At 59.9% G+C, this 57,671-nt stretch carries 42 protein-coding genes (2 of these 42 only partly in view); 10 read left to right on the forward strand and 32 right to left on the reverse strand.

The genetic code is table 11. The features are described from left to right. The 3 genes from ACO6TG_RS08990 to ACO6TG_RS09000 all read left to right on the forward strand — a co-directional run. Positions 1-813, forward strand: partial view of a PAS-domain containing protein gene (locus ACO6TG_RS08990; protein WP_422377860.1) — the 3' portion only. The gene continues 2,226 nt to the left of window position 1, outside the view; the window shows 813 of its 3,039 coding nt (coding positions 2,227-3,039); the start codon falls outside the window, past its left edge; it ends in the stop codon at positions 811-813. Next, positions 810-1,526: a response regulator gene (locus ACO6TG_RS08995; RefSeq protein WP_094072089.1), complete on the forward strand. Its 717-nt coding sequence runs from the start codon at positions 810-812 to the stop codon at positions 1,524-1,526. Before ACO6TG_RS08990 ends, ACO6TG_RS08995 begins: the two co-directional genes overlap by 4 nt. A 704-nt stretch (positions 1,527-2,230) precedes the next feature. Continuing rightward, entirely contained in the window at positions 2,231-3,811 is a 1,581-nt protein-coding gene (locus ACO6TG_RS09000; protein WP_422377861.1) for a hypothetical protein, read from the forward strand. 520 nt (positions 3,812-4,331) lie between these two features. On the opposite strand, the gene ACO6TG_RS09005 is transcribed toward ACO6TG_RS09000, so the two are convergent. Further along, the gene (locus tag ACO6TG_RS09005) at positions 4,332-5,228 is read right to left on the reverse strand and encodes a LysR family transcriptional regulator (RefSeq protein WP_422377862.1); all 897 of its coding nucleotides are present in this window, start codon (positions 5,226-5,228) and stop codon (positions 4,332-4,334) included. A 98-nt stretch (positions 5,229-5,326) separates the two neighbouring features. Between ACO6TG_RS09005 and ACO6TG_RS09010 the strand changes: the two genes are divergently transcribed. Continuing rightward, positions 5,327-6,436: an NADH:flavin oxidoreductase gene (locus ACO6TG_RS09010; protein ID WP_422377863.1), complete on the forward strand. Its 1,110-nt coding sequence runs from the start codon at positions 5,327-5,329 to the stop codon at positions 6,434-6,436. Between the two features lie 134 nt (positions 6,437-6,570). Here ACO6TG_RS09010 and ACO6TG_RS09015 read toward each other — a convergent pair whose 3' ends face one another. The 3 genes from ACO6TG_RS09015 to ACO6TG_RS09025 all read right to left on the reverse strand — a co-directional run bounded on the left by ACO6TG_RS09015 (position 6,571) and on the right by ACO6TG_RS09025 (position 11,937). Then, on the reverse strand, positions 6,571-9,495 hold the full coding sequence (locus ACO6TG_RS09015; protein ID WP_422377864.1) for an EAL domain-containing protein: 2,925 nt from the start codon (positions 9,493-9,495) through the stop codon (positions 6,571-6,573). A 272-nt stretch (positions 9,496-9,767) separates the two neighbouring features. Further along, entirely contained in the window at positions 9,768-10,184 is a 417-nt protein-coding gene (locus tag ACO6TG_RS09020; protein WP_422377865.1) for a hypothetical protein, read from the reverse strand. A gap of 229 nt (positions 10,185-10,413) precedes the next feature. Continuing rightward, on the reverse strand, positions 10,414-11,937 hold the full coding sequence (locus ACO6TG_RS09025) for a calcium-binding protein (RefSeq protein ID WP_422377866.1): 1,524 nt from the start codon (positions 11,935-11,937) through the stop codon (positions 10,414-10,416). A gap of 478 nt (positions 11,938-12,415) precedes the next feature. Between ACO6TG_RS09025 and ACO6TG_RS09030 the strand changes: the two genes are divergently transcribed. After that, positions 12,416-14,977 carry a GcvT family protein gene (locus ACO6TG_RS09030; RefSeq protein WP_422377867.1) on the forward strand — a complete coding sequence of 854 codons (2,562 nt, stop codon included), beginning with the start codon at positions 12,416-12,418 and terminating at the stop codon, positions 14,975-14,977. Positions 14,978-15,011: 34 nt separating this feature from the next. Here ACO6TG_RS09030 and ACO6TG_RS09035 read toward each other — a convergent pair whose 3' ends face one another. From ACO6TG_RS09035 to ACO6TG_RS09065, 7 genes are all read right to left on the reverse strand, one after another. Then, a complete protein-coding gene (locus ACO6TG_RS09035; protein WP_422377868.1) occupies positions 15,012-15,905 on the reverse strand; it encodes a sugar nucleotidyltransferase in 894 nt (297 codons plus the stop codon). A 24-nt stretch (positions 15,906-15,929) separates the two neighbouring features. Beyond that, entirely contained in the window at positions 15,930-16,991 is a 1,062-nt protein-coding gene (gene rfbB / locus ACO6TG_RS09040) for a dTDP-glucose 4,6-dehydratase (RefSeq protein WP_422377869.1), read from the reverse strand. Positions 16,992-17,314: 323 nt separating this feature from the next. Next, positions 17,315-18,151: an inositol monophosphatase family protein gene (locus ACO6TG_RS09045; RefSeq protein ID WP_422377870.1), complete on the reverse strand. Its 837-nt coding sequence runs from the start codon at positions 18,149-18,151 to the stop codon at positions 17,315-17,317. Between the two features lies 1 nt (position 18,152). Continuing rightward, entirely contained in the window at positions 18,153-19,214 is a 1,062-nt protein-coding gene (locus ACO6TG_RS09050) for an ABC transporter ATP-binding protein (protein WP_422377871.1), read from the reverse strand. After that, on the reverse strand, positions 19,211-21,442 hold the full coding sequence (locus ACO6TG_RS09055) for an ABC transporter permease (RefSeq protein ID WP_422377872.1): 2,232 nt from the start codon (positions 21,440-21,442) through the stop codon (positions 19,211-19,213). Before ACO6TG_RS09055 ends, ACO6TG_RS09050 begins: the two co-directional genes overlap by 4 nt. A 114-nt stretch (positions 21,443-21,556) precedes the next feature. Further along, the gene (locus ACO6TG_RS09060; protein WP_422377873.1) at positions 21,557-22,585 is read right to left on the reverse strand and encodes an ABC transporter substrate-binding protein; all 1,029 of its coding nucleotides are present in this window, start codon (positions 22,583-22,585) and stop codon (positions 21,557-21,559) included. A 164-nt stretch (positions 22,586-22,749) separates the two neighbouring features. Next, complete coding sequence (locus tag ACO6TG_RS09065) at positions 22,750-23,790, reverse strand: ABC transporter substrate-binding protein (RefSeq protein ID WP_422377874.1); 1,041 nt, start codon at positions 23,788-23,790, stop codon at positions 22,750-22,752. A gap of 210 nt (positions 23,791-24,000) precedes the next feature. Between ACO6TG_RS09065 and ACO6TG_RS09070 the strand changes: the two genes are divergently transcribed. Together ACO6TG_RS09070 and ACO6TG_RS09075 are read left to right on the forward strand one after the other, a co-directional pair. Further along, positions 24,001-24,744, forward strand: coding sequence for a response regulator transcription factor (locus ACO6TG_RS09070; protein ID WP_094072100.1), 744 nt, complete (start codon positions 24,001-24,003; stop codon positions 24,742-24,744). Then, the gene (locus ACO6TG_RS09075) at positions 24,741-26,849 is read left to right on the forward strand and encodes a sensor histidine kinase (protein ID WP_422377875.1); all 2,109 of its coding nucleotides are present in this window, start codon (positions 24,741-24,743) and stop codon (positions 26,847-26,849) included. The genes ACO6TG_RS09070 and ACO6TG_RS09075 overlap by 4 nt, the downstream gene beginning before the upstream one ends. On the opposite strand, the gene ACO6TG_RS09080 is transcribed toward ACO6TG_RS09075, so the two are convergent. The 21 genes from ACO6TG_RS09080 to ACO6TG_RS09180 form a co-directional block, all read right to left on the reverse strand. Further along, positions 26,839-28,023 (reverse strand): EAL domain-containing response regulator, encoded by a 1,185-nt coding sequence (locus tag ACO6TG_RS09080; protein ID WP_422377876.1) that lies wholly within the window; start codon positions 28,021-28,023, stop codon positions 26,839-26,841. The two genes, ACO6TG_RS09075 and ACO6TG_RS09080, sit on opposite strands and share 11 nt — an antisense overlap. A gap of 19 nt (positions 28,024-28,042) precedes the next feature. Further along, positions 28,043-30,505: a PAS-domain containing protein gene (locus ACO6TG_RS09085; RefSeq protein WP_422377877.1), complete on the reverse strand. Its 2,463-nt coding sequence runs from the start codon at positions 30,503-30,505 to the stop codon at positions 28,043-28,045. A 136-nt stretch (positions 30,506-30,641) separates the two neighbouring features. Then, complete coding sequence (locus ACO6TG_RS09090; RefSeq protein ID WP_422377878.1) at positions 30,642-32,447, reverse strand: tetratricopeptide repeat protein; 1,806 nt, start codon at positions 32,445-32,447, stop codon at positions 30,642-30,644. Positions 32,448-32,471: 24 nt separating this feature from the next. After that, complete coding sequence (locus ACO6TG_RS09095) at positions 32,472-33,431, reverse strand: hypothetical protein (protein ID WP_422377879.1); 960 nt, start codon at positions 33,429-33,431, stop codon at positions 32,472-32,474. 36 nt (positions 33,432-33,467) lie between these two features. Further along, positions 33,468-33,863 (reverse strand): DUF4150 domain-containing protein, encoded by a 396-nt coding sequence (locus ACO6TG_RS09100; protein ID WP_422377880.1) that lies wholly within the window; start codon positions 33,861-33,863, stop codon positions 33,468-33,470. Between the two features lie 9 nt (positions 33,864-33,872). Then, a complete protein-coding gene (locus ACO6TG_RS09105; RefSeq protein ID WP_422377881.1) occupies positions 33,873-34,937 on the reverse strand; it encodes a pentapeptide repeat-containing protein in 1,065 nt (354 codons plus the stop codon). Next, positions 34,934-37,900: a DUF2169 family type VI secretion system accessory protein gene (locus tag ACO6TG_RS09110; protein WP_422377882.1), complete on the reverse strand. Its 2,967-nt coding sequence runs from the start codon at positions 37,898-37,900 to the stop codon at positions 34,934-34,936. Before ACO6TG_RS09110 ends, ACO6TG_RS09105 begins: the two co-directional genes overlap by 4 nt. A 65-nt stretch (positions 37,901-37,965) precedes the next feature. Continuing rightward, positions 37,966-38,670 carry a DUF3540 domain-containing protein gene (locus tag ACO6TG_RS09115; RefSeq protein ID WP_422377883.1) on the reverse strand — a complete coding sequence of 235 codons (705 nt, stop codon included), beginning with the start codon at positions 38,668-38,670 and terminating at the stop codon, positions 37,966-37,968. Positions 38,671-39,042: 372 nt separating this feature from the next. Further along, the gene (locus ACO6TG_RS09120; protein WP_422377884.1) at positions 39,043-40,839 is read right to left on the reverse strand and encodes a tetratricopeptide repeat protein; all 1,797 of its coding nucleotides are present in this window, start codon (positions 40,837-40,839) and stop codon (positions 39,043-39,045) included. A gap of 22 nt (positions 40,840-40,861) precedes the next feature. Next, on the reverse strand, positions 40,862-41,809 hold the full coding sequence (locus tag ACO6TG_RS09125; protein ID WP_422377885.1) for a hypothetical protein: 948 nt from the start codon (positions 41,807-41,809) through the stop codon (positions 40,862-40,864). 51 nt (positions 41,810-41,860) lie between these two features. Next, entirely contained in the window at positions 41,861-42,253 is a 393-nt protein-coding gene (locus ACO6TG_RS09130; RefSeq protein ID WP_422377886.1) for a DUF4150 domain-containing protein, read from the reverse strand. A 23-nt stretch (positions 42,254-42,276) separates the two neighbouring features. After that, entirely contained in the window at positions 42,277-43,347 is a 1,071-nt protein-coding gene (locus tag ACO6TG_RS09135; RefSeq protein WP_422377887.1) for a pentapeptide repeat-containing protein, read from the reverse strand. After that, complete coding sequence (locus tag ACO6TG_RS09140; protein ID WP_422377888.1) at positions 43,344-46,334, reverse strand: DUF2169 family type VI secretion system accessory protein; 2,991 nt, start codon at positions 46,332-46,334, stop codon at positions 43,344-43,346. The genes ACO6TG_RS09135 and ACO6TG_RS09140 overlap by 4 nt, the downstream gene beginning before the upstream one ends. 44 nt (positions 46,335-46,378) lie before the next feature. Then, positions 46,379-47,080: a DUF3540 domain-containing protein gene (locus ACO6TG_RS09145; protein WP_422377889.1), complete on the reverse strand. Its 702-nt coding sequence runs from the start codon at positions 47,078-47,080 to the stop codon at positions 46,379-46,381. Positions 47,081-47,324: 244 nt separating this feature from the next. After that, entirely contained in the window at positions 47,325-48,557 is a 1,233-nt protein-coding gene (locus tag ACO6TG_RS09150; protein ID WP_422377890.1) for a Tm-1-like ATP-binding domain-containing protein, read from the reverse strand. Between the two features lie 9 nt (positions 48,558-48,566). After that, complete coding sequence (locus ACO6TG_RS09155) at positions 48,567-49,514, reverse strand: homoserine kinase (protein ID WP_422377891.1); 948 nt, start codon at positions 49,512-49,514, stop codon at positions 48,567-48,569. Next, a complete protein-coding gene (locus ACO6TG_RS09160) occupies positions 49,511-50,815 on the reverse strand; it encodes an aspartate aminotransferase family protein (RefSeq protein WP_422377892.1) in 1,305 nt (434 codons plus the stop codon). Before ACO6TG_RS09160 ends, ACO6TG_RS09155 begins: the two co-directional genes overlap by 4 nt. Positions 50,816-50,826: 11 nt before the next feature. Next, positions 50,827-52,314, reverse strand: coding sequence for an aldehyde dehydrogenase (locus tag ACO6TG_RS09165; RefSeq protein WP_422377893.1), 1,488 nt, complete (start codon positions 52,312-52,314; stop codon positions 50,827-50,829). 6 nt (positions 52,315-52,320) lie between these two features. Beyond that, positions 52,321-53,847 carry a tripartite tricarboxylate transporter permease gene (locus ACO6TG_RS09170; protein WP_422377894.1) on the reverse strand — a complete coding sequence of 509 codons (1,527 nt, stop codon included), beginning with the start codon at positions 53,845-53,847 and terminating at the stop codon, positions 52,321-52,323. 7 nt (positions 53,848-53,854) lie between these two features. Further along, the gene (locus tag ACO6TG_RS09175) at positions 53,855-54,400 is read right to left on the reverse strand and encodes a tripartite tricarboxylate transporter TctB family protein (RefSeq protein WP_422377895.1); all 546 of its coding nucleotides are present in this window, start codon (positions 54,398-54,400) and stop codon (positions 53,855-53,857) included. 48 nt (positions 54,401-54,448) lie between these two features. Beyond that, positions 54,449-55,384, reverse strand: a complete 936-nt coding sequence (locus ACO6TG_RS09180; protein ID WP_422377896.1) for a tripartite tricarboxylate transporter substrate binding protein — start codon at positions 55,382-55,384, stop codon at positions 54,449-54,451. A gap of 255 nt (positions 55,385-55,639) precedes the next feature. On the opposite strand from ACO6TG_RS09180, the gene ACO6TG_RS09185 reads away from it, so the two are divergent. The 3 genes in view from ACO6TG_RS09185 to ACO6TG_RS09195 are tightly spaced (each overlapping or abutting the next) and all read left to right on the forward strand, a layout consistent with a single transcriptional unit that may run on beyond the window. After that, positions 55,640-56,425 carry an IclR family transcriptional regulator gene (locus ACO6TG_RS09185; protein ID WP_422377897.1) on the forward strand — a complete coding sequence of 262 codons (786 nt, stop codon included), beginning with the start codon at positions 55,640-55,642 and terminating at the stop codon, positions 56,423-56,425. Beyond that, positions 56,415-57,095, forward strand: coding sequence for an HAD-IA family hydrolase (locus ACO6TG_RS09190; RefSeq protein WP_422377898.1), 681 nt, complete (start codon positions 56,415-56,417; stop codon positions 57,093-57,095). The genes ACO6TG_RS09185 and ACO6TG_RS09190 overlap by 11 nt, the downstream gene beginning before the upstream one ends. Further along, on the forward strand, positions 57,092-57,671 hold the 5' end (the start) of the coding sequence (locus ACO6TG_RS09195; RefSeq protein ID WP_422377899.1) for an aminotransferase class III-fold pyridoxal phosphate-dependent enzyme. It continues 776 nt past the right edge of the window; the window shows 580 of its 1,356 coding nt (coding positions 1-580); the start codon lies at positions 57,092-57,094; its stop codon lies beyond the right edge, outside the window. The genes ACO6TG_RS09190 and ACO6TG_RS09195 overlap by 4 nt, the downstream gene beginning before the upstream one ends.

Below are 57,671 nucleotides of genomic sequence, written 5' to 3' on the forward strand. Positions count from 1 at the left end.
ACGGTGACCACGGAATTCGACGACGACCTGCCGCAGATCTCCGGCGACGCCGACCAGCTTGTCCAGGTGTTCACCAACCTGATCGTCAATGCCGAACACGCGCTCGCCCCGCTTGGCGAGAAGGCGCAACTGACGCTTCTGTCGTCCTACGATGTCGACCGCGATCAGGCCGTTCTGGAAATCAGGGACAACGGTCCGGGCATTCCGGAGGAAATCCGGGCCCGCATCTTCGAACCGTTTTTCACGACCAAGGATGTCGGCGAAGGCACCGGTGTCGGACTGGCGTTCAGCCACCGGATCATCGACACCCATGGCGGCGTTCTGGAGGTCACCTCGACACCCGGGCAAGGCACGAGTTTCTTCGTCCGGCTCAAGGCCCTGAAGCCGGAGGCCGGAGACCATATTGAGGCCGAAGCACCTGCGGCTGCCCCGGTGCAGCGGCGTGTTCTCGTGGTCGACGACGAGCCGGGCGTCGGCGAACTGATCTCCGATCTCCTGACCGATCTCGGCTGCCAGACGGTGCAGGCCACAAGTGCGCGTGAAGCTCTTGCGCTCCTGTCGCACACACCAGTCGACCTGATTGTCAGTGACTTCAAGATGCCGGGTATGGATGGGGAGGGCTTCTACAGGACCCTTCAGGAGCGCTTGCCCAGCTATGCGCAGCGGATCGGATTTGTCACCGGCGACTCCATGGGATCCGCCGTCCAGCGCTTCCTGGCCGACAGCCGGCGCCCCTATGTCGAAAAACCGATTTCAAAAGAAGACCTTGCCTGTCTTCTAAACCAGCTAGGTGGTGGAGAGACCTCGCAATGACCAGCACCCCGTCCCCGAAACAGATCCTTGTCTGCGATGACGAACCGCATCTGCGCGAGATGGTCGCCGAATACCTGAGCGAACGCGGCTATGATGTTGCCGAGGCCCCGAATGCCGCCGAGATGAAGCAGCTGCTGGAAAGGCTTCAGCCGGCCCTGATCATTCTCGACGTCAACATGCCCGGCACCGACGGCCTGACCGCACTGCGCGACTTGCGTGCAACGTCCACCATTCCGGTCATCATGCTGACAGCAGCGAGTGAAGTCATCGACCGCATTGTCGGGCTTGAAATGGGCGCTGACGACTATGTCGGAAAACCGGTGGATCTGCGCGAACTGGAAGCCCGCATCAAGGCGGCCCTGCGCCGCCAGACCTTTGCCGATGCCGACCAGGTGGAAAAAACCCGTCAGTCGGGCACGGTGACTTTTGGCCCCTGCCGGCTCGACCTTGACGGCGCCAAGCTGTTCGGGCCCGGCGGCGACGAAATCGCCATCACGGCGATGGAATTCAGCCTGCTTCGCGTCTTTGCGGAAAATCGCGGCCGCGTCCTCAACCGCGACCAGCTTCTGGAACAGGCCCACGACAAGGGCTGGGAACCTTTCGACCGCTCCATCGACCTCCGCATTTCCCGGCTCCGCCGCAAGATCGAAACCAACCCGACCAAACCGGAAACCATCCGGACGGTGCGCGGGATCGGGTATGTGTTTGATTGAGAGGGAAGCCCGGATCGAAGCTTATCGGAGTGACCATGGGCGACCGGAACGGGTTGCCAATGCGGTCGTTTGACGTTTGCCGATCTGATCCAGAAAGCTGACCTTCGTTGCTATGTGAATGAAGGTCCGAGAAGGGCGGGGAGCGGGCTTTCTCGGCGGTCGAAACGAATGACAGGAATGGGGCCGAGAGCGGACTAGCGGCAAACGTGCTCCGCTTGCGGTTAGCTGACATTCGTCGGCCCTGAACGGGTCGCCGCTTCCGGCCCGAAGCCGCCATACGTTTGATTTGCAGCGCAAGTCCGCTTCCCGCATTTAGGCCAAAAAATGTCGCGCAGAAATCCCGCTTCAGATTGAGCGCCGATAGTCTCGATGTGCCTGTTACTGGCGCACGGCATCGCGACTGGAATCGAAATACAAATTCGGCTGCGTCCATGATTCCCTCTTTGCCCCAAAACTAGGGAAGAAGGTGTCTACAAGTTTAAGGGGCATTCAGCTTTTCAGCCGACGAGCAGGATTGCTTTGCCAGGTTTTTGTTGCTGCATACAACGCATTCACTTCCAGCCAATTAATTGATGTTATTGTATAATTCTATTTCTTCCCGAGAGTGAGCACATCAGAAAATACAATTCTTGATTTATTCCACTGGCACTTTAAACCTATGTTTATTAGCCCATTGCAACAAAAACGACTTTTGAAAGCGCGCCGTGGATTTATCGAAACTTGTAGAGCATGTGCGGACAACGCATTTCGCGATTATTGTAGTTAGCGTGACGGTCTTGATATTCGCGCAGGCTGAGCAGAGTTCAAAACCATATGAGGCTTACAACGAGTTGCTCATTGTGGAGAGACTGTCTCAGGATTGGAAGCGCAACGACTTGGAAGCGCTCGCGATTAGTGCATATGCAGATCATCACGGCGAACTCCCGCGCTCCCGAGTCTTCGGAACTGTCACTCTGTTTCCCGAAGAAGCCGGCACAGAAATGAATGGGCTGTTCCGCGATGCGGCTGGGGAACTAGGCTATCCGATTTCCGAGGAGTTTTCTGCGTCAGCGGTGTCACTACTTTCAGATTCACTACTTGTGTCTTGGAAAAAGCTTTCGCAGGAGACGCTATCTTCCGATCATTACGGTCCGCCAGGAATTCGAGCCGCCGAAGAAATCGAAGAAGGTCCTTACTTTTACACGCCACACAGCGCGGTGGCATTCGACCGCCCCTCGTCACTCCGCGGCTTCAGTGATTTCTGGAATGTGCTTGCGCTGGATCACAGCCTTCAAACGCTTGAGCCTTCGCCTTCGGACACAAGCGGCGCCTTCTCGATGACGAAGAACGTTATGTTTGCATTTGGTAATGCCGATGTTCAGTTTCATTCAAAAAGATGCGGATTGGACGATATCGACGACGAACCAGCATCGGATTGTCTCTGGATGTTTGCCGGCGGTCTTCAGGATCGTCGCGAGGCTTATGAGAATTTCCGGGAGCAGGTAAAAGCTCATGTATCTGATCCCGCCGACATCGCCGACTTCGGTTTCCATGTGGAGGGGGATGTCTTGAGGTATCTAGACCAACTCGAGACCCGTTCGAGCATGGTATTGCATCTATCACTCCATAAGAACTTTATCGCCATGGCTACGATGGGCGAGGGATGGATGGACGCTTGGGATGGAACCAGCAGCGCAAAGGATTTTTCAGTACAAACCAAGGTTCTGATTCCCGCTCAGGCTAAAAGCACCCCCTTTGACGCCCAAAGCCTGGTGCTGGCACGTCTACCATTAGGAATATTGGACCGGAATCCGGTCGTCTTAGGTTCATTTGAGGAGAGTTTTCCTGCTCTAGTGGCGTATCATGAACAGTATGGTGCGACGCCCTTTGACGAGCTAAAAACGTTAATCCGGCAACAGCTCGAGCAGGGAAAAAATAACACAACGGTAAGTCTGTTCGGCTTGACTATACCGATCGGGTTTTTGTCTCTTTTCGGCGGAGCGTTCGTCTTTTTCACGCAAACCTATCATTACCTCCACCTGAAGCAGCTGTTTAGCCGCATTGACTTTGCGAGGACAGACACCGCCGTTTGGGGCGTGCCTTGGGTGGGACTATATCTAGACAGTACGCTTGCAAAAATCACCGTCGTGCTAACTGCCGTAATCCTGCCATCCGGCGCTGTTGTCTATACGACAGCTTCGCTTGCATTTAATGGGAGTTGGATCGCTTTGGTGATCCTGCCTGTGTTGTTGATGTCGGTGATGACACTAATAACCTATTCACAGGTATGGCGACGACCGCGATGACGCAATGTGCTCGTCCTATAGGGTCATCTTACTGCCTTTGAACGAGCACAATTACGCTATCGGGGCATGTCCACCCTCCTGAGAAGTGGGATCGTGTTTCTCTGCAAGCTCGACTTCTGTTTGTTCCGCAGCAAAAGTCCGCTTCCCGCCCTGTCCGGGCATTCGTTCGGCTCGCTACGAACGGTAGTTTTCAGGATCAGGTAGAGACTCGGTGAACGACCGACTTGGGGCCGCAAAACCGCCACTGTTTCAAGAATGGTCGAATGTCTGGTTAGGGCCGATTGCGTCCGCGTGTATCGCTCACGTGAATGGCCGCTTCGGCCAGTTCGGTCGTCCAGAGTTGCCAGTCCGCCCCTTTTCGGCCATCCACAATCAAAACCTCACCTCCCCATCCCGGTCGTCCCGTTCCCCTCCGGATGTCCAGACCAGTCTCTTGTGCAATCAGTCAGGCAAAATGAAAGTCCATCAAGCGGCTGCTTGCCAAGGCCACCGGGTCTGAATCACCCGGCGCGCACTCCACCTACCCTCCATCCTTCCCCGACAGAAAATCCCAGACGAGCCGGGTTCTGGCCGGCAGGTGTTTGACCGGTGCCCGTAACAGGTACATCTGGAACGGGGAGCAATCGACGAAAGCGGGGATGTGGACCAGATCGCCCGTTCTCAGCTCGTCTTCGACAATCACCTTCGGCAGGAAGGCGAGACCGGTTCCGGCAAGTGCGGCGGTTTTCAGAAGGAAGCTGTTGTTTGCGCGAACGACGGCCACCGGGTCGATCCAGGCCTCGGTTTTGCCGTCGGACAGATGCCACTGGGGCGAGGCCTGCAGGCTGCTGAAAACCAGGGCCCTGTGGCACCTGATATCGTCCAGTGAGGACAACGCGCCCTGAGCGGCGAGATAGTCGGGCGAAGCACACAGCACCCTTGGCACCTCCCCGATCTTGCGCACGACCGCACTGCTGTCATGGAGCGTGTGTGCAATCCGCACGACGATATCCGCTTCGTCGTTGAAGACGTCGACGAAACTGTCGGTGGCGGTCACTTCCATTGTCAGGTTTGGATAGCGTTTCTGAAAATCGGACAGGCGATTGCCGAGCTGCCCCAAGGCATAGACGGTGGGCACGTTGAGGCGCACGGTTCCAGTGATCTCGGCGGCATTGCGCTGCAGGCTGTCCCGCAAGGATTGCAGCTCATCCGCCACCCGGCCGGCGACGCGGTAGGTCTCCTCCCCGGCGTCTGTCAGCCGCAACTGACGTGTCGAGCGGATCAGGAGGGACGCATTCATGTGTTCCTCCAGCCGGGTCACCTGCCTGGCCACCCAGGCGGGCGTCATGTTCAACGCGCGCGCGGCACCGGAGAAGCTCTCATGCTCAACAACGGTGCGAAAAACACGCAGATATTCAGTCAGATTTTCAGTACTCATTATGTGATGGTTTGTAAAAGAACAGGAGACAAATTGCAAAATTATCAGAGCAAGACTCAGTGAATAGATTGGCTCCAGTGTTTCTCATGGAGTCAGTCATGTCATTCTCACCACTGTTCGAACCGTTCCAGCTCGCGTCGATGAAGCTGAGAAACCGGACGCTTGTTGCGCCGATGACGCGCGTCAGCGCCACCCAGGACGGCTGTGTCGGCGATCTGATGTATCCGTATTACAGGGCCTTCGCCGACGGCGGGTTTGGCGCCGTGATTACGGAAGGCGTCTATACCGACAAGGCCTATAGCCAGGGCTATCAGTATCAGCCTGGCATCACCGACCCGGAGCAGGCCGCCGGCTGGGCCAGGCTGATCAGGGACATTCAGGCAGCAGGTTCAAAAGTGATCCTGCAGCTCATGCATGCAGGCGCCCTGTCGCAGTATAATCGCTTCAAGTCCGAAACCCGCGCGCCCTCCTCCGTGCCGCCCAGGGGCACCCAGATGGGTTTTTATCGCGGCGAAGGCCCCTACCCGACACCACGGGAACTGTCTCCGGCGGAGATCGACACCGCCGTGAAGGGCTTTGCCGACGCCGCCCGCCGCGCCCAGGATGCCGGTGCTGACGGCGTCGAAATTCACGGCGCGAATGGTTATCTGCTTGATCAGTTCCTCACCGATTACACCAACCGGCGCACGGACGATTTCGGTGGCAACACGCTGAGCCGTCTTCGGATGACCTGTGATGTCATCAGCCGTGTCCGTGACGCCACCGGAGCAGACTTTACCGTCGGTGTTCGCATTTCCCAGGCCAAGGTGAACGACTTCGAGCACAAATGGGCCGGCGCTGAGGACGATGCCAGGGTCATTTTCCCGCAACTGGCCAAGGCCGGCGCCAGCTACATCCACACGACCGAGTTCAACGCCGATCAACCGGCCTTCGAGACCGGCCCCTCCCTTGCCAGGCTGGCCCGCCTTCTGTCAGGGCTGCCGGTGATCGCCAATGGCGGCCTGGGAGATCCGGACCGCGCCGCGAAGATGCTGACGGATGACAGCGCCGATCTGATCGCGATCGGCAAGCCGGCCCTCGCCGCGCCGGACTGGCCCCGGAAAGTTCAGGAGCAGCACGTGCCCGAAGCGTTCAGCTTCGACATGTTTTCTCCGCTGGCCGATCTTAAAAGCGCCAATGACTACTTCGCCAGAGTTCCAGCCGAATAACCTGGCCAGACTAGGTTGAAAGCGTGTGTGGGCCCGGACATGTCCGGGTCCACCTGCCTCGGCGTCTTCCATCTGATCTGAAGGCGACCTGATGTCTGTGCATTGACGGACAGTCTCAGAACGTCCTGAAGGTTTCAGAACATCGGTGGCAGTCGTCGGTCAGGCTGGAAGACCTGCTCCGACCGGGCATCTTCGCTCTTCCGGAGAAAGGCCACGAGATCCGCAAAGGCCATTGGCCGGGCAAAGTGGTACCCCTGCAGGCGGTCGCAGCCGAGCCCGGCCAGGATGTCGGCCTGATCCCGGGTCTCGACACCTTCCGCCGTGACGCCGATTTCCAGTGCGTGACCGATTTCGATAAGGGACCTCAGCAATCGCAATCCGCCGCTGCCCTTGTCGACCAGCGCAACAAGCCGGCGGTCGATCTTCAATCGATCCGGATTGATCCTTTGCAACGCAACGACCGACGCCCGGCCGCTGCCGAAATCGTCGACCTCAATGGCGATGCCGAGTTCGCGCAGCCGGTCGAGCCGGCACAGGGACGCATCGTCCTGTTCTTCCAGAAAGATCGTTTCCAGAAGTTCGAAACTCACCTGGCCCGCATAGGCCTGCACCTGGCGCTGGATCGCATCGAAATCGTGGTGGTTGATCCGGCCTTCACTGACATTGAATGACAGGGACGGCGGCCGCGCATCCGACCCGAAGGCCGACTGGCAGGCGGCAATCGCCTGTTCGAAGATCAATCTGTCGATGTCCCCGGCAACGTTCAGATCTGTTGCAATGGACAGGAAGGCGCCCGGCGCCAGGATGCCGTATTCCGGATGGCGCCAGCGCGCGAGCGCTTCCAACGCGACCACCTCTCCCGTCGCCGCGTCCATCTGCGGCTGGAAATAGGGCTCGAACTCGACGGCCTCGATGCCGCGCAGCACATCGTCCGCAAGGGCCTTGGTACGCTGCGCATCTTCCAGATCGGCCCGGTCGAAAATGCCGAGTTGGCCGCGTCCCCGCCGTTTGGCCTTGTAGAGCGCCAGGTCCGATGTCGTCAGCAGTTGTTCTACTTCGGCCAAGGGCGTGCGCGCCAGACCGACCGTCGCGCCGAAACGGCATTCCTTGCCCTCAAAGAAGAGGGGACGGGAAAGATCCGACAGAAGGTCCCTTGCAAGTGTCTCCGGCCGGTCGCTGTTGCCCGTCACAGACAGCAGCACGACAAATTCGTCGCCGCCGATCCGGGCGACAACGTCCCCGGGGTCAACATGTGTCCGAATGCGCCTGGAAATTTCCAGGAGCACTTCGTCCCCTGCCGCATGTCCCATCGTGTCGTTGATGTTCTTGAACCGGTCGAGGTCAATGTGAAGCGCGGCGATTTCGCCGCCGTTTTCCCGGCGTTTTTGAACAAGCAGGTCGAATTTCTGGGCCAGATAGCGACGGTTGCCGAGACCGGTCAGGTCATCATGCAGTGCCATATAGGTGATGTCCCGGTTCGCCTTTTCCAGCTGCACGGATTTTTCTTCCAGCGCACGCCGTTGGCGCACCACCTCGGTGATGTTCAGCCGCAGGATCACGAATTCGCCGGCCTCGGTGCGCGACCGAACGACCCGGTGATACTGATCGTCGGCAAGTTCCAGATCCTCCACCCCGGGTGCCGTCAGATGCGGCGAGGAATAATAGCGCTCGGCCCATTCTTCCTCGCAGCCAACTGCCGCCGGGATCCGGCCGGACAAGGCAGCGGTGTACAGAACGTCTTTCAGGCTGGTGCCTGCCGTCAGTTTGCCGCTCTCGCCCGACATGGCCTCTTCATAGGCCGGATTCCAGACAACCAGTTTCAGATCCGCGTCATAGATTGCGAAAGGATCGGGATAGGCGTGGATCGCCGAAATCAGGCGGTCCTGTGCGGATTCAAACGCCCGGCGCTGGCGGACCAGTTCGGTAGTATCGATCCGCAGGATAACAAGGTCACCATTCTCGACACGGGACCTGAGCAACCGGTGATGCACGTCACCGGGAAGCTCGAGATCCTGCACCGGTTTTTCCATTTCCGCATCCTGGTGCTGATCGGACATCCATTCCTCTTCCCGGCCAACCGCATTGGCGATCTTGCCGGCCCGAATGGCGACACGGGCAACGTCCGTCCGGTGCATACCGACTTTCAGGTCTTCGGGATTTTCCGACATGGATGCCCGGTAGGCATCGTTGCAGACGACAAGACAATCGTCGCTGTCGTAAATGACAAAGGGAGCGGGATAGGCATTCAAAGCGGCGATCAGCCGTGCCTGCGCCGCTTCTGCCTGCCGCTTTTGCCGCACCAGCTCGGTTGAATTCAACCGGACAATCACATAGTCGCCGAAAGTGGATCTGGACCGCAACAGGCGGTGGTGTACGTCGCCATCCAGTTCAACGTCTTCAAAGGCGCTTTCCAGAAACTCAGGCGACAATATGCTTTGAATCCAGGCATCCTCCCGGCCGATGGCGTCCGGATACCGTCCGTCGCGAACGGCCAGACGCAACACTTCCTCAAGATGCATGCCGGCGACAAGCTCTTCGGGCTTGTCCGACATGGACGCCGCATAGCCGTCATTGCAGAAAATCATCTTCAGATCGCGGTCGTAGACGACGATCGGGTCCGGATAGGCATTCAGCGCGGCAACCAGTCGTGCGTAGGCCCGTTCCGCGTCCGTCACACCTGACCGGGGCCTGTAGGTGGCGCAAAAATAACGCCCCCCCTGTTCGTTCTCGTCCTTGTCGGCGTCGACAAGAAAATAGGAAAAACCGGTATCGACACTTGTGCCGTCGGCGCGGACAAGCCGGCATGTCCCGTCCTGGCGCCTGTCCCGCCCTGAAGGAGGCACCCCGTCTTCGAAACTGTGCCAGAACCAGTCGTCTCCTGCATGCAGCCGGTTCAAGGTGTCGCCCGAAACGTCTTCCAGTGCATAACCGAAGGCATCGGTGAAGGCAGCATTCACATAGATCAGGCGCGCAGTCGTTTCGCCAGGCGCAAGACGCGCAATCGCAACGGGATCATTTGTCAGATCCAGAAAACTGCTTTTGAGCGCTTCAATCTGCATGCTTGCCTCGATATCCTCCTTCAGCATTTAGACTGAGAGAGTTAGACAAGCATGAATAAGTAAAAATAAACAGCCACGTAGACTTGAAGAAACGTTACGGCACCGAGATCCCAAAGCTCAACTTAAGGCTGCAAAAACAGTAAAACACCTTGAGTTGCAAGACACACTCGGAACAACGGGATCGCTCTGCTCAAAACCCAAGAAACCCCGCGTTTCCGGGGAAACACGGGGTTATCTTGAACCAGGGCCAGGAAAAAGTCCCGCCCCCGCCATCAGTTACCGAGGCATTTTTCCAGAAGTGCGGCATCCGGATGGGTCGCGTTCGGACCGAACTCGGCATAACAGCCAGCTGACCAGGCAAGCGCCTTGTTCTTACCGCCATAGGAACCGTCAGCGGTCGAGTTACGCTGGCTGTTGCCGGAGACACGCATTGTTTTGGCCGGCTTGACCGTCGTGCCGCGGGTCTTGATTTTTGAGGCCTTGAACGGCGACGCAGGCTTCACACCACCATGGTTGGCGCAGGCGACCTCGTTGCTGATCGCATCGTCCGGACCGAAGTTATAGACCGTGCCGTCGTTGCAGGTCACGATGCGGTCGGCAGCCTGGGCAGTCGCCGGAAGGGACACGGTGGCGACACTGCCAAGGGCAAAAGCCGCAAGCGTGCTCAAAAGGGTGGCATTCATTTTCATTTGCTATCTCCATCTTTGTTCCGTCAGCTTTCCTGCTGACACTACGAAGATGGGCATCTCACTTATCGAATTGATTTCGCTGAATATTTCAATTGTATCAGTCTCAACTCACTTGAGGATCAAAAACAAAAAACCGCGCTTCAAACCGGATGGTTTCAAGCGCGGCAAGTTGATCGGAGCTTGGAAGCGGGCAGCGGTCAACTGACCGCCGCCCGTCTCCGGGACATCCTCAGACGAGGAACAGGTCGTTCTGGGTCAGATCGACATGTCCCAGCACCTGGAAGGATAGGTCTGCGTCAAGGCCGACGCCGTCACGGACATAGACATTGGTGACATCGCCATAGATGTCGCTCTGGGTCTGCTCGAAATAGGCTTCTGCGCCAGGTGTTTTGGAAAATCCGTTCTGTTCGCCCATGAACTGGGCGAAGAAACCTTCGATCACGATCAGGTCGCCGCCCTGCGTGAAGTCACCGATCACATCCATCGGATCAGACGCACCTCCACTGTCGCCATCTGCGAAATAGAAGACATCGAAACCGCCGCCGCCATGCAGATAGTCACCGATGTCTCCGGCATCATTGGCGCCGCCGGTGATATGATCATTGCCGGCCCCACCGTGGATGTAGTCGTTGCCATCGTCACCGAAGAGGAAATCGCCGTCCGCGCCGCCGAGCAGCGTGTCATCGCCGTCGCCCCCTTCCATCTCGTCGGAGCCCTCGTCCCCTTCAAGCTGGTCATTGCCGGCGCCGCCTTCCATGTTGTCGTCACCGGTGCCACCGGTCATCAGGTCGCCGCCACCACCACCGGACATCTTGTCATTGCCGGAATGGCCATTGAGGATGTCATCGCCCATGTCGCCGGCAAGAACGTCATTTCCGGCGCCGCCCTCGAGCTGATCATCGCCAATTCCGCCATGGAGCAGATCCCGGCCCAGACCGCCGAACAGCTGGTCATCGCCGTCTCCGCCGAAGATCGTGTCGTCGCCTTCGTCGCCCCAGAGCGTGTCGTTGCCGTCTTCACCCTCAACCGTGTCGTTGCCATCGCCGGCCCGCACGACATCCCGATCGAAGCCGCCCTTGATCCGGTCGTTACCTGTGCCGCCGAAGATCTGGTCCTTGCCGTGGCCACCAAGCAGCGTGTCATTGCCCGACCCGCCATCAAGGAAGTCGTCGCCGACATCACCGCTCAGGACATCGTTGCCGGTCTGGCCGTAGAGATTGTCGTCGCCGCGGCCGCCGACAATCAGGTCATTGCCGAAGCCGCCATAGCCGCTGTCATTGCCGTCAAACAGGAAGATGTCGTCATCGCCCCAAAGGCCATAGGCCCGGTCGATGCCGTTCGTGCCGAAAAACTCATCAACACCGCCATAGTCGAACCAGTAATTGACCGGTGTGACAATGATGCCGATGTTGAAGAAGTCGATCAGGCTGCCCCCGCCCAATCCACCAAGAACCGGCGCAAAGGAATAACCGCCGAAGGACCAGACCGGTGCATCCAGCGGTTCTGCCCGTTCGACGGTCCGGTAGGGGTCCTCGTCACTGTCCTGTCGTCCAGTTCGGCGGACAGATGCGGTGTCATCTTCCCCGGCGCCGGTTTCGGCATCGGCCCGCTCGTTCTGTCTGGGGGAGCGCGACGTGCTGTCGTTCTCTTGTGTCTGCACCGCCGTTTCTTCCATCCAGTCAGACCAGGCGCGCCCCTGATTGGCGTTCCAGTCGAGCGTCTTGGAATAGGGTGCCAGCAATCTCAAAGCCATGTCAGTCTTCCTCTGTGCGTCTGTGGCCGAAGGCCGAATTCGATTGGGTCCCGGCCGGGCTAAGACCCGGTGCCCACTGCACAGAAAATGACGTCCCGACGTATCCGGGCTGCGTCAGCTCACTGGAAAGACTGTAAGATTTGTATCGACATTCCGCCTTCCGGAAAGAGCAAATGATACAAACGACACAGACGATACGCTCTGGACAGAATAGCAGAACCCGAGAGAAGGCCTTGGCCGGGACACTCACCGTCCGCGGCGTTTTGAAGCCGCGTGTCGTGGCAATACTGCCGCATGACGCAAATACGCTATTTTGCCCCGCATACAGTCGCGATACTGCCGCTCACACATGGAAATTCGGAACAGGCTGCGGCGCGCGGACGAAACATGAAATCACTGCAGGGCCGCGACAGGTTTGCAAAGAGACATGGGGCGGGCGAAAGTTCCCCGGCTCCAGCTGATGGAAAAGGAATGAGACATGTCAGCATTTCCTGACAAGGCACAAATCGTCATCGTCGGTCTGGGCGGCATTGTCGGCGCGTCCATCGCGCACCACCTGATCGAACGTGGCTGGACGGACATTGTCGGTATCGACAAGTCGGGCATTCCCACCGACATCGGCTCGACCGCCCACGCTTCGGATTTCTGCTACACGACCAGCCACGACTATCTCTCTGTCTGGACCACCCAGTACTCCATCGATTTCTTCGACAAGATGGGCCACTACGCCCGTGTCGGCGGCCTGGAGGTCGCGCGCACCGGCGACGACGCCTGGATGGAAGAGATCAAGCGCAAGGTAACGTCGGGCAAGGCCTTCGGCACCAATGTGCGCCTGGTCACACCGGCCGAGATCAAGGAAAAGTTCCCGCTGATCGAGGAAGACCAGGTCCAGGGCGGCATGTGGGATCCGGACGCCGGTCTCGTCATTCCGCGCTCGCAGACGGTTGCCGGCAAACTGGTCGATGAAGGTGAAAAAACCGGCAAGTTGAAGGCCTTTGCCAACACGCCGGCCCAGTCGCTGATTGTCGAAGACGGCCACATCAAGGGCGTGAAAACGCATCGCGGCACGATCATGGCAGATCATGTCATTGTGTGTGCAGGCCTCTGGGGCCGTCTCATTGCCGACATGGTCGGCGAAGACCTGCCGGTCATGCCGGTTGATCACCCGCTGACCTTCTTCGGCCCGTATAATGAATTCGAAGGCACCGGCAAGGACATCGGCTACCCGCTGCTGCGCGACCAGGGCAATTCGGCCTATATGCGCGACACCGGCGACCCGAAAACCGCCGAAGGCGGACAGATCGAATGGGGTTACTACGAGCCCAACGAACCGCGTCTCTGCCACCCGCGTGACCTCCTGGAAAAGGATCAGGCGCGCCTGTCTCCCTCCCAGCGCGACCTGGAGATGGAACAGGTCATGGACCCGCTGGAACGCGCCATGGAGCTGACGCCGATCCTGGGCGAGATCGGTTACAACGAAAGCCATTCCTTCAACGGCCTGCTTCAGGTGTCCGCAGCCGGCGGCCCGTCCTGCGGCGAAAGCCAGAAGGTGCGCGGTCTTTGGTACTGCGTGGCCATCTGGGTCAAGGACGGCCCCGGTTACGGCAAGCTGATCGCCGACTGGATCACCGATGGCCGCACCGAGATCGACCATGCGACCATCGATTATTCCCGCTTCTACGGCCACCAGCTGACCGAGGACTACATCGAGAACCGCTGCTACGAGGCCGCCCAGAAGATCTACTTCCCGGCAATCCACCCGCGCGAGCCCTATGTCTCCAGCCGCGGTGTGAAACGCTCGCCCTTCTACGAGCGCGAAGTTGAACTTGGCGGCTATTTCATGGAGCTGGGCGGATGGGAGCGCGCGCACGGCTATGCTGCCAACGAGCATCTCCTGGAAAAATACGGTGACCAGGTTCCGGTCCGCGAAAACGAGTGGGACAACCGCCATTTCTGGCGCGTCTCCAATGCCGAGCAGCTGGCGCTTAGCGAAGACTGCGGCATCATCAACCTGTCGCATTTCTACATGTTCGACGTCGAGGGCCCGGATCATGTCGAGCTGCTGGAATGGCTCTGCGCAGCCAAGATCGGCGGCGACAACAACATCGGCAAGGGCATCTACACCCACTTCCTGGATGACGAGGGCAATGTGCGTGCCGACCTCACCGTCTTCCGCATGGAAGACCGCTGCCGCATTGTCGACGGCGCAGATGCCGGTCCGCGCGACTATCACTACGTCAAGCGCATCGCCGAGGAAAAGGGCTTTGACGTCACCGTCACCGATGTCAGCGAACAGTTCACAACCATCGGCATCTGGGGACCGAATGCCCGCGACAATCTGAAGAAAGTCGTTTCGGACCCGGCAGCACTCGATCCGGAGAATTTCCCGTTTGCTGGCATTCGCCAGCTTGAGATTGCCGGCAAGAAGGTCTCCGCGTTGCGGCTGTCCTATGTCGGTGAACAGGGCTGGGAACTTCACATGAAATACGAGGATGGCCTGGCGGTCTGGGACGCGCTGCGCTCCACTGGTGTCATTGCCGTCGGCGTGGAGACCTACGCCAACTCACGGCGCATGGAAAAGTCACTGCGTCTGCAGAATGCCGACCTCCTGACCCAGTACAATCTCTACGAGGCCGACCTTGCCCGCCCGAAGGTCAAGGAAGCCGATTTCCGCGGCAAGGCGAAACACCTGGAATACCGCGCCCGCGACAAGCAGCCGGCCATGCTGTGCACGCTGGTGATGACGGAAAACACCGATGCGAGCGGCGTCAAACGCTTCCCCGTCGGCGCCATGCCGGTGCAGGACCCGGAAACCGGCAAGACCCTCGTCGACAGCCTGGGCCGCATTTCCTACACCACGTCCGTGGCCTATGGCCCAACCATCGGCAAGAACATCGCCCTTGCCTATCTGCCGCAGGACTATTGCGAGGTCGGCCGCAAATTGACCGTGGAGTATTTCTCCGAGACCTATCCGGTCGAAGTCGCAGGCGTCGGTTATGCGCCGCTTTACGATCCGGAAAATCTGAAACCGCGGTCCTGATCCTGAAGGAAAGGCGGGCACACGTGCCCGCCTTTCAAACCGTCTCTTCAGACAGTCTGAGCACACTGTCGAGATAAAGCCCGAATTCGCTGTCTGTACCGTATCCGGCCCGCAACTTCTCAAATTGTTGCCGATCAATAAGCCCGCGCCGATAGGTGATCTCTTCGAGACAGGCCACCTTTAGACCCTGAAGCTGCTCTATGTTCTGGAAGTAGGTCGCCGCATAAAGCAGCGTATCGATCCGGCCGACATCGAACCAGGCGGCACCACGCGGCAACCGAACACAATCCAGCCTGTCCGCCTCGAGATACAGCCCGTTCAGGCAGGTGATCTCAAGTTCGCCGCGCCAGGAGGGTTCAACTGTCCTGGCGAGCGCGGCCGCGCCCGGCGGATACCGGTAAAGACCGATGGCAATGTAATTCGATCTGGGGTGTTCCGGTTTTTCCTCCAGGGAGAGTACTTTCTTCTGCCGGGTATCGTATTCGACGACCGCAAATGGTCGTGGATCCTTCACATGGATTGCATAGATTGTTGCTCGCGCCGTTTCAGACCTGTCAGCTGCAGAAAACAACAGCCGATCTGTGTAATGGAGCACATTGTCGCCGAGAATGAGCGTGACCGGATCATCGCCGATGAAGTCTTCGCCGATGATGAGCGCCTCGGCGATACCACGAGCCTCGGACTGCACGGCATAACTGAGCTTCAGTCCATAGTCTGCACCATCCCCGAACAGCTTCTCAAAAAGGCCGATATCTGACGGCGTACTGATGATCAGGATGTCGGTAATATTCATGCTGATCAAAGTCGACAAGGGGTAACAGATCACCGGTTTGTCGTAGAGTGGCAGCAGTTGCTTGCAGACAACCCTCGTGAGCGGCATCAGCCGCGATCCCGTTCCGCCCGCCAGGATGATCCCTTTTTCCGCCAAAGCGTTTTCTCCGCGCGTGTGGGTTCAGGATGCGTACTGGTGCTCGACCCAGTCCCGGTGATCCCCCGAAGTCACCCTGGTCACCCAGGGACTGTTGGACAGATACCAGTCGACGGTCCTGGCAAGGCCCGTCTCGATGGTTTCCTCTGGCATCCATCCAAGTGTGGTCTCGATCTTGGTGCCGTCGATGGCGTAGCGTGTGTCATGCCCCGGCCGGTCAGCCACGAAGGTGATGAGCTCTTCCGAACGCCTGAGAGATGAAGGTGTCAGTCTGCTGTCGACCAGGCGACAGATGGTCCGAACCATGTCGATGTTGCGAACTTCATTGCGACCGCCGATGACGTAGTTTTCACCGGCCATGCCTTTTTCGAGCAACAGGCGCAGCGCGGCACAATGGTCGCCGACATAAAGCCAATCGCGAATTTGCCTGCCATCGCCGTAAACCGGTATCGGCAGCTTCTTCAGGCAGTTATGAATGACCAGCGGGATGAGTTTTTCGGGAAACTGGTAGGGACCATAATTGTTGGAGCAATTGGTGACGATCGTCGGCAGGCCATAGGTCCTGTTATAGGCACGGGTCAGGAAGTCCGCGGACGCCTTGCTTGCGCTATAAGGGCTGTTGGGTGCGTAATTGCTGTCTTCTGCAAAGGGCGCATCTGCCTGCGCAAGACTTCCAAAGACTTCATCCGTCGAAATCTGGACAAACCGGAACCTTGCCTTTCGATCTTCGGGCAAGGAGTCCCAATAGTCCCTGGCTATGTCCAATAACGTAAACAGGCCGCAGATATTGGTTTCGATAAAGTTCCGCGGGTCTGCAATCGACCGGTCCACATGGCTTTCGGCCGCAAAATTGAGGATGGCCCGCGGCCTGTAGCTGCCGACAATCTGACGCATTTCCTCTCTGTCGCAAATATCGGCCTGCAGAAAATGGTGTCCCGGATGATCGAGAAGGCTGTCCAGATTATGCAGATTTCCCGCATAGGTCAGCTTGTCGACATTGATCACCGGCTCGTCGGTTTGCTTGAACCAGTCGATGACAAAATTTGAACCTATAAATCCGGCGCCGCCAGTGACCATTATCGCCATAATTTGACATCACCTATATAAAAAATAGCAAAATTTACAATGAATCACTCAAACAAAGATATCATCCGAGACAAACAGTTCTATTCAAATTTTCAAACCGGTGAGTTTCTTCACAGAAATTCGAACCTAAACCGAAAATAGTCAAATTCTCTTGCAAATTGACGCAACGTCAGAGTTGGCTTCTTGTTTTAATTTGATCCATGCACTGGGCCTGATTGTAACTCAACTCATCCGAGCAGGCTTTTACAGAGATTCATGACCAGTCAACAAGCCGCGCAAGCAGCAGCCGGCGAAATCGCTCCGCCGGCTTTGAAATGAAAACGTCAGACAGTCAGACACATGCTCGTTTCCGCTAGGTCCCTGAGCGCATCGAAGGCACCGGGCCCGGCTGCAAGCACAGGTCCGCTGTTCAGAAGCCCCTCGCCCTTTGCCGGGAATGGCAGATAGAAGCCACCTGCTTCTGCAACCAGACAATATCCGGCCAGACAATCCCATGCATGCATGGACGGCTCGTGAAACCCGGCCAGACGACCGGCCGCAACGAAGGCAAGCATCTGCGCACCGGATCCTGTTCGAATGTAGTTACCGCCCCTTGCCATGAGACCGCTGATCAGTGCGCCGACCTTTTCCGGAACAACCGACTGGCTCGCGCCGATACCGGTCAGACCGTTCTGCAATGTCAACGCCCCGTCCAGCCTCAACGGCGCGCCGTTCAACGTTGCGCCTCCACCTCGCTGAGCCGCAAAGGTCTCGTCATCGCAGGGAACCCGGATCACGCCGATCACCGGCTCAGTGCCGTCGGTCAGCGCGATGGACACACACCAGTTTTTATGTCCGTGGACAAAGGCGGAGGTGCCGTCAATCGGATCGACGACCCACGTGTATCCGCTGCGACCGTCCAGCAGACCTTGCTCCTCGCCCAGAATGCCGTCGTCCAAAAACGCAGCTGCGATCCTGCGCCGGATCAGCGTCTCCACATCGCGGTCCGCGATCGAGACCACGTCCTGAAGACCGCCCTTGATCTCGACGGTCAGGTCCTTGCGGCGGCGGAAATAGTCAAGGGCCAGAGCGCCGGCCTCCTCAGCGATGTCCCGTGCGAACCGAAAGCGGTCCGCGAGTTCTGCGTTTATGGCCGGCGTTCCTTTGGATTGAACCGTCATGTCAGGCCTCGATCAGCGCTAGGCCGCGATTTCTGAAGCCCAGGGAAACGCTGCTCCTGGGCGCCAATGTCCGGTCGACCGCATGATCGATCACGAAGAAATTTCCGACGGAAGTCTCGATCTCGTACTCGACATGATCCCCGAGATAGGCCGCAGACAGGATCTCGCCCCCGAGACCAGCCTCCGCATCCGAGTTGAGCACAACTGCTCCCGGCCGCACGGCAAGGCGGGCCCTGCCCGTTGTAGCCTGGCGCGCGCGCAGCCGATGCTGAAGCCCGCCCACATCGATCACCGCTTCATCGCCTTCTCGCGCGACGATCTCGCAAGCGACGACATTGGCCTCCCCCATGAAATCGGCAATGAACGCTGAAACCGGCTCTTCATAGAGTTCTCGCGGCGCCCCTTCCTGGGCAATGTGCCCCTCCTTCATCACCACGATACGGTCGGAGACCGCCAGCGCTTCGTCCTGGTCATGCGTGACATAGACAGCGGTGAAGCCGAGCCGTTGCTGCAGCTCGCGAATATCGGTTCGCACCTTTCGCCGCAGACGGGCGTCGAGGTTGGACAAGGGCTCATCCAGGAGCAGCACCTGCGGATTGAGCACGAGTGCACGCGCAACGGCGACACGCTGCTGCTGGCCGCCGGAGAGTTCGGCAGGTAACCGGCGCCCCATGCCGGACAGGCCGACCTGTTCGAGGCCTTCTTCCGCCTTCTCCCGCGCTTCCTTTTTGCCAATGCCCGACGATTCCAGCCCGTAAGCCACATTGTCGAGCGCGGTCATGTGCGGGAAGAGCGCGTAGGACTGGAACACCATGGAGACGTCCCGTTCATGGGCCGCCATCATGGTCACGTCGCGCCCGCCGATCAGGATCCTGCCTGATGTCGGATGCTCCAGACCGGCCAGCATGCGCAAGGTGGTGGTCTTGCCGCATCCGGACGGTCCGAGCAGGGTTACCAGCGAGCCGGGCTCGATGGTAATGGACAAGTCCGGAATAGCGGTGAAGCTGCCAAAGTCCTTGCGCACGTTTTCAAAGACGACAGAACCTGATTTGAGCTCGCTCATGCGGTTTTCTCCTGCGTGAGGCGGATGTTTCGGGATTTTGCGACACCGGCAACACGGTTCTCCTGCCGCAGCCGGCGTTCGCCGACCAGCAGCTGGAAACCGGCAATCACCGTGATCATCACGAAGATCAGCATCGAGGAATAGGCGATCGCGATGCCGTACTCGCCGTTTTCAACGAGGCCGACAATGTAGCTGGTGGCCATGTTGTACTCGGCGCTGACCAGGAAGATCACGGCACTGATCGATGTGATCGCCCGGACGAAGGAATAGACCAGCGCCGCGGTGATGGCCGGCCGGAGCAGCGGCAGGATCACCTTGCGCAAGGTCCGCGCGCTGTTGGCGCGCAAGGTCAGCGACGCCTCGTCCAGGCTCTTGTCGAGCTGGCTCATGGCGGCAATGCCCCCGCGCACACCAACCGGCATGTTCCGGAAGACAAAGCAGGCCACCAGGATCAGCGCGGATCCGGTCATCTCCAGCGGCGGCAGGTTGAAAGCCATGATGTAGCTGATGCCGATGACCGTGCCCGGAATGGCAAAGCTCATCATCAGGGCGAATTCAAAGGCGTTCTTGCCGGCGAATTTCTGGCGCACGATGATATAGGCGGTCAGGAGACCGACGGCTGCCGTCAGCGGCGCCGAAATGAGCGCAATTTCCATTGTCGTCCAGAAAGAATTCCAGGCAACACCTGTCCAGACCAGCCCCCCTTCGCCGAACTGGACCGAGAAAGCACGGGCGTAGTGCTCCAGCGTCAGCGAGTTGTCGAGGCCCCAGGTTTTCACGAACCCGCCAAACAGGATCATGCCGTAGACGACGATGGTGAAACCCATCCAGGGAAGCGCGATGCCGTAAACGGTGACCGACAGGCTTTTCGGCAGTCCGGCATGTGCACCGCTGTCGCCCTTTCCGGTCACGGTGGCAAAGTTCTTTCCCGACAGCCACAGGCGCTGTGCCAGAAAGGCGGACAACGTGAAGGTGAGCAGAATAATCGCAAGCACCGCCGCCCGCGAGGGGTCGATCTGCGACCCGACGACCGCGAAAAAGATCTCCGTCGACAGCACACCATGGCTGCCGCCAAGCACCAGCGGATTGCCGAAATCCGCCATGCTTTCGATGAAACCGATCAGGAAGGCATTGGCGAGGCCCGGCTTCATCAACGGCAGGGACACCTTCCAGAAGGTGCGCCATCGGTCGGCACGCAGCGTCTGTGACGCTTCTTCCATGGAAGGGCTGACTCCTTCGACAACACCGATCAGCACCAGGAAGGAAATCGGCGTGAAGGACAGCACCTGCGCGATCCAGATGCCGGTGAGCCCATACAGCCAGCGGCTTGGTTCGATGCCGAACACCACATCGAGCGCTTCGGTGATGACACCCGAGCGGCCGAACAGCAAGGTCAGGGCAAGGCCGATCACGAAGGGCGGCGTGATGATCGGCAACACCGTCACCAGGCGCAGGCCTTTCTTGAAGGGAAATCGCGTTCGGGTCGCCATGAGAGCGAAAGCAAGCCCCAGCACGGTGGAACCAAGCCCGGTCATCACCGCCAGGAACAATGTGCGCCAGGCCACACCGCAACGGTTGCCGCCAATCACGCAGTCCAGGCTCCAGATGGCCGGATCCTGCATGTTGCGGATGAAGCCGTCCGGTTTGAAGGAGCCGTCGAAATCCTGGACCGAACCAGCAAACATCGAACCGATCGGATAGAAAATGAACACCGTGACCAGGAACACCAGCACCGAAATCGAGCCGACAACAAACGCGTCGCCCTTCATGAAGCCGCGTTCTGCGAGACCGAAGGCGATGAAGAGCACGAAGATCAGCGACACCAGGATTGCCCCGGCCCCCATGGCAGGCTGCCCGGACGGGAGCGTGCCGAGAGCCGCTTCGGGAAAGGTCCACGCCCAGCCGGTAAAGCTGATGGCAAGTCCCTGCAGGGCCATGAAGAGGATCCCGGCAAACCCGGTCGCAGCCAGCAGTTTGCCGCGCGTTTCTCCTGTGGCCAGAAAGCGTGTGCCGCAACCGGCCAGGAACAGCGCCAACGCCATCACCAGCCAGAAGCGGCCTTCGCCTGCGATCTGCAACAGACCGGGCGCCAGATCGGGATCGGTCAGAAACTCCGATGGCCATTCAAATGCAAAAAAGCCGCCTTCCACCCGGTACCAGGGCACGAATAGGAAGGCAAAGACGCCGATCGCAAGAAGCGCGTTCAGCCGTTTGTTGCCACTGTGCATGGCCACCCCTGTTTGCTGATTTCTGGTTATAAAAATGCCGCGGCCAAAGGCTTGCGCGGACTGGTCCCGCCGGGGAAGGGACAATTCCCCAGCGGGTCTCTTCGGATGCCGGGATCAGTTGGCGATGGCGCCAATCTCACGATCCCAACGCTCCAGGAGGTTCTTGCGTGTCTCCGGATTGCCGTAAGTCGCGAAGTCGTAGTCGATCAGCTTGATGTCTTCGAACTTGGGAGCTTCCGGCGGCACTTCGGCAGCCTTGTTGGACGGCAGCTGGAAGGATTTGGCTTCCTTCATGCGCGACTGGACTTCCGGTGTCAGCGCCCAGTCGTACCAGATCTTGGCGTTGTCCATGTTCTTGGCACCCTTGACGATCGACATCGAACCGATTTCGTAGCCGGTGCCTTCGCAGGGCGCGATCGGCTTGATCGGGAAGCCGGAGGCCGCCTGGGCAATGGCATCATGCATGAAGACGATGCCGAGACCGGTCTCGCCGCGTGCGGCCGCCTTCACCGGCGCGGAACCGGACTTGGTGTACTGGGAGACGTTGGCGTTGAGTTCCTTCAGATAGGCAAAGGCCTCGTCTTCCCCCATGATCTGGACCAGCGATGCAAGGGCGGTATAGGCCGTCCCCGAGGAATTGGGATTGGCGACCTGGACCTCGCCTTTCAATTCCGGCTTCAGCAAGTCTGCCCAGCAGCTCGGCTCTGCAATCCCCTTTTCTTTCAGGATTTCCGTGTTGTAGCCCCAGCCGAGCGCTCCGGCATAGATGCCCACGGTGCGATGACCGGAACTGGCCGCCTGGATCTGTGCCCAGGCATGAAGGTCGCCGAGCAGATCCGATTTGTATTGCGCGGTCAGGCCTTCGGAAGCCGCCTGAAGATGCGGATCACCGGTGCCACCCCACCAGATGTCGGTCTTGGGATTGCGGGATTCAGCCCGGATCTTGGCATAGCTCTCGCCGGACGACAGGCGCACCATGTTGACCTTGATGTCATGCTTGGCTTCAAAGTCGCCTTGCAGCTGCTCGCAGATCACGACATCGGCAGAACAGATGACGTTGAGATCGCCCGCTGCCTGCGCCGAGGACGCAGCAAATGGGGCAACGGTCGCAAGCATCGCGACGGCTAGAGTTTTCAGGGACATGTTTTCCTCCACTTCTGGTTTCCTGCCGGTTCCGTCCGGAAGCGGCAGACTGCTGTTCAGCCCTTGGGCTGGGTTTTGACCGGGCAACGGGCACAATTTTCCCGTTCGGAGCCGTTGGGACGGTCCGTTGTTGTCGGTCAGCTCTGGTGTTGAAGCCGGTTCCTCTACTGGGTCTCGACGGCGCTGGCGCCCTGCAGCACCTCCTTGTCGAAACGGTCAAGCAGCCGCCGCCTCTGCTCGGGCGATCCGAACGTTGCGAAGTCGTAGTCGACCATGCGGATGAGCGAGATATCGGGGGCAGCCGGTGGCAGGGCGGCCCTGGCATTGGACGGGATCTGGTTCTGCCCCGAGGCCGCGCCGGTTGCCTGCCCGTCCGGGCTCATCGCGAAATCGACGAAGCGGCGGGCATTGTCCAGGTTCCTTGCACCGCTGACGATGCTGACGGCGCCGATCTCGTAGCCGGTGCCCTCGCAGGGCGCGACGATCACCAGCGGCGCTCCGGCCAGCTTCTGGGTGACCGCGTCATGAATGAAGGAAATACCGATCCCGGTTTCCCCGCGTGCGGCCGCCTTGACCGGCGCCGCACCGGACGTGGTGAAGCTGGGAATGTTCCGGGCCAGCGCTGACAGATAGGCAAAGGCTTCATCTTCGCCCAGAAGCTGGATGAGCGTGGCAAGCACGGTGAATGCGGTTCCGGAGGACTTCGGGTTCGCCATCTGCACCAGACCGCGATACTGCGGATCCGTGAGGTCCTTCCAGCAGGACGGCGTCGGAACCTTCCTATCTTCCAGGATATCGGAGTTGTAGGCAAAACCGAGCGCGCCGGCATAGACGCCGGAGGCCTTGCCGCCGGACATCAGGAAGAAGTTTTGCGCCCAGGGAAGTGCGTCTTCGGAATGCGCAGGCTGATAGGGCTCCATCAACCCTTCGGCAGCACCCTGCAGATGGGTATCGCCCGTCCCGCCCCACCACACGTCGATGACAGGGTTGGCTCGCTCGCTGCGGATCCGGTCAAGAATTTCACCAGTGCTTTTGCGTTCCATGGCAACCTCAAGGCCGGTCTTGGCCTCGAACGCTGTTTCCATGGTCAGGCACCAGTCTTCGTCAACGCCGCACAGGACATTCAGATCCTGTGCCGAAGCAACGTTGAGCGCAGCAAACAGCCAAAGGGCCGTCCCCGCTCCGAGAGACGTGACAAACTTCATGTTTCCTCCCGCCCGAAGCATGGCCCCGGGTGCTGATCAGCATGGCAGAAGCCGCTGTCTTCGCAACAGGAGTTTGGTTACCGTTGTTTCGCCGGAAAAGAAAATAAATTACAAATATTACAAGCCTTACAATTGTGACAAACACTTGAAAAACATAGGCTTTGCATATTTCAACACCATGCATATGATGTCTTCCGGGAGGACACAAGTTTGCTGAATGAAGGCATCAGTATCCTGATCGTGGAGGACGATCCGGATATGGCGGAACTGATAGCGGATCTGGTCGAAGCAGAAGGCTGGCGGCCGGTGACCGTGTGCTCTGCGGAGGAAGCTGCGGGACGTCTCACCGAACAGGATTTTCACCTTGTGCTGGTCGATCACAACCTGCCCGGCATGTCCGGCAGGGTGTTTGCACAAAGGCTGCGCTCCCGGACCGATATCGGCATCGTCATGGTGACGGCGGCAGGAAGTGCTGCCGAGCGTGTGCTCGGTCTTGAAACCGCTGCGGACGATTATGTCGTCAAGCCGTTCGAACCCATCGAGCTGACCGCCCGGATCAAGGCCGTGCTGCGCCGTCTGCATCCGGCGATGAAGGGCGAGCGGGACCCGCTGACGGTTTGTCACGAGCCAACGGCCCTGCGGCTGGGAGACTGGGTCATCGACCTGGTCAACCGCAAGGCGGTCTGCACCTCGCATCCGTCCAGAACTTTGACGTCTTCGGAGTTCTCTCTGCTGGAGATCCTGGCAGCCACCCCCAACGAGCCCGTAAGCCGAACCACCATCCTTGAACAGTTGGGGGCGGAGACCGACCGGCTCATCGATCGCAATGTCGATGTGCTGGTCCTGCGTTTGCGCCGCAAGATCGAACGCAATCCGGACCTGCCACAGCATATCAAGACCCGCCGGGGGAAAGGCTACATCCTGCATCAGGATCCGGCCCGCCTGACCGGATGATCAGCCGTTCGCGTCTTTCCTCAATAGCGTTCCGCCTGCCGGCGGCCATCGTGCTGATCTGTGTCGTTGCATTTGCGCTGTCGGCCATCGCGATCTACGGGCTCCTGAAGGCTCGGGAGGAAACAGCAGCCTACGGTCTGCAGGCCTATTCCAGCCTGGCGGATGCCGCCCTGGTGTCGCGCCAGGTGTCCGACCTGGTCTCCAGCGCTCCGTTCCTCATGAACGCGACTTCGCCTTACGCAGTCTCCTCCAAGAGCCGGGCGCTTGTTGAGCAGGTGGATGCGCTGCTCGCCTCCCTGCCGGACTATCCATCGGACAAGGAGACCTACAGACTGGCCAATGCCCAGGTCGCCGGGCTTCTCCAGCAGATCCGCAAGCAGACGCTGGCGCTCGCCGCGCGCGCCGAAACCGCGCAAGACCACAAGGAAGAGGTCTCGTCGGCGCTTGGTGTTATCGCCGTCGGTGAAACCAGCGCCCAGAAACAGCTCAGTCAGCGCCTCAATGCCATTGTACATTCCGTGTCAAGCGCCGGCAGCCTGTTCCAGCTCGGCGAATTGCGCCGCAGGTATGTCGCCGAGACCGTCACCCTGCCGCTGCCGGAAGACGCCCTCAAGCCCTATGAACGCGTGTTTGCCGCCCAGACCCGGTATCTCATGGAGATGTTCGGTGTGCGCACCGCTGTCGCGCAGCTTCACACCATCGCACGCGAACTGTCCTTTGCGACCGAGACCCAATCCGACATCGTCACCCAGACGCTGAATGCCGATTTTCAATCGACGTCGGAAACCCTGCAACGGCTGCTGTTCATCGTTGCGGCAGCCTCCATTCTGGTGCTGACCATCGCGGTTCTGTCTATCCGTTCAGCGATCCGCGTTTCCAGGGGCATTGTTTCCCTGTCCAGCGGCATGAACGCGCTCACCAAGGGGCAAAAGGATGTCGGCCCGCCCGTCTATCAAGGCGATGAGACCGAACTGCTGGATCTGCAACGGGCGTTCCAGGCGTTCAAGGAAAGCGTCGACCGGGTCACGCGTCTCCGGCGGACAGCAGAAGCTGCGGCGCGCACCATCCGCTCCACTTTCAGAAGCATGAATGAGGGCATTGCGATTTTCGATGCGGCCGGCCGGCCCGTGACAATGAACCGGCGCGTGATCGAACTGATCGGTCACAAGGGGTCTGCGCGCAAGCTGCCGCTGGTCCAGTTTCTCGCGCCTATCCCCGAAATCCGGAGCGAAACACTACCGGACGAAGCCAAGGCCGGTTTGCTGACAAAGCCTGTTTCCGTGCGCCATAGATCCACCGATGGCGCCGTCACGGAAATCTCCCTGTCGCGCCAGAGCGATGACGGCGTTGTCCTGCTCGCCCGCGATGTCACTTTGCTGGACCGCCAGGAAGCCGAAGCGGCAAAGGCCATGCGCCTGGACGGCATCATGCGGCTCACCCACCAGCTCAGTCATGAAGTCGGCAACACCATCGGCATCATCACGGGAAGCCTAGGCCTTCTTGAACGCGAGGGCGGCTTCAGCGACCGGCAGCAGCGCAACATAGCCCGCATTCGCAAGGCGGCCGACAGAGGCCGCTCGCTGGCCAGCAGCATGCTTACCATCGGCCGGCAGCAGCCCACCAATTTGAGCCGGACGGATATCTCCACCCTCTTGCGCGGAATGGCCGATATTCTCGAAATCGCCATCGGTGAAGCCTGCCGGTTGGAACTGGACCTGGACGACCACCTGCCGCCGCTCGTCCTGGACCCGGAGCTGTTTGAACAGGCTGTCTTGAACCTCTGCCTCAATTCGGCAGCCGCCATGCCGGACGGTGGTTCCGTCGTCGTAAAGGCCTGGTCGCAGGATGAAAGCGTTGTTGTCTCAGTGACCGATACCGGCATCGGCATGAATCCGGAGGAAGCGGACAAGGCGTTCGAACCCTATTTCACCACGCGCTCGGACGAAGGCGGGGCGGGCCTTGGTCTCGCTGTCGTCTACGGCTTCGTACGTCAAAGCGGTGGCCGGGCGACAATTCTGTCCAGCCCCGGCAAGGGCACCACCGTTGAATTGCGATTTCCGACCGACCCGAACCCCTCCGGGACACCTGCCAATACTAGGAACTGACGTCGCCATTCGCACGCGCCCACGCCAATAAGTCATCCGCGGGCATCGGCTTGGCAATGAAATAGCCCTGCACGATCTCGACCCCGAGGCGTTCGATCAGGTCCCACTCTTCCTGGGTTTCGACCCCCTCGGCCACAATCGTCAGGTCGAGCTTCTTTGCCAGCGCTATGCTCGATTCCAGCATGGCGCGGGCCTCGTCGTCCGTCGGCGCTCCGGCCACGAAGGCCCTGTCGATTTTCAGCTCGGTAAAGGGAATGCGCTTCAGCTGCTGCATGGATGACGCACCGGTGCCGAAATCGTCGATGGCAAGACCAGCCCCCTTGATACGCAGCCGGGTCAGGATTTCCAGGGGGGTGGTCACCTCTTCCATGATCCGGCTCTCGGTCACCTCAAGGATCAACTTGTCCGGATCGATGCCCTTGTCACGGGCTGTCCCGACCAGAAAATCGACCAGATCGAACCGGGTCAGGGAATCGACGGAAAAATTGACGGCAACCTTGATGTTCAGTCCACTTTGCACCCAGTCTGCCGCCGCGCCCACCGCAATCTGGAACACCTGGGCCGTCAGCTCGTCGATCAGACCGTTTTCCTCCACTACGGGCAGAAAGGCGATGGGCGGTATCAAACGACCATCTTCGGAACGCCAGCGTACCAGCGCCTCGACCCCGACCAGACGGCGGTCCGGTACCGAGACCTTGGGCTGGAAAAAGACGTCGATCCGTCCATTGTGAAGCCCTTCCTGGACAGCCTCCAGGGTCAGCAAGGTGATGGGCCCCCGCCTGGATGCACTTTGCTGCTCATCGAACTTGTCGAGCAATACCTTGAGGGGGACCGGCTTGATTGGCTTTTGCAGCGATCCCAGAACATTCAGGTGATGAGCCTTGGCAAGCTGGGTCGCGGTTTGCAGCACCCGCTTGTCTTCCCCGCTGACAAGGATAATCCCGCTGCCGATTTTGTCTTCGCCCAGGTGACGCAGGAACTCAAGACCATCCATGCCGGGCATGTTGAGATCGCACAGAATGATGTCCGGCTTCTCCGTCCCGATCTCGCTCAAGCCATCATGGCCGTCCTTGGCGGACCGCACGCGCTCGATGCCGAGTTTTTTCAGCATTCGGGTCGTCAGGTTGGTAATGAACGTATCGTCATCAACAATCAGCACTGTCATGTCTTGCATGTGACGTTCCATTTGCTGCTCAAGCCTGATCGATATAGTCCGCAATGTCGCTCATTAATGACTGAAGATTAGAAAACTCTGCGTTAATTACAGTCCAGTCATTTGCAGATCCTGCCTTCTCCAGGCGCTGACACAGGTCGGACAGCGCATTGGCTCCAACCGCTCGCGAGGAGGATTTCAGCTTGTGGCAGGCCGCAGCGACCTGTCCGCTGTCCTTGGCAGCAACTGCGGCCTCGGCCTCGGCGATGCTCTCCCAGGCAGGGTCGACAAAGTCCGACAGGATCTCGGAAATTGTCTCGTCATCGTCGCCGAAGATTTCGACAAGCGCAGATCGGTCAATTGGCCCTGCATCGTTGGCGCGTCCGGAAGACCCTGCCGCTTCGTCTGACAGCGCCTGCACCTGTTCTGCCAGAACATGTGGCAGCCATCGGTGCAGCAAGCCTTTCAGCTTTTCCATTTCCAGCGGCTTGGTGAGGAAATCGTCCATGCCCGCATCGAGACATCGCCTCACCTCGCCCTGCATGGCATTCGCCGTGATGGCAATGATTGGAAGACGCCGACCGTGTGCCGCTTCGGCCCGGCGTACCTGGGCCGTCATTTCCAGCCCGTCCATTTTCGGCATATTGACATCGGTGAGCACAATCGCATGTCTTCCGGACCGGATCGCGGCAAGACCGGCCTCACCATCTTCAGCAATTTCCGACTGGAAACCGAGCAGCCGCAATTGCCGCTGGATCACGTCCTGATTGGTCTTGTTGTCTTCAACCACGAGCACAAGTTCATGGTTGGCAACCGCCTCATCGACAGAGGGCGCTTCGCGCTGTGCATAGGATACCTGCGAGGTGACATCCGCGTCGATCGGTGCAGTCCTGCCCGCTGCGACAGAGATCGCCTGTACAAGGTTTCGACGCGTCAAAGGCGTTGCCGCGACATTTGTGATGCCCGCTTGCTCGGCAAGCGTTGCAATATCGGAAGACCGCCGTTCGACCAGAAATCCCGTCCGCCGAAGATCCTTGCCTTGTCTGATTGTCTCCAGCAATTCGGCTTTCTGCGGCTCTGCCACGCCAAGACCGATGGCCACGACATCAAAAGCCTTTCCCTTGGCAGCCGCGCACGACGCCCTTTCCAGCGCATCCTCAGGATGGCCCGTGATCTCGACCTGAGCGCCATGTGGTTCCAGATACCGGCTGTAGACCTGACCCTGAAAGACATCGCCAGGCAAGACGCACAGCACACGCACCCCCCCGAGAACCGTGTCGTTTTCCGGACTGGCGTCTCCGGCAAGCGCGTGGTCCAGATGAACGGTAAACCGGCTGCCTTCCCCTGGAAGACTGTCCACCGCAATCCGCCCGCCCATCAGGTCAACAAGCCGGCGCACGATCGTCAGGCCCAGACCGGTTCCGCCAAACCGGCGTGTGGTCGTGGTATCGGCTTGCTCGAAGGGCTGAAACAGGCGTGCAACCTGCTCCTTTGTCATGCCGATACCCTGATCATCGATCCGGTAGAGCACACGGGCGTGGTTGTCACGGATATCCACCAGATCGGCCCGCAGGGTGACCTGTCCTGCCTCCGTGAACTTGACGGCATTGCCGAGCAGGTTGAAGAGGATCTGCCTGAGTCTGACCTGATCTCCCAGCACATGCCGAGGGATCTCCGGATCGCAATAAGTCACCAGCGACAGGGATTTGGCGCAGGCGTTGGGGCCCATGGTCTCCCCGACGCCGTCCACGATCTCCTGCAGCGAAACCGGAATTTCCTCCAGATCCATCTTGCCGGCCTCGATCTTGGAAAAGTCGAGGATGTCGTTGATGATCGTGAGCAGGGCCAGTGCCGACTCGCGGATGGTCGTTGCCATCTGGCGCTGGTCCTGATCGAGTCGGGTCTGGGTCAGCAGGTCGATCATGCCGACAACGCCGTTCATCGGCGTTCGGATCTCATGGCTCATCGTGGCCAGAAAGGAATCTTTCGCCTTGGTCGCACTCTCGGCCTTTTCACGCAGGTCCTCCGCGCGGCGCCGGTTTGCCTCCGCCTCTGTCATCATGCGCAGAGTTTCCTGGCGGGCCTCCTTCAGATCCTCCATCTGCTGCAGCAGTTGCTGCCGTGCCCTCACCCGCTCCGTGATGTCGGAATAGGTACTGACAAAGCCGCCACCCGGCAGTGGCCCACCCTTGATTTCGATATAGGCACCGTCCGGCCGGCGGCGTTCCAGCGCATGAGGCCTGAACCGGCGCGCAACGGCGACACGTTCTTCAACGATTGCGTCGATATCGCCTTCCCCGAACTCGCCGCGCTCAGCATCGAAGCGCATCAGGGTCTCGAATTTCTGGCCTTCAAAGATGAGGTGATCGGGGTATTCGCGAAGCTCCCGGAAACGGTCGTTCCAGGCAACCAGCACAAGGTTTTCGTCGAAGGCGGCAACGCCCTGATCGACGCTTGAAAGCACACCTTCAAGTGCTTTCACCCTGTCTGCGAGATCCGTCACGCTCTCCTCCCACCTGGGCCAACGGCGGTCCGGCGGTCAGTTCCCTGCCAATTGTCATCGACACGGTCAAACCGCCGCGCCGCTAGCCTAGGGCGGATAAGCGGATCGATGCAATCCAGCCAGTTCTACCGATGGTTTATGTGGTAACCGGCAGGTGAAGAGCCGGTATCATTCTCTCAAGCGTTTCGCGCAGCGCCGTCTTTGCGCCTGCCCAGCTTGGACCGATCGGCAATACGATCCGCTCCACATCCGGATACCAGATGCTTTGTCGATCGCTGCCGGCCCAGTACCATTCGTGGTTTTCCTGCAAAAGCGCAATTCCTCGACGTCCGAGCGCGCCGGCGACATGCAGCGGCACACCATCCGGGCCGACCACGAGATCGAGACAGTCCACAAGGTTGACCAGATCCCCGGGGCCCTCCAGTTTCACACCGGCATCGAGCACACCGCGCCAGGTCCGCAATTGATGGCGGCTCTCGTCGAATTGCAGGCTGATGATATGGATGTTCAGATCCTTCAGCGCGTCCTGAAGATGATCGATCAGCAAACCCGGCGGCCGCGCATCCCAGAAGACGCCGACACGTGGGCGCCCACCGGCAGGAAGAGCAGCCTCCCACATCGTCCGTCTGCCGGGTTCGGGCGCTAGATAGGGGCGAAAACCGTCATTATCCGGTGGATGCAGCGTGACCCTGGCCGCCAGATCCGCCAGCAGTTGAGGGTCTGGTGCGGCATCCTTTGTCCATTCAACTGAAGCCGCTTCGCTCAGCCGCCCCCATATGCCCGGGATCTGTGTTTCGCCGGCAACTTCAAGCCGGCCTTTCCGTGCAACAGCATCGACAAACCGCATCAGGACCATTTCATCGAGCAACGGTACACGTGGTGGCAGCGTGACCTGCACAGGTGGGCAAGGGCTTCCCTCAGGCAGGTTCCGCCGCTGAGCCCAGGATTGCCAGCCTTCCTTGTTGCGCCCGAGCGCCAGGAGAGCCTCCTCCTGAAGGCTGACAACTGCGTCGGACGCCTGGACCTCGGCAGGCAGTTTCTCGCACATGTCCAGGATCCGCTGCCAGTCGCCGGCCTTCCTGAGCAGCTTCAAAAACGCAACCAGCCGGGTGGCATCCCCCGGCGCCTTTCGGAACCAGGCAGCGACATCCGCCAGTCCCTGTTGCACTTCGCCCTGGGCGATCCGGATTTCAGCGCCCAGAACGACAATGGGCGCGTAATCGGCGTAACGTCGCTTGAAGCGACCGATCAGCGTGTCCGCATCCCCAAGGGCGCCGGACTGCAAGAACACCTGCGCCAGCACCAATGCGCTTTCCGGATCCTGCGGCGCCAGCAGATGCGCTTTCTTGGCGAGATCTACCGCCTTTTCAAAATCCCCGGCAAGACACCTGATTCTGGCTAGCCCCGCCAGTGACCGGATATGACCCGGCCGGGTCTCGACGGCTTTTTCGTAAAGCCGTCGCGCTTCGACAATGTTCTGCTGATCGAGCTCGAAAGCGGCGCCCGCTGCAAGAACTTCCGGATCCTCGGCTTGCAGTGCAGAGGCCCTTGTGAGCCACTCGGCGGCCTCCTTGCGCTGGCCGAGCATCTGATGCACCTGGCCGAGCAGCAGGATTGCAGCAAGGTAATCCGGACGGGCGACATGGGCTTGTTCAAGGCTGTCTATCGCATCCCCGATCCTGTTTTCCAGGAGTGCGACATTGGCCAGATTGGTCAGCACAACGGGATCTTCCGGTGCGATGTCGGACGCGATCTGCAGCAGACGTCTGGCCTCTGCCATCTTGCCCGATCGCATCAGCAGTCCGCATTTTGCGTTCAGGGCAGTCACGTTGAGCGGATGGCTGTCCAGCACCTGCTCCAGCAGGAATTCGGCATCCTCGAATTTGCCGCCCGCGATCAGCTCTTCAGCTGCTGCGCATTTCTCGGTGCTTGTCAGGCTCATGTCCGGTCCAAAACGAAGTCAGATTCACGGGCTGATGATGTTCATGCCGGACACCAGTTTGATGCCGGCCTTGTTCAGGACGGCGCTGGCGGTGGTTTCAACACGCGCATCTTCGGTCTTTACCTCGACCAGCGTTCTGGACACCGACAGGGACGTGATGTCGACATTGACGCCGGTGGATGAAACCGCCAGCTTGGTCGCCGCCATGTTGAGGCCCTTGGCCTCGATCGACAGGCTGGTGACCGATATGCTCAACAGCAGGCTGATATCGATGTTGATCGAGAAGGACAGAGAGATCGTGAAGGCGATCTGAAAGGTGAAGGAGCCGCCATAATACTCTGACGTGGTCCAGCCCCCGTAGCGGCTGTGCGTGGTTCCTGTGGTAACGGCAACCTCATCCTTGAAATTCTTCTTCCACTGCCCTTCGCTGTTGATCTTGGCGTAATAGGAGCTGCCAACCGTCATCTCGACACCGGTATCGGAGTTGAGATTGACCTTGTTGTCCGACTTCAGCCGAATGTCATTGGTCGCGTCCGGGTTTGAGTTGCTGTAGGACCCTGTCGCTATGACGAAGCTTTGACCCGAGTGACGGGCAACGCCCGTTGTGTGGACATCGCTCTTGCCCGAAATCGTGGTCGAACTGTCACCGGTGATGGCTTCCGTCAGATTGCCTTCAATCTCGACATCAACATTGCCCTTGTATTGATGGTAGGCGTCTTCACCTATTGTGAAAAACAAGCCGCCTGTGGTCTGGACCAGCACACCACGGGCCGCAGCACTCATGTTTTCCGGAGACCGGTCTCCTTCCTCCGACGCCTCATATTCACCGATGCGCAGAAAACTGCTTGTGTCCTTGGTAAGCGTTGCCGTGTCCGCCGAAGCGCTGGCCTTGTCCGGTATCAGCAGCGTTGCGTTCAGCTCTTCGGCGGAATCGCTTTGCGAAACTACAACATCAAGATCATCGACCGTTTGGGAATCAGACATGCCGGTCTCCTCCGGACTTGCGCGCCCAGGCGCGGCTCAGGACAACACCATATGGGTGAACTGCGTCGGGACCAGCGTGGTGCCCGGTGCATTGGTTGAATTCTGCAAGGTCGAGTCCAGCATGCGCGTCACGGGCGCAAAACCGAAGAAGACACTGACAGAGCTGGTCAGGTGACGGCTGGGGCCGATGATCGTACCGGACGCCACCCCCATTGCGATCCCCGCCTCGTCACCGCTGGTGATCGTGGTCGTGGTCAGGACATTGTGTCCGAGCCCGCCTCCCACGAACACATTGACGACATTCGGCACTGCCAGGCTCGACATTGCGAAGTTGACGAAGGGGGTCGGAACCGGCCCTGCAGGTGTCGTGATATTGCAGACATCCGGAATGCCGAGGCTCGTCGCGCCATTCTGATTGAGACTAAAAACCATCTCGGTCTCCTAGGATTCAACCGTTTGCGGATCATAGAGCTCGCAGATGAGCCGCTGCTGATCGGTCTGCCGAACCGTTCCCTGAACACCGGCCGTCAGGGTCGATTCTACACTTGTGTTGTGAAAGTCCGCCAGATGGAGCGCCGTCTGCGACAGGTCGGCGCCGTCCAGGTTTGCGTGCGAGAAATTCGCCAGTGTCATGGTGCTGCCGGCAAATTGGGTTCCGCGGCAATCCGCGCCGCCAAACTGGCCCTTTTCGCATGCACTGGACGACAGGTTGGCCATCCGGAGATCGCTGCCGGTGAAATTGGCCATTGCCAGCCGCGCTCCGGAAAAGACGGCTTCCTGCAAATCGGCGTTGCAGAAGAGAGTGGTCTCGGCAATGGCTTCGGCAAAGGAGCTGCCCTTCAGCTGGCTGCCGATCAGCAGACTTCCACTCAGGTCGGCCCGTTCGAACCGGCAACCGGCCATGTCGCTTTCCAGGAAGGTGCATTGCATCACCGGCGTCCCGGAGAAGTCGATCCCCGTCAGGTCACAGCGGATGAACATGGCTGAGTGACAGACGACATGCTGGAAACCCACTTCTGCGAGGTTCATCCCGACGAGAGCACTCGCCTCGATGACAGCGTCTGAGAGATCAAGATCCTGCGTGCCGCATTCGATCAGGGCACTGTTGATCAGCGCAACACTGCAAAGATCGGCACCTTTAAGATCCGTGTTGACCAGATGACTGGAAATCAGGCTCGCACCCGTTAGCTTCGCGCCTTCAAGTGACCCTTCCACCATAGAGGTCTTGTCCAGGCGGCAGCCTGCAAGATTTGCGTCGCTCAAATCGCATCGGGTGAAAATCGCCTGATCGACATCCATGTCCTGAAAACGCGCGCCCTGCAGCGAGCAGCCGGTAAAGACGGTCTGGCTCAGGGTCGCGCCGGTAAAATCCGCGCCCGAGAGATCTGTCTGCAGGAAGGTCACGCCGGTCAGGTCGAGACCGGAGAGATTGCTGCCGGCAAGATGCCCGTTCAGGATCGGTTCTTCGTGGCGCAGAAACTCCACAAGGTCGTCGATGGAATTCAAACCTTCGCCTCCTTGTTGCTCAGCTCCAGATTGGAGGCTGTGAAGTCGGCAAAGGCAACTTTCGCATCGGAAAGGTCAGCCAGATAGAAGTTGGCGGCGCGAAAACTGCTTCGCCCCAGGTCCGCCCCGTGCAAACTCGTTTCCAGCAGATTGGCCCCGAAAAGATCCGCCTCGCAGATCTCTGCAAAGGCAAACAGACTGCCCTTGAAGGAAGCCAGGCGCATGTCGGCCCCCGACAGGATTGCCGACGCGAAATTGCATTCGTTGAAGACAGCGCGATGGAACGCCGACTTTGCCAGGCGGGCTTGCTGAAAGCCGCACTTGACCGCCTGAACATGCGTGAAATTGGCCCCTTCCATGTCGGTCTGGCCAAACCAGCCGCATTCGGCCAGAACTGCACCGACAAGATTGGCTTCGCGAAAACCGACGCGCGCAAATGAACTCTTCTTGAGCGAGCTTTTGCTCCAGTCGGAGCGATCCAGCTCACAGCTGAGGAAACTGGTTTTCTCAAGTTGCACGCGATCCGCTTTCAGTTCGGTCAGATCGCTTTTCAGGAAGGCACAGTCGCGCAGATGAGCGCTGCTCAGGGAGACATTGGCGAACTTGCAGTCTACGAAGGTGCAGCCATCCAGCATCGCGCCGGAAAAGTCGCAATCGGTGAAGTCGGCCGCCACAACGGTCGACCCCGAGAACCGCGCATTGCGGAAGCTTGCGCCCCTGGCAATTACCTTGGAGAAGTTTGCCCTTCCGAGTTCGGCCGCAGACAAGTCGGCGCCGGTCAGGTCACCGCCGGTGAAGACCGCATCTTCGGCTTGTGCGCGCTGAAGGCGGGCGTTTTGCAGTCTGCAGGCCTCCAGAAATGCGCCGGCAAGGTTCGCCCCGGCCAAGTCGAGGTCACCCAGATCCGCACCAGCCAGGTCCCGGCCGGCCAGCGCTCCCCCTCCCGAAATGTGAGCCCGGATGAAATTGCCAAACAGCCCCGCGGCCTCCGGGCCGATGGGCTTGAGCGGTGCGATCGGTTCGGCCGCTTCACGGCGAGCCGTCACCAGGGCGTCTTCCGCAGTTGCTTCGGCGTCCAGCAGTTGCTGCTGCACGGCTGCCTGGCGGTCCTCCACGGTTTCCGTGGCGGACCGGTCCGGTGTCAGCGCTGCCCGGAGACCTTCCGCCCTTGAAGCGCCCGTTTCCACGTCCAGTTCGGGAAAGGCCCTGGAAAGATAGTTTTCCAGGATCTCATCCAGCACCGGTGTATCTGAGTTCACCTGCTCCTCGGACAGGTCCGGCGCCCCCTCTGAAGGTGGCAGTGTTTCGAGCAGGGATTTGGCAGGTGCCAACAGGCCGGACTGCTCGGTTTTCAGAAACCTGTCCCGTGCGGCCTCGAAATCGGCCTGCGGGTCGGCGCTGAGGGCATCATGCCGCTCTTCCGGCGCAACCTGTTCAAATGCCTCCAGGATCTTGTCGAGTTCGCTATGCGGCAACAGGTCGTCGAAGCCAGGCAGAAAACCCGGTCCACCGCCATTGCCTTCACCGAGCTGCTCCATACGTTCCAGGCTGGCCGTCGGCGCGCCTGACGAGGGCACCTCCAGCTGCCTGTTGAAGCCGTAAACCTCGGCACGGGCCATGTTGGCCTTCAGCTCCGCTTCAACTCGCAGATCCTCGGCATCGGAGATCAATCTGGCGAAATCCACATCTCCACGCGCGACATCTTCCTTTGTCGGCAGGATAAAGGGCTTCATCTCGGGATCATCCGTCACCGGAACCAGCGATGCCGGAAGCCCGTTGTCGGCAAAATGGCGTTCCAGCCGCCACTTCCGGTTCTCGTCCCATTTGGCCATTCGCGCCCGGGCATCCGCCAGACGGGCCTGCTCCCGCCGCTCGACTTCTTCAGGTGCTTCCTGGGGCGACAATTGTCCGTCGGCGAGCAGGTACTTGTGGCCTTCCTCCGGATCGGTCCGAAGTGCGTAGACCTCGTGATAGTGGCTTGCCGGGCGCGGTGCATCCCTGAGCCACTCATAGGCCACCATGACGCTGTCGATCTCGTTGCCGTCCCGGCTGGCGATCTCGACGATGCCGCGATTGACAACCACGCCCTTCAGCTCGGACCCAAACACCCAGACGGTGTCCGTGCGCATCTGAATTTCATGCAGTGTCCCCGCCGCCCCTTTTACAGTCACAAAGGCGCGCGCACGGACGCCGGGAAGACAGCTTTGAACATCCGGCGCATCGGCGGACATGCCGATGACACGGATGGGTTCAGTGCCCGTCAGAAATCCATCGAACCGTTGGTCCTGGGGAGCACTCAGATAGTAGCGCGGGTCGAAGTCGTCCGGCCATTCCGGCATTTTTGTCTGTGCCCAGCTGCTGTCATATGTGCCCATCAGACGCAGCCGGGCAGGATCATCCATCGGGATCGGACCGACCAGCGCAGGGGCCGGCAGGTCCGAAATCGCATGGATTTCCGAACCTGCCAGTTCGACATTCGGCAACAGGATGCCTTCTGCATGGCCATAGAGGTCCGCAGCAACAGCTCCGCGTCCGGCGGGGTTGGCAGCGTAGCCCTCGCCGCCAAACGCCCGGTCCGGTGTCAACGGCATGTCCGTGAAAGGATCCGGCTGCGAGAACACGGGTCCCTCGACGCCCGGTTGCCAGGTGCGGTCTCCGAACACCGACAGCGCGCGCGCCTTGTCGCCGACAGAAACACCAACCTGCATGGCCTGTACCGGTTCGCGTGACATGGCGCGGCCCGCAATCAGGAACTCGGCAGTCGGTTTCGGGTAAGCAGGGTCGAAGATCGCGCCCTTGGGCAACGCCTTGGCCGCCATCGGCCAAAGCCCCGTCTCCGCCAAGATGTCCGTCGGGTCCAGGAGATCAAAAAGCGTGAAGGTCGAGACGACAAAAAGCCCGCCGCCGTTATGCGGCACGGTTTTGGTCAGCAGACCCAGTCGCAGGGGCTTGATAATACGCATCGATGAAACCTCACGCTCCGGCGCTCATGCCGGAAGGATTGCAGCTGGCTCAATTCAAAGGGGAACTAGCCCATGGAAATGCGTTTGCCGTCGAGGCGTATGTCCTCTTTTGCAACAATCAGAGACGTGCCGGCTTGGGTAAGCGCAACACTATCGGCCTGGGTCTGAATGCTGCCGGCGCGCAACTGGTCGGTCTCGTCAACCCGATCAACCCTGTTCCTGGCCCGCGTCGACGTCGTCTCGAAGCTGGCAAGCCGTTTTTTCGCGTTGGTGACGATGTCCTGCATGGACGTCAAAAGCTTGGTGCCGACAAGGGCCAGCTGGCGTCCCGCCATCAGGATGCTTTCGAAGCGAAAGGACATGCTCCTGGCATGCGCCTCAAGGTTTTCCGATGCCTCGATCTTCAGGTTTCCGGCTGCAATGACCAGGTCCTGCGCTTCGCCGCGCATTCCCCCGACTGTGATCCGGGACTGCTCTGTTTCCCCCTCCCGCCGAACCAGGACATCCGTTATGAACACGCCCTCTTCCGTGTCCAGCAGAGCCACCAGATCGCCGATCCGGGGCTCCAGCAGACAGGACACGGCGCGTTGCGCGCTTAGCCTTTCACCCGACACGCTTAGCTCAAAGGCATTGCCTTCTCGCTCCTGCACTTCGCCTGTCGGTGTTTTCTGGCGTTTGAGCGATTTCTCGGTCAAGAGATTGCCTGGGAACGCAGCATCGCTGGTTTCGAGCGCTGTGGCTCCGCTATCCGCCTTGGCTTGCAATCCCATCACGACCTCCAGAGGTGCCGCAAGACCGGCACCATCAAGGCCGGAGATTGAAACGAAATATCGAGCACCTGCCCTAGAGTTCATCACTCGAGGCGAACAGGTCAAGAGCGACAAGCAGTTTTGACCTGCACTTCCCGGGAAAGGCGCCAGCTAAAGCACCCATTTGACGAGGAAAATAGATTTATTAAAAATTCGAAAGACATAGCGCATGAAACGCTTTTTCTTTTCATTGTCAGATTTTCAGGAACGGCGACTGGTTTTACGGCCAAAGACACGAAAAACATCTTTCGGGTCCTTGTCACCTCGCTCCGTTGGAGGCAGGCAATTGAGTGTCGTTCTGGTTTCCCCGCCCCCGACCGTCTGCTCGACAGGTTACCGAACCTTGGGATCCTGAACCCTTTGTGCAAGAATTTCACGCAGGGCATTCTTGCCGGCCGACCAGTCAGGCCCAACCGGTGACACGATCCGGTCAATGCTCGGGTACCAGTTGCTCCGCGCCTGCTGACCCGCCCAGTACCACTCGTGGTTTTCCTGAAGCAGCGCAATCCCGCTCTTTCCAAGCCCTCCGGCGATATGAAGCGGAAGCCCGTCCGGACCGACCACCAGGTCGAGACAATCGATCAGGTTGACCAGGTCTCCCGTGTTTTCCAGCACCTTGCCGGCATCAAAAGCTGCGGGCCAGGCTCTCAACTGGTGGCGGCTGTCGTCGAACTGGAGGCTGATCGCATGCACCGGCACATCGTCGAATACCTCGCGCAGGTGATCGATCAGCAGACCCGGCGCCCGGGCATCCCAGAAGACACCGACCCTCGGCCGTCCGTCCTGCGGCAAGGCCCCGTCCCAAAGGGCACGCCGTTCCGGATCCGGTGTCATATAGGGGGCGAAGGCTGCTTTTTCCGAAGCGTAGAGAACGGTGCGGGCAGCCAGGTCGGCGGGCAGCTCAACCTGCCGGTCGGCCCGGGACTGCCAGCTGACCGCGTCCCCGGCCGCAATCCGGCCCCAGACATCCGCCACCGGCGTGTGCCCGATCAGTTCCACCGCTCCTTCAGCGGCCCACGCATTGACGAAACGCATCAGCACAAGCTGGTCCAGCAGCGGTGTGCGCGGGGGCAGACCGACAAGCAGCGGAGGCTCCGGGCTTTTCTCCGGCAGCTTGCGCCGCGCCGCCCAGGAAGCCCATCCCTCTCGCGAGCGCCCCAGGGCATGGAGCGCCTCTTCGCGCAGGCTCTGGACCGGACCGCTGCCGGCAAGCTCTGGCGAAAGCTTGTCGCTGAGATCGAGCAGCTGCTGCCAGGCCCCGGCCTTCTTGAGAACTTTTAGGAACCCGGCGACCCGGCCGCTCTCCTTCGGTGCGTTGCGCAGCCACCTGGCAGTGTCCGCCAGCGCCTCGGCGATTTTGCCCCTGGCAATCGACACCTCCGCGGCACACAGGACAACGGGCGCAAAATCGGGAAACCGGAGCTTGAACCGCTCCATCAGCTTCTGGGCTTCGCCGAGCGCGCCCGAGGCCAGATAGACCCGCGCCAGTGTAACGGCGACATCCGGATCCTGTGGCGCCTCGAGATGGGCCTTTGCGGCCAGCGTGGCCGCCGCATCGAAATCGCCGGTCAGGGCACGGACCTGGGCCAGGGTCGACAGCACGCGTTCATGATCCGGCGCGCACTCCAGGGCCTTGTCGAGCAGGGCTGCAGCTTCCGTGATGTTCTGGTGCGCCAGCGCAAGCGACGCCAATGCCACGAGAACATCGGGATCCTCGGGACCAAGCGCGGCGGCACGGCGCAACCAGGTTCGCGCATCGCCAAGATCGCCGCGCTGCAGGTGGATCTGTCCCAGCAGCAGTTTCGCCGGCAAATGCTCCGGAGACTGGCCGACCACTGTCTGCAGATGTTCCAACGCGTCGGGCACACGGTTCTCGAACAGGGCCAGGTTGGCCATGTTCGTCAGGATCACCGGATCGTCCGGGGTCACCTGATAGGCCACCTGCAAGAGTTGTTTCGCCTCGGCAACATGCCCGGCCTTGAGCTGCAGGGCACTTTTGGCGATCAGGGCGCTGGTGTTTCCGGGATGGCTTTCCAGCACCTGGTCCAGCAGGAAACCGGCGTCCTCGAACCGACCTTTCTGGATCAGCTTTTCGGCCGCCTGGCATTTTTCGGAGGATGTCAGGTTCATGTGGTGCGCGGGCCGTCGCTGATCAGCTCAGAATTTTCATACCGGTGGCGATCTTGATGCTGGTGGCATTGAGCACAGCGCTGGCACTCTTGACTTCGGCCTCCCGCGTGGACACTTCCACATTTGTGGCCGCGACCTCGATATTGGTCGTCTCGATCTTCAGGTTTGTCGCACCGATGGCAATGCCGGTCGCGCCGATCTCGATGGCCGTCGCACCGATTTCGATATTGGCCACCGAAATTCCGACCAGCAGGCTGATTTCGATGCTCACCGAAAACGAAATCGCAAAGGCGCCGGCAATCTGGAACTCAAATTTGCCGCCATAGAATTCTTCCGTGCTCCAGCCGCCAAATCGCTCGTGGGTCGTGCCGGTGGTGACCTCGATGGCGTCCTTCAGCTGCGTTTCCCAGAGACCTTCGCCGCTGAGCTCGGCCCAGTAGCTGCTGCGGACCGACATTTTCACGCCATTGTCGCTTTCCAGCTCGATCTTGTTGTCGGATTTCAGAAGAATGTCGTTGGTCGATCCCGGTTCCTCGTCCGTGTAGCTACCGGTCGAGATCACGTAACTTTCGCCCGAGTGACGGCTGAGACCCGTTGTCTTGACATCGTTGGTGCCAGAAATAGTCGTGCTGCAGTTGCCGTCGATCGCCTCTTCGAGATTGCCTACGACATAGATGTCCAGGTTTGACTTGTACTGATGATAGGCATCCTCATTGATCAGGAAAAACAGACCACCGGTTGTCTGGATCAGGGCGCCCCTTGCGGCCTCGTCCATATGATCCGGCGAACGGTCGCCTTCTTCGCTGGCATCATACTTGCCGATCCTGAGGAAACTGCTGTTGTCCTTCGTATCCGTCGTTTCTTCCGACGAGGACGAGCTCTCATCCGGGATGAGAACCGTAGCATTCAGCGCTTCGTCCGTGCTGCTCACTTCATAGTCGGCGTCGTCAACTGTCTCGGAGGAAGTCATGCCGGGTTCCTTTCAAACAATGGCTGCTTCTGCAGCAGCCGGTGCGGACGGTTAGGACAGGACCAGGCAGGTGACCTGTGCCGGCGTCAGCGTCATTCCGACGGAATTGGTCGAATTCTGAATGGTGGTGTCAGTCAGCCGTGTCGCGGGAGAGACGCCCATGAACACATTCACGGAGCTGGTGACATGCGTGCTGGGACCAACGATTGTCCCTGACGCAACGCCAAGCATGGCGCCCGCTTCATCGCCGCTCGTCACCGTTGTGGTTGTCAGAAGATTATGCGAAAACCCGCCACCGAGGATAACTGTCACCGCATTGGGAACCGCCACCGAAGAAGTGGCGATGTTCACATAAGGCGTGGGCACGGCCGCGGTGCCGACATAGGTGTTGCAGACATCCATGAGGCCGAGGCTCATGCATCCGAGCTGATTGTTTGCAAACACGTTTTCGCTCCTTGGGTCGGGACCTACTGGTCCGTTGCGACGGTGCGCGGGTTATAGATTTCGCGGATCAGACGCACCTGGTCGGTCTGACGGACCGTTCCATGTGCTCCTGTGGTCAGCGCGGCATTGACGCTGGCATTATGAAAGTCGGCCAGGTCCAGCGTAGTGCGTGTCAGGTCTGCCCCGTCCAGATTGCAGTTGGCGAAGTTCGCGATCTTCAGGTCGCTGCCGGCAAACGTCGCACCGCGGCAATCCGCATGGTCGAACTGGGCCTTCTCCGAAAGACTCGACGTCATGTTCGCCCCCCTCAGATCGCTGCCGTTGAAATTCGCCATGGACAGCTTTGCACCGGCAAAAACCGCCTTTTGCAGATTGGCGTCGCAGAACAGCGCCATATCGGCAATGGCTTCGGCGAACGAACACCCGGCCAGCTGGCTGCCGATCAGCACGCTGCCGCTCAGATCGGCCCGCTCGAACTGGCAGCCTTCCATGCTGGTCTCCATGAAGGTGCACTGCATGATCGGCGTATCGGAGAAATCGAGCCCGGTCATGTCGCACTTCAGGAACATCGCCGACTGGCAGATGACGTTCTCAAAGGCTGCCCCGGCGAGATCCAGGCTGACGAAGACACTCGCTTCCAGCAACGCCTCGGACAACCGGATCGACGCCGTGTCACATTCGACCATGGCACTGTTGAGAAGTGCCGCGCCGCCAAGATCCGCGCGCACCAGATCCGACTTGACGACCTGGCAGGCAATCAGGTTCGTGTTCGCAAGGTCTGCCTCGGCAAGGACGCTTTCCAGAAAACTCGATTTTTCAAACCGGCACCCGGCCAGGTTAGCCTTTGTCAGGTTGCTTTTGACAAAAATGGCCTGCTCGATTTCAGAGGCACCGAAGTCTGCGCCCTGCAGATCACACTCGGTGAAGACACACCGGGTCAGGTCCGCGTCCTTCAGGTTGGCACCGGCAAGATTTGTCCGGAAGAACCTTCCGCCAGCGAGCGACACACCGCTGAGATCGGCCCCCGAAAAATCGGCATCCATCACGGGCTCTTCGTAGCGGATGAAATCCGCAAGCTCGTCCAGGGAGATCATAGGCGGGCCTCCAGGTTGGTGAGTTCCAGATTGGAGCCTGTCAGATCGGCAAAGGCGAGCCTGGCCTCGGAGAGATCGGTGCGGAAGAAATTCGCTGAGCGGAAGCTTGCCTCGGCGAGGTCCGCGCCGTGGAAATTCGCCCCCAGCAGGTTGGCACCGAAGAAGTCCGCCTTTTGCGCATCTGCGAAGGAGAACATGGAACCGTTCCAGGACGACAGCCGCATGTCCGCCAGTTTCAGGTTGGTTCCGGACATGTTGCAGCCAGAAAATATCGCCTTGAAGAACCCGGCCGCATTCAGGTTTGCATCCTGGAACCCGCATTTCACCGCATGCGCCTCCAGGAAATTCACGCGATACATGTCGGTATTGCCGAACCAGCCGCATTCATCCAGCAGGGAGTGGCACAGCTTGACGGCGTGGAAGGACACATCCGCAAAGGTGACCTTCTTCATCATGGCGCCACAACAATCGGCGCGATCCAGATTACAGGACAGGAAATTGCATTTTTCCGCGCGAAGCTGTTCGCCGTGAAGGCCTTTCAGGTCACAGGTGACGAAGGAGCAATTCTCGAGCGCCGCACCGGTGAAGGTCGCTGCCGTGAACTGGCAATTGATGAAAGTGCAATCCTTGAGCACGGCGCCGGCAAAATCAGCGTGTGAGAAATCCGCTGCGATAACCTTCAGGTCTTCCAATCGGGATTTGGCAAAAACCACCCGGCCGGCCTGAACGCCGGAGAGATTTGCCCGGTTCAGCACAGCGCCGGAGAAATCCGCGTTCTCCAGGATGGCACCGGCAAGGACGGTGTCGTCACATGTTATGGCGCGCAGATCGGCACCGGAAAGATCGCATCTTTCCAGAAAACTGCCGGCGAGATCCATAGTTGAAAGGCTGATGCCGACAAGGGGCGCACCGGCCAGATCCCGCCCAGCGAGTGAACCGCCGGCTGCCACATGGTCCCGGACATATTGACCGAACAGCTCCGCCGATACCGGTCCAAGCGGTTCCAGCGGTGCTATCGGTTCGCCTGCCATCCGGCGGGAGGTTGCCAGCGCACTCTCGACGATTTCCTCGGTCTGTTCCAGCTGCTGGCGGGCAACGCCACCGGGGTCATCCAGGGGCAGATCGACTGCCTTGACACCCTTGACCGCCGCTTTCATTTGCTCAGACGTCGGTGCGCCGTCTCCCGAGAGACCCGGAAAGGTGTCGGCCAGAAACTCCTCCAGATCGTCTGACGCCCCGGATTGGCCGCCACTGCCCGTCTCTGTGCCAGTTTCGGCAGCCGAGTTGTCCACGTCGGCCCGCCCGGCAAGCGGGCTTTCCGGCATGCGCTCCAGCATGCCCCGGGCAGGTGCGAGCAGCCCCGCACCGGTGCTTTCCTCGAACCGGACCTTCGCGGCCTCGAACACGGCTTGCGGATCCTTCTCGCTCAGGGCCGCAATGTCGGGTGTCGGGGCAGTATCATACTGTGCCAGCAACCGGTCCAGGTCTTCCTGCGGCACCAGCTCCTCGATCGCCGGCAGGAAGCCCTTGTCCGTGCTGACGGAATGACTGAGTGTTTCCATCTCGCTCATGCTGGCAGCCGGTTTGACCGGCGACGGCACACCAAGCTGCTTGACCAGGCCGGAAAGTTCCGCGCTCACCATGTCCATTTTCAGCTCGGCCTCACGGCGCAGGTCTTCGGCATCCGAAATCAGCCGCGCGAAATCGACATCCCCCCGGGCAATGTCCTCCTGGCTCGGCAGAATGAACGGCTTCAGGTCAGGCTGTTCGACGGCCGGCACCAGCGAAACGGGCAGGCCCTGTTCCGCAAAATGACGTTCAAGCCGCCATTGCCGGCCCTCGACCCAGAGCTCCTGCCGCTCTTCCGCAGCTGCCAGCCTTGCCGCTTCCCGGCGCTCCGTCTCCTCCGGCGCCTCTTCCGGCGACAGCTGTCCGTCCGCAAGCAGATACTTCTTGCCTTCTTCCGGATCGGCCCGAAGCGCGTAGACGGACTGGTAGTAGTCTGCGGACCTGGGTGCATCCTTCAGCCATTCATAGGCCACCATGACGTCGGCCACATCCTGGCCATCCCGGTCGCCCACCGCCATGACCCCGCGATTGACCACGACGCCCTTCATTTCCGATCCGAGGATCCACACCGTGTCGGTATGCATGGGTAGTTCCGTCAGCTGCCCTTCTGCAGAAGTCAGGCTGACAAAGGCTCGTGCCCGCACGCCTGGCAGGTGGGAATGGACATCGGGATGGCGTGCCGACATGCCCACCACCCGGATCGGCTCGTGCCCGTTGAAGAAGTGGTCAAACCGCTGTTCTTGCGGCGCGGACATGAAGTAGCGCGGATCGAAGTCCTGCGGCCAGTCAGGCATCTGGTGCGCCACCCAGGCCTTGTCATAGGTCCCGGCAAGCGCGATGCGCTCCGGATTGTCCATCGGGATCGGCCCGACCAGAGCCGGGGATGGCGTGTCGTCGATTTCCCGGATTTCGGCGCCCGCGAGTTCGATATTCGGCAAGGGCAGATGCGCAACATTCTCGTAGAGCTCTGCCGCAGCCGCGCCCCTCCCGGCCGGGTTTGTGGAAAAACCCTCTCCGCCGAATGCCAGCTCGGGCGTGAGCGGCATTTCGGTGAAAGGGTGCGGATCGGTAAAGACCGGCCCTTCGAGCGACACCTCCCAGAACCGGTCGCCGAACACCGACAGCATCCTGCTTTTTTCACCGACCGTCACGGCCACATGCATCGCCTTGACCGGGTCCTCGGACATGGCCTGCCCACCGATCAGGAACTCGCCATAAGGCTTGGGATAGGCCGCATCAAAGATGGCGCCCTTGGGCAGCTCCTTCGCCACCAGAGGCCACATCGCCGTTTCCGCCAGAATGTCGGTCGGATCAAGCAGGTCGAACAAGGTGAAAGTCGTCACGATGAAAAGCCCCTTGCCCTTGTGGGGCATGGTTTTGGTCAGAAGACCAAGCTTCAGGGGTTTCATGACGCGCATTTACAAATTCCTCGAAAGAATGTCGAAAGGGCAGAACCTGCCGGTCACCCCATGGAAATGCGTTTGCCGTCGAGGCGAATGTCCTCCTTGGCGACGAAGACAGCCGTCTCCGCCTGGGTCAGCGCCACGGTATCCACCTGGGTCTGCAGACTGCCCGCCTTGAGCTGATCGGTTTCTGAGACCCGGTCGATCCGGTTCTTCGCCCGTGTCGTGCTGGTCTCATAGCTGGCCAGCAGGGTCTTCGCGTTGGTGACGATATCCTGCATGGAAGTCAGAAGTTTCTTGCCGACAAGAGCCAGCTGGCGGCTGGTCATCAACATGGCGTCGAACCGGAAGGACAGGTTTTTCCCGGTCGCTTCCAAACCCTCTTCCACCTCCAGCGTCAGATTGTCCGCAGCCAGCACAACATCCTGATGTTTGCCATCGTCACGCGTGGCATCGATACGCAGCGGTTTGTCAGTGCGCTCGGGACGTACCAGAACGTCCGTGATGAAGAGCCCGTCAGAGGTCGACAGCAGCGCCACGGTATCGGCCGTCTGCGGCGCGATCAGGCAGGAGACAGCCCGGCGCGCCCGCATGGTTTTGCCTGACACAACGAGATCAAACATCCCATCAGCCTGGCCCGTGACATCCCCGGTTACGGCCTGCTGAAGCGCGCCGCCCCCTGGAAGCAGGTTTTGCGGAAAGGCTGTGTCTTCGGTTGTGAGCGCTGTTCCACAGGCTTCGGCTTTGGTTTGCAATCCCATTCTCACCTCCAGCGCTGATTCGCGCCGCCCGCCAAATCGGCAGCGGCAAAACCGGTGACCCGGCCGCAAATCCAAGACTTCCCCGACCGCTTGTAAAGGTCAAGGGTTATCAGGAGCTTTCGTGAGAGTTTGGCACCACCTTTTTGCAACGAGGTGAATAGGGAAGTCTTTCATATAATTGTCAAAACAAGCGAACAGGGGCCTCCAGCCCGCACCTACCCGGCCGCCGGGGCGACTTGTGAGATCACCCCGTCTTGACGGTTCCGTCCGCAACCCAACCATCGAACACCTTGAGAGCTGCCGCGCAGAATTCTCCGTCGTTGATATGGGCTTTTGTTTCGGTCACGTCGATGCGACCGCGTGCGGCCTTCCGGGTCTCGTCAATGAAAGCTGCAAGCCCTTCCGGGTCATGCGCCTCCTCCCCCTCCCGGTCCCAGGCCTCGATCCCGCCAAGCGGCAACAGCAGATGGGTCGGGCCGATTGCGGCCTCCAGGCGATCAACCAGTTCGCGCGCCCATTGTCGCCGCTCTTCGGAATTGAAGACCGAGCTCTTGATCAGGCGGTTATGCTCGTGAAACGGCCTGTCGGCATATTGCGCAGGGATTTCCTGCCAACCGGCAAAGTCGACAAGATCCAGCGCTCCCGGCGCCACGATCTGCGGCGTGCCGTTCCTGCCGGCATTGGTCAACCGGTCCGGTCCGCTGCTGACCAGGGACCCTGCCAGCATGTTGCCGAATTCCTGCTGGCAGAAATCCATGACGCAGCAGAAGGCGCCCTCTCGCGCCAGGCTTTCAAACGCCATGCCGCCCATGCCCGTGGAGTGAAATACGGCGACCTCGAAACCACGGTCTTCCAGCGCGGGCTTCAACACCTTCATGTAGCTGAGGCAGCTGGACCCAAGCGACGTCATGCCCACCAAGGGCTTGGAGCGGTCCGGCGGCTGCGCGGCCTTCGCCGCCCCGAGAACGGCACCGGCGGCCTGGGCCAGCGAGGATTTACAAATGCCGTTGAGGCCGTAGAGACCGCCGGCCCACAGGATCATCTGAATGTCCGGCGCCAGGCGCTCTGGTGGTATCAAGGGCGAAAAGCTGACGGTGGAAACGATGAATTTCGGCACCCCCATCGGCAAGGCTTGCGCACAATCGAGTGCCAGGTCCGTGCCCATCGTGCCGCCAAGCGCGATCATGCCGTCGAACCGGCCCTGCGCATGGCCCTCCGCAACCAGCCTGGCAGCGCCACGTGCCATGACCTGAAAGGCCTTGTTTTCATCGCCTTGCGCAATGACGTCCTCGATCGTCATGCCTCCGGCCTTGGCAACGTCGTGCTTGGAGATATCGGTCGGGGCTTCAGGATCACCCAGGACGCTGACATCCATGGTCAGCACGGCGCCGCCCTGGTCGCGAATGGTCTGTTCTATGAACTCCAGCTCGGCATTCTTGGTGTCATAGGTGCCAATGGACAGAATTGTCTTGGTCATGGGCCGTCCTCACACGGTTTCAGATGTATCGAGAATTTCAGAACACAATTGCCGGGCGCAGGCGATGAAGCGGGTGTTGCGTTCCTCCGCCCCGCTTTCATGCAGCCTCGGGACGATCCATCCCACATAGGTTGCAGCGCGCACCGCGAGGAACAGGTCCAGCAGTCTGGTGTCCAGCGATCGCCGCTCCCGATACCCCGCAAGCAGCGCGGCTTTCAGGTTCGGGTAGTCCGGTTCGCCGAGATTTTTGACCAGAGCGGTGGCCAGATCGAACAGCCGGTAGCCATACCCGCCGTCATCGAAGTCGATCATGCACAAGCCGCCCTGCCCGAGCAGGACATTCTCTCGCACCAGATCCGCATGTATCAGGCCATAGTCGAGCCTTTCTGCATTGACGTGAAGGTCGTGCCGGACCCGGTCACGAAATCTGGACAACAGCGCCGCGGTTTCCGCGTCAAGCGTTGGGTTTTCCCAGAACCGGCCCCAAAGCGGCGCCTCACCGAGCAGGCCCTCCACGTCCCAGGCGCATCGCACAAATCCGCTTGGCGGAGACCAGACATCACACAGCGTGTGAAGCTCGGCCATCCGGCTCCCGAGTGCCTGAAAGACTTTTTCCGGATTGTCCAATGCAAGCGGTTGACCGCTGCTGCCAAGCGGCACCCCTTCGAGCCAGGTAATCAGGTCCACGAAATGGCCGTCGACGTGATCCAGCAACTTTCCGGCCTGTGTCGGCACAGGTTGCGGCACAGGCAATCCGGCATCAAAGAGTGCGGACAGCCAGCACGTTTCGGAGAGAAGTTCGGCCTCGGAGCGATAGCCCGGCCGGCGCAAACGAAGCGCAAACCGACCGCGGTCGCTGGAGACCCGGTAGACCTGGTTTTCCCGCCCTGCGACGAACTCGCAGACGGCGTCCTTCAGTGCCCATAAAGACAGGGCGCGCGACGCGATGTCTTTCATGCCGGCACCAGCGGCACTTCAGCCAGCGTTTCGTCCAGTGTCCGGATCAGCAAATCGAGATGCTCTTCGCCAAAGATCATAGGCGGACGGATCTTGAGCGTGTTCTTATAACGCCCAAGCTTGCTCAGGAGGATGCCCTTCTGCCGGAGCGCATTGACGATCCTGTCCGCAAATGCGCTTGCAGGTTCTCTGGTTTCGCGGTCCAGCACGAATTCCGCTCCAAACACCATGCCGCTTTGACGAACGTCGCCGATGACCTCGTATTTTTGTGCCAGCTCAGACAGTCGCTCGGCCGCCAGACGCCCGATCCTTAGAGCATTGCCCTGAAGATCGTTGGCCTCAAGCTCGTCAAGAACGGCCTGTGCGGCCGCGCAGGATACCGGGTTGCCACCGAAGGTGTTGAAATACCGGAACGAGGCCCGGAAACAGGCCATGATGTCGGAACGGGTCACAACACCTGCCACCGGGTGACCGTTTCCCATCGGTTTGCCAAGAGTGACGATGTCCGGCGTCACGCCCTGTTTCTGATGCGCCCAGAAATGACTGCCGCTTCTGCCAAAGCCCGACTGCACTTCATCGCAGATCAGCAGTCCACCTGCCCTGCGCGCCACCTCCGCGGCGGGCTGCAACCATCCGTCTGCCTGTGTCGGAAACCCCTCGTTCAGAAACAGCGGACAGACGATTAGGGCGGCAAAGCCGATCCCGGACGCCTCCAGATCATCGATGGCATCTTTTACCCTTGACGCAAACCGTTGGCCGTCCGGATCAGAAATCCTGTAGCTGTCCGGAGCTTCCACATGGCGCAGATAGCCGCCGAGCCCGAACCCGACCTCTGGAATGTTGCTTCTGGACAGATGACTGACCAGTGTCGTGTTGCCATGATAGGTGGCATCTGTGGCCACAATCCCGCGCTTGCCTGTCATGCCTTCCGCCATGCGCAAGGCAATATCGTTGGCCTCAGATCCGGAGCAGGTCAGGATTGCTGTCGACAAAGGCTCTGCGAAGGTCCCGGTAAGCCGCGAAACGTAGTCCAGAATACCCTCATGCAGATAACGCGTATGCGTGTTCAGGGTCGCTGCCTGCTGACAGATCGCGTCAACGACCCGTTTGTTGCAATGGCCGACATGAGGAACGTTGTTGTAGCAATCGAGATATCTCCGCCCGTCAGCATCCTGAAGCCAGACACCGTCCCCCTTCACCACGTGAACCGGCTCGTCATAAAAGGTGGAGACATTCGGCCCCAGCAGACGGGCACGTCTGTCCAGCAACTCTGACGTCTTGGACCGGGGAAGGCCTGTCATCGGAAATCCTTTCAGAGCTGGATCCAGGCGGTTTTCAGATCGACATACTTGTCGAGCGCATGCAGCGACTTGTCGTGGCCGTTGCCGGACTGTTTCAGGCCGCCGAGCGGCACGGTCAGATCCGCACCGCCATAGGTGTTCACGTGAATGACCCCGGATCGCACGGCCCTGATCATCCGGTGCGCCCGCCCAAGATCCGCCGTCCAGACGCCAGCCGCGAGGCCATACTCCGTCGCATTGGCGATCCGGATGGCATCGGCTTCGTCCTTGAAGGAGGTCACCGCAAGCACAGGACCGAAGACTTCCTTCTGCGCGATCGTGTCTGTCGCCTTGACGCCAGTCATTACAGTCGGCGCCATGTAATACCCGCCGGTGTCTTCCAGGATGCGTTGCCCGCCGGTCCGGCATTCCGCCCCTTCTGCCTCCGCGGTTTCGACAAACCGCAAATGGCTTTCCAGTTGGGCCAAGGAATGCACGGCACCGATCTGACTGGAAAGATCAAGCGGGTCACCAACCTTCAGAGCTTCTGCCTCATTGCAAAGTGCGGCAACGAAGTCATCGTGAATGTCCTCCTGCACCAGAAGGCGCGAGCCTGCGACGCAGACCTGGCCGGAATTGCGGAAGATGCCGGCGGCCGAAACCTTGGCAGCCTTCGCCAGGTCGGCAGCATCATTGAAGACGATGTTCGGCGACTTGCCGCCGAGCTCCAGATAGCAGCGCTTCAGGTTGGAGCGCGCGGAGTATTCCAGAAGCCGCCGGCCGGTCACGCCCGATCCTGTGAACACCAGCACATCCACATCCATGGAAAGGGCCAGCGCCTCGCCGACCACGGCTCCCGACCCGGTTACCACATTCAAAACACCGTCCGGAAGTCCGGCCTCGGAGGCAAGCTCGGCGATCCTCAACAGGCTGAGCGACGCTGTTTCAGCGGGCTTCAGCACCACGGAATTGCCTGTGGCAAGTGCGGGTGCGAGTTTCCAGGCACCAATCATCAGCGGGAAATTCCACGGCACGATCGCACCGACAACACCGACCGGCGCCTTGTGCACGAGGCCGAGCACGTTATCTGCCGTCGGTGCGATCTCGCCGTAAATCTTGTCGAGCGCTTCGGCGTAATAGCGAAAGGAAGCTGCCGCCGACAGCGCCTCGGCTTTGAAGGCCATGGAGATTTCCGTGCCGTTGTCACGCACCCCAAGGACGGCGAGCTCCAATGCATTCTGCTCAATCAGGTCGGCCAGTTTCAGCAGCACTTTCTTGCGTGCGGCAGGTGCCGCGCCCGACCAGCAGCCATCCTCGAAGGCATCACGCGCGGCCGCGACCGCCTGGTCCACGTCCTGCGCACTGCCCGACGCAATGCGCGTGAAGGGTCTGCCGTCGATCGGCGACAGGACATCCAGCGTCCTGGCATCTTGTGCCGGCACCGTTCGGCCATTGATGAAATGACCCCGCTCGGCAATCGCTGCGTGGCGCAGCGGATCAATTCTGCTCTGGTCAAGCATGTGGCATCACCCTTGCTGCGTGGAGGTTTCTGAAGCGTCTTCGACCAGCTCGCGCACCTTGCGCGCCTTGTGCTCGCGGATCACCGCGCGCGCATGCAGGACAAGGATCAGGAGGATCATGACAAACAGGAAGGCGGCAATCGGCCGGTCGATGAAGTCGAGTGGCGTCTTCACCCGCGCCATCGCGGTGCGCAGTTTCACTTCCATGATGCCGCCGAGCACCATGCCCAGAATGATCGGCACAATCGGCAGATTGAGCCGCTTGAGCACAAGACCGAACACACCGAAGCCGGCAGCGAGCGCGCAGTCCGTCACCGAATTGCGCAGCGAATAGACGCCGACGAAGGAAAGCGTCAGGATCATCATGCCGAGGAAACGGGTCGGGATCTGGATGATCTTCAGAAGCAGTCCGGTTGAGGACAGCAGGAAGGCAAGCACGATCACGTTCAGCACGATCAGGGCCAGGTAAAGCGCGATGACAAAGTCGAGCTGTCCCTGGAACAGCTGCGGGCCCGGCACGACATTGTGGACATAGAAAACCGACAACATCATCGCCGTCAGCGCTTCGCCCGGGATGCCCAGCGCCAGAAGCGGGATCATGGCAGCGCCCGGGACGGCGTTGTTGGCAGCTTCGGAGGCAATCAGTCCCTCCGGCGCCCCTTTGCCGAAAAAGTCCGGCGTTTTCGAGGTCTTCTGGGCATGCGTATAGGACAGGAACTGAGCGGTGAATTCGCCAACGCCCGGGATCATGCCCATCAACACGCCGAAGCCGGAGGAGACGAAGGCCACCCGTTTGAAGCCAAGCAACTCTTTCAGACCGGAAAAGAGATTGCCGCCGACCTTGGCCGAGCCCGGGTGATGCTCCTTGTCCACCAGAAGCAGCAACGCCTGCGAAATCGCAAACAGGCCAAGCACGACGACGATCAGGTCGACGCCGGATGTCAGCCAGCTCTGATCGAAGGTGAAACGCTTGGTGTATTTCGCCGGTTCCAGACCGACGGTGCTCAGGAGGATACCGAAACAGGCCAGCATGCCCGCAGCGAACACCTGACCTCGGTGGGCCACCACCACCAGAATGATGCCCATCAACGCCGCCAGAAAGATCTCCCGGCTGCCGAAATGCGGCGCGATCATCGCCAGCAGCGGCGACAGCACGATCAGGCAGAGGATCGAGAAGATGCCGCCGAAGAAGGACGCCGAATAGGCCAGCGACAGGGCCCGGTGCCCCTGCCCCTTCCTGGTCATCGGATACCCATCATACGTGGTCAGGGCATTGACCGCGGTCCCCGGCGTGTTGATCAGCACCGCCGGAATGGCGCCGCCATACATGGAGGACCCATAGACGCCCAGAAGCAGCGTCAGGCCGACAATCGGCTCGAACGCGAAGGTGGCAGGCAGCAGGATCGCGATGGCAACCGCCGCGCCAACACCCGGGATAGCTCCGATGATGACACCGCCGATGGAGCCGATGACAAGCGCCACCAGCACCTGCCACTGGGCCAGCATGGATAGGCTGGAAAGAAGTATATCCATCCGGTCCTCACAGATAGGTCAGGGCAAAGGCGCGGATGCCGTCGGGCAGCGCCTCGTAGATGTGACCGGCAGGGATCTTCACCTGCAGGAAGGCGCGGAAAATCACGACGACAGCGATGCTGAACACACCTGCCGCTGCCAGATTTCGCGGTGTGGCCTCACCTACTCGAACGGTCAGGAAGATAGTGAAGAGAAGAGTTGCCGGCAGATACCCGATCTGCGGCACGAGCACGACGTAGATCAGGAAGTAGAGCACGTATTCGAGCGACACCAGCCAGAAGCCGACTTCGCGCCAGCGTCCCGGAATGCGTTTGGAACAGAGCGAGCCGATGAAGTGCAGGCTGGCAAACAGCACCATGCCGCCCACAGCGACAGCCGGCCAGAACCGTGGCTGCGCAAACCATTTGGTGCGCTTGGCCCAGACGGTTTCTCCCGGTAGCTTCCAGAGCAAAAACAAGGCAAAGGCCAGAAACAGGACCGCAAACACGATATCGCCTGGACGGCGGTAACGCTTGAACAGTTCCTGAAGCGTCTTGATATGCGCCACGTCCATCCCTCCAAAGACGGCCGGCACAGAAAGTGCCGGCCGGCCAGTTTGGACTTACTGCTCGAGCAACTCGGAGATCTTGCCGAGAACAGCTGCATCCGCCTCGATCTGCTGCGCAGACTGCACAGGGTCCTGCCAGTAGATCAGCACGCCGGTCTGACCGATCAGGTCAAGCGCCTGCGGCGACTTCAGCGCCTCTCGCGCGGCGGCCGAAATCTTAAGCCGTGCCTCTTCAGGGACGTCCTTGTGGACGAACAGCCCGTTCCAGAGCGAGACGGAGAGCTCCGGATTGATCTCCTGAACCGTTGGCACGACCGGCGTCAGGGCCGTGCGCTCCTTGCCGATGCTTGCCAGCACCTTGATATCGCCAAGGCAGGGCTGCACCAGTTGCAGCGTTGTGTTGATCACATCGACATCGCCGGACGCCAAGGTGTTGCAGTTCAGCTCGTCGAAGGCCGCATCGCTGGCAAAGTCAAAACCGGATGTCTTGGCCGCAGCAAAGGTAATCTGGGTCGGAGGCAGCGGAGCACCGAAATGGCCGAGGGCGATGTCGTTGTCCTTGGCATAGGCGGCCAGCTCTTCCCAGCTGTCATAAGGCGCGTCGGCACCGGCCGCGATGACGAACGGATAGGTCATGAAAATGCCGATCGGCTCGAACGGGTTGGGCGACAGTTCCGGAATGCCGATCTGCGGCCCGCCGATCGGCACGTCGGTGACGAAGGATCCGATCGTATACCCATCTGCCGGCGCGGTCGCGACCTCGACAGCCCCCGGGAACGGACCGCCGCCGCCACCCGGCTTGTTCACCACGGCAGCCGGAACGCCGTACATCTCCTGGAACTTGTCCGCGATCAGGCGCGTCAGCACATCCTCAAGGTCGCCCGGAGGCCAGGGCACGACAAAGGAGACCGGTTTTTCCGGGTATTCGGCCAATGCGGCCGTCACGGACATCAGAGTCGCCGCCGTCAGGGCGATGGCATGTTTCCTCATTTCAAATCCCTCTTTCTGGTCAGGTGACAGCCGGGCTTGGTGCCGGTCTTGATCTGCTTTTATTTGTTTTGTTAAATATTGTGATCTTAAGTAAGCTTGTGTCAACCTCCAATTTGCGAGAGGATGCCTCACCTCCTCCTCTCAATTGGTTCATTTATTGAACCCTTAGTATCAAAAATATATTGTTTCAAATGAAACTACATGTCAAGATCACAACACCGATACAGACACGCAGACAGGCGGAACCTTCTTTCGATGGGAACGATCACCAAGGCGCTGAACCTCCTGAACCACTTTTCGGCAAGCCGTCCGGAAATCGGCCTGACCGACTTCCGCAAACTGTCGGGTCAAGACAAGGCGACGGTGCATCGCCACCTGGTGGAGCTGACTGCCAATGGTTTTCTGGAGCAGAACCCCGGCACCAAGGGTTACCGCCTCGGACCGGCCATCCTGCGTCTCGCCGCCGTGCGCGAGCGTCTGTTCCCGGCGCGCACGCTCGTGGCCCCGCTGGTGGAACATCTGGCGGCAGAGCTTGGTGAGCTGGTTCATGTCTCCTTGCGCGAAGGCGACCACCTGTCACCGCTCTATCATCACGACGCCCTGATCCACGGCACCCGGGTCTATTTCGACGAGGCCGAGCTGTTGCCGCTCCACGCCACCGCCTCCGGACTTGCCATGCTGGCCTTCGGACCGGAGCAGCTTCTGACAGATCTTTTGCGATCTCCCCTGAAGGCCTGGACACGTCATTCGATCACCAGTGCAAAACAGCTGCAGGAGAATGTCGAAATCGTGCGCGAAAACGGCATTGCCTTTGTCGACCAGGGTTTTGAGGAGCACGTCTCGTCTTTTGCGGCACCTATTTTCGGGGACCGCCTGGAGGCGATCGGCACCATTGCCGTTGCCGCTCCAACGGTGCGCATGACCGAAGACCTGAAATCAGACATCCGGCGCCACCTGATCCGGACGGCCGCCGAGGTCACCGAAAAACTCGGCGGGCTTGTTCCGACCGACCTTCAGAGGATCTGGCACCATGCCGCATGATCAAAAAGCCCTGGTTCTGGATTTCGGCGGCGTTGTCACACGCACCCTGTTCGAAACCCACGCTCTGACCGAAATGGCACTGGGCCTTGCCGCCGGAACACTCACATGGCGCGGCCCCTTCGATCCGCCGTCCGATCCGCTCTGGCAGGCCATGCAGCGAGACGAGATCACGGAACGCGACTACTGGCGTATCCGGACACGTGAAGTTGCAGACCTCACCGGCCGTCCGTTCACGGAAATGGCGGATTTCGTCAAGGCCGCCCGCGGTGCGGATCCGGATGCCGTGATGCGACCGGAAGCCCTGGCCGCCATTGACGCCGCGCGGCATGCCAGCTGCAAACTCGCCATCCTCTCCAACGAACTCGATCTGTTCTACGGCTCGGAATTCCGCGAGCAACTCGCCTTCCTGAAGGATTTCGACGTTATCGTCGACGCCACCTATACCAGAATTCTGAAACCCGACCCGCGCGCCTATCAGCACTGCCTCGACAAGCTCGGCCTGCCCGCGGCCAACTGCGTCTTTGTGGATGACCAGCTGCGCAACATTCGCGGTGCGGAGGCTGCCGGCCTCAGATCCGTTCATTTCGACGTCCTCACCCCACGCCAATCATATGACGATGCGCTGCGCCTTCTTGGCCTGCCGTTGCTTACCCAAGGAGATATGACATGAAGGACTCCAACTTCCTGAAGGAAAACAACGCCCGCCATGTCTGGCACCCGATGGCGCATCCCTCCGACAGTCAGTCGAACCTGCCGACCATCCTGACCGGCGGCCGCGATGTCTTCATCACCGATGTCGATGGTCATGAGGTCATCGACGCGGTCGGCGGCCTTTGGAACGTCAATCTGGGCTATTCCTGCGCCCCGGTAAAAGAAGCGATTGCCGCACAGCTGGACGCGCTTCCCTATTATTCGATCTTTCGCGGCACCTCCAACGACAAGGTCATCGAGCTTTCTTATGAGCTGGCCGAGTTCTTTGCACCCGACGGCCTCACCCGCGCTTTCTTTACCTCGGGCGGTTCGGACAGCGTCGAAGTCGCACTCAAATTGGCCCGCCAGTATCACCGGATCCGCGGCGAAGCCGGACGCACCAAGTTCATCAGCCTGAAAAAGGGCTATCACGGCACCCATTTCGGCGGCGCCAGCGTCAATGGCAACGGCAAGTTCCGCAATGCCTATGAACCGCTGCTGCCGGGCTGTTTTCACATTCCCGCACCCTACACCTACCGCAATCCGTTCAACGAGA

This window comes from Roseibium sp. (assembly GCF_965233565.1).
In the GTDB taxonomy this organism is placed as follows: Bacteria; Pseudomonadota; Alphaproteobacteria; order Rhizobiales; family Stappiaceae; genus Roseibium.

What these genes read in the sequence shown, in the direction of transcription:
- ACO6TG_RS08995 (WP_094072089.1), top strand. Translation starts at nt 810, where the DNA reads ATGACCAGCACCCCGTCCCCGAAACAGATCCTTGTCTGCGATGACGAA.
- ACO6TG_RS09005 (WP_422377862.1), bottom strand. Translation starts at nt 5,228, where the DNA reads ATGAGTACTGAAAATCTGACTGAATATCTGCGTGTTTTTCGCACCGTT.
- ACO6TG_RS09010 (WP_422377863.1), top strand. Translation starts at nt 5,327, where the DNA reads ATGTCATTCTCACCACTGTTCGAACCGTTCCAGCTCGCGTCGATGAAG.
- ACO6TG_RS09015 (WP_422377864.1), bottom strand. Translation starts at nt 9,495, where the DNA reads ATGCAGATTGAAGCGCTCAAAAGCAGTTTTCTGGATCTGACAAATGAT.
- ACO6TG_RS09020 (WP_422377865.1), bottom strand. Translation starts at nt 10,184, where the DNA reads ATGAAAATGAATGCCACCCTTTTGAGCACGCTTGCGGCTTTTGCCCTT.
- ACO6TG_RS09025 (WP_422377866.1), bottom strand. Translation starts at nt 11,937, where the DNA reads ATGGCTTTGAGATTGCTGGCACCCTATTCCAAGACGCTCGACTGGAAC.
- ACO6TG_RS09030 (WP_422377867.1), top strand. Translation starts at nt 12,416, where the DNA reads ATGTCAGCATTTCCTGACAAGGCACAAATCGTCATCGTCGGTCTGGGC.
- rfbB (WP_422377869.1), bottom strand. Translation starts at nt 16,991, where the DNA reads ATGGCGATAATGGTCACTGGCGGCGCCGGATTTATAGGTTCAAATTTT.
- ACO6TG_RS09045 (WP_422377870.1), bottom strand. Translation starts at nt 18,151, where the DNA reads ATGACGGTTCAATCCAAAGGAACGCCGGCCATAAACGCAGAACTCGCG.
- ACO6TG_RS09050 (WP_422377871.1), bottom strand. Translation starts at nt 19,214, where the DNA reads ATGAGCGAGCTCAAATCAGGTTCTGTCGTCTTTGAAAACGTGCGCAAG.
- ACO6TG_RS09055 (WP_422377872.1), bottom strand. Translation starts at nt 21,442, where the DNA reads ATGCACAGTGGCAACAAACGGCTGAACGCGCTTCTTGCGATCGGCGTC.
- ACO6TG_RS09060 (WP_422377873.1), bottom strand. Translation starts at nt 22,585, where the DNA reads ATGTCCCTGAAAACTCTAGCCGTCGCGATGCTTGCGACCGTTGCCCCA.
- ACO6TG_RS09065 (WP_422377874.1), bottom strand. Translation starts at nt 23,790, where the DNA reads ATGAAGTTTGTCACGTCTCTCGGAGCGGGGACGGCCCTTTGGCTGTTT.
- ACO6TG_RS09075 (WP_422377875.1), top strand. Translation starts at nt 24,741, where the DNA reads ATGATCAGCCGTTCGCGTCTTTCCTCAATAGCGTTCCGCCTGCCGGCG.
- ACO6TG_RS09080 (WP_422377876.1), bottom strand. Translation starts at nt 28,023, where the DNA reads ATGCAAGACATGACAGTGCTGATTGTTGATGACGATACGTTCATTACC.
- ACO6TG_RS09090 (WP_422377878.1), bottom strand. Translation starts at nt 32,447, where the DNA reads ATGAGCCTGACAAGCACCGAGAAATGCGCAGCAGCTGAAGAGCTGATC.
- ACO6TG_RS09095 (WP_422377879.1), bottom strand. Translation starts at nt 33,431, where the DNA reads ATGTCTGATTCCCAAACGGTCGATGATCTTGATGTTGTAGTTTCGCAA.
- ACO6TG_RS09100 (WP_422377880.1), bottom strand. Translation starts at nt 33,863, where the DNA reads ATGGTTTTTAGTCTCAATCAGAATGGCGCGACGAGCCTCGGCATTCCG.
- ACO6TG_RS09110 (WP_422377882.1), bottom strand. Translation starts at nt 37,900, where the DNA reads ATGCGTATTATCAAGCCCCTGCGACTGGGTCTGCTGACCAAAACCGTG.
- ACO6TG_RS09115 (WP_422377883.1), bottom strand. Translation starts at nt 38,670, where the DNA reads ATGGGATTGCAAGCCAAGGCGGATAGCGGAGCCACAGCGCTCGAAACC.
- ACO6TG_RS09120 (WP_422377884.1), bottom strand. Translation starts at nt 40,839, where the DNA reads ATGAACCTGACATCCTCCGAAAAATGCCAGGCGGCCGAAAAGCTGATC.
- ACO6TG_RS09125 (WP_422377885.1), bottom strand. Translation starts at nt 41,809, where the DNA reads ATGACTTCCTCCGAGACAGTTGACGACGCCGACTATGAAGTGAGCAGC.
- ACO6TG_RS09135 (WP_422377887.1), bottom strand. Translation starts at nt 43,347, where the DNA reads ATGATCTCCCTGGACGAGCTTGCGGATTTCATCCGCTACGAAGAGCCC.
- ACO6TG_RS09140 (WP_422377888.1), bottom strand. Translation starts at nt 46,334, where the DNA reads ATGCGCGTCATGAAACCCCTGAAGCTTGGTCTTCTGACCAAAACCATG.
- ACO6TG_RS09145 (WP_422377889.1), bottom strand. Translation starts at nt 47,080, where the DNA reads ATGGGATTGCAAACCAAAGCCGAAGCCTGTGGAACAGCGCTCACAACC.
- ACO6TG_RS09150 (WP_422377890.1), bottom strand. Translation starts at nt 48,557, where the DNA reads ATGACCAAGACAATTCTGTCCATTGGCACCTATGACACCAAGAATGCC.
- ACO6TG_RS09155 (WP_422377891.1), bottom strand. Translation starts at nt 49,514, where the DNA reads ATGAAAGACATCGCGTCGCGCGCCCTGTCTTTATGGGCACTGAAGGAC.
- ACO6TG_RS09160 (WP_422377892.1), bottom strand. Translation starts at nt 50,815, where the DNA reads ATGACAGGCCTTCCCCGGTCCAAGACGTCAGAGTTGCTGGACAGACGT.
- ACO6TG_RS09165 (WP_422377893.1), bottom strand. Translation starts at nt 52,314, where the DNA reads ATGCTTGACCAGAGCAGAATTGATCCGCTGCGCCACGCAGCGATTGCC.
- ACO6TG_RS09170 (WP_422377894.1), bottom strand. Translation starts at nt 53,847, where the DNA reads ATGGATATACTTCTTTCCAGCCTATCCATGCTGGCCCAGTGGCAGGTG.
- ACO6TG_RS09175 (WP_422377895.1), bottom strand. Translation starts at nt 54,400, where the DNA reads ATGGACGTGGCGCATATCAAGACGCTTCAGGAACTGTTCAAGCGTTAC.
- ACO6TG_RS09180 (WP_422377896.1), bottom strand. Translation starts at nt 55,384, where the DNA reads ATGAGGAAACATGCCATCGCCCTGACGGCGGCGACTCTGATGTCCGTG.
- ACO6TG_RS09185 (WP_422377897.1), top strand. Translation starts at nt 55,640, where the DNA reads ATGGGAACGATCACCAAGGCGCTGAACCTCCTGAACCACTTTTCGGCA.
- ACO6TG_RS09190 (WP_422377898.1), top strand. Translation starts at nt 56,415, where the DNA reads ATGCCGCATGATCAAAAAGCCCTGGTTCTGGATTTCGGCGGCGTTGTC.